Source organism: Hyphomonas sp. (assembly GCF_041398465.1).
GTDB lineage: Bacteria > Pseudomonadota > Alphaproteobacteria > Caulobacterales > Hyphomonadaceae > Hyphomonas.
On record NZ_JAWKUS010000002.1, the window covers coordinates 631,680 to 689,350 of the forward strand.

Below are 57,671 nucleotides of genomic sequence, written 5' to 3' on the forward strand. Positions count from 1 at the left end.
GAAATACATCGCGTTGATTGTGCCGGTTATTATTCATGGCTTTGTCCCATTTCGGTCGTTGCATCTTCAATGGCTCTGAGTATCCCTCTCAGATGACTGCGCAGGCGTTCCGCCTTGGCAGAGTCATATTCAAATGGCACACACTCGCTTGCGAGATAGTTTGCCTGGGCCAGTTCGATCTGGATCGCATGGACCCCATTGCCGGGGCGGCCATAATGGCGGGTTGTCCACCCCCCCCGGAACCGCCCGTCGCGAACAAATGTGTAATCCCCCCCGTTCCGGCACGCGTTCACGGCGGCTTCCGCAATGCGCTCGTCGCACGAAGTTCCGAGATTGGTACCAAGATTGATGTCCGGAAGCACCCCATCGAACAGGAAAGGGATCCGGGATCGGATCGAGTGACAGTCCACCAGGACGGCGAGACCATGCTTGCGATGCACCCGCTCCAGTTCCCCGGCCAGCGCGGCATGATAGGGATGGTGCCAGGCTGCAAGACGGGCTTCGATATCTGTGCGCCCGGGCGCCTCCGCCCAGATTGCGTTCCCGTCAAAATCCGTCATCGGAACAAGGTCGGTCGTGTTCGCGCCGTCATAGAGCGGGCTTCCGTCCGGATCCCTGTTCGCGTCGATCAGGTATCTGTGAAAGTTTGCCCTGACGACGGTCGCATCCGGCAATAAATCAGCATACAGCCTGTCCGCATGCCAATCGGTATCGGCAAGGGAACGGGCCGGCGGCCGCAGGTTTGCGTAAATATCGGGCGGCAGGTATGTCCCGCTGTGCGGAACGCCAAGGACGATCGCGCCCTCTCCGGACTTGATATCGACGGGTCTCATGCAGCAACCCCGTCGACACTTTCGGGCAGTCCTGCTGCCCGCGACAGGGCTGCGTCCCGCACAAGGGTATTCATTTCTGCAAGATCCGGCGCCAGAAACCGGTCTTCGTCCAGTCTCGGAACCCTCGCCCGGATTGCAGCGAGAACATCCCTCAATGCGGGGCTGGTCCTCAGCGGTTCGCGAAACTCCACGCTTTGCGCCGCGCAGAGAAATTCCACCGACAGGATCATGCTGAGATTCCGGTTCATCCTGCCAAGCCGGCGCGCGCCATGGGCCGCCATGGACACGTGGTCCTCCTGGTTTGCGGAAGTGGGCGTGGAATCGGTCGAACACGGATTTGCGATGTGCTTGTTTTCGCTCATGAGAGCTGCTGACGTGACCTCGGCGATCATCATGCCGGAATTCAGCCCGGGAGCCCGGGTCAGGAATGGCGGCAAGTGGAAGGACAGGGCCGGGTCGACCATGACTGCGATCCGCCGCTGCGCGATGGCGCCGATTTCGGCGATCGCCAATGCGATCATGTCCGCCGCGAACGCGACCGGTTCGGCATGGAAGTTTCCGCCCGAAACGATTTCGTTCCGCTCGACCAGGACAAGCGGATTGTCGGATACGGCGTTGGCTTCGATCTCCAGCGTCCGTCCCGCCATATCGAGAAGGTCCAGCGCGGCGCCAGTCACCTGCGGCTGGCATCGGATGCAATAGGGATCCTGGACTCGTCCATCCCCTTCGCGATGGCTGTCCCGGATTTCCGACCCCTCAATGATGTCACGGATCGCCCGCGCAACGCGCTTTTGTCCGGGATGGCCCCGCAACTCGTGTATTTCCGCAAGGAATGGCGCTGTCGACCCCATGACCGCATCTGTCGAGAGCGCGGAGGAAACAAGGGATTGCAGCAGGTTCCGTTTGGCATCGAACAATCCCGCAAGCGCGCAGGCCGTTGAAAACTGCGTTCCATTGATCAGGCCCAGGCCTTCCTTGGCACCGAATTCCACGGGCGACAGGCCCGCTGCCTCCAGGCCCACCCTGGCCGGCATCCGGCGCCCCTGAAAGAAGACTTCCCCCTCTCCCATCATCGCCGCCGCCATATGCGCCAGCGGCGCCAGATCACCAGATGCCCCGACAGAGCCCTGCTCGGGGATGATGGGCAGGACGCCTTCGCTGACCATTCTCTCGATCAGCACCGCGACCTGCCAGGATACACCAGACGCACCGCGGCCGATCGACAGGAGTTTCAGCACCATCATGAGCCTCACGGTGGCAGGCTCCAGCGGGTCACCAACACCACAGCAATGGGACAGGACAAGGTTGCGCTGCAGCCTGGCCGTGTCGGCCGGTGCAATCTTGATGCTGGCAAGTTTTCCAAAGCCGGTGTTCACACCATAAATCGCCTGCTCGCCTTCAGCTGCCCGCGCGACCACGTCTGCGGCCCGGTCGACATCCTTGCGGGCCCGCTCAGCCAGCCTGACAGGCACGTCCGAGCGCCAGATATTTTCCAGCGCCGCCAGACCCGTGGCGCCAGGTTCCAGGACAATCATGTGACCTCTCCGCAAAAAATGCGCTTGTACAATGGATTGAAACCGATCCGGCAGGACAGTTCCGCAGGATGATCCACATCCCAGACCGCGAGATCTGCAGACTGCCCTGCATGCATGCGCCCGACATCCTCCAGGCCAAGCGCCATCGCGCCATTCCGGGTGACGCCGCGCAGCGCTTCTTCAGGCGTCAGACGAAACAGGACGCAGGCCATGTTCATCGCGCTCAGAATCGAGGTCATCGGTGAGGAACCCGGATTGCAGTCCGTCGCAATCGCCATGGGGACGTCATTTTCGCGGAATGCCGATACGGGCGGCGGCCGCGTTTCCTGGAGGAAGTAAAATGCGCCCGGAAGCAGGACCGCTATGCTCCCATGACGCTGCATCGCCTCGGCATCTTCCGGCGTTGCATATTCCAGATGATCACACGAGAGCGCGGCATATTCTGCGGCAATGCGTGCGCCGCCCAACCAGGACAATTGCTCGGCGTGCAGCTTCACGGGCAAGCCGAGCGTCCGAGCTTTTTCGAACACGGTCCGGATGTCTTGCGGCGAAAAGGCAATGGTCTCGCAGAACCCATCCACCGCATCGGCCAGACCCTCGGCCTTTGCGCCTTCCATTGCCGGAAGGCAGACATCCGAAAGGTAATCGTCCGGGCGCCCCGCATATTCGCGAGGCAGCGTATGGGCTCCGAGGAAAGTTGTACGGACCCGGAGGGGCCGCACCTTTTCCACCTGCCGCGCCACGCGAAGCATCTTCATCTCGGTCTCTATGTCCAGCCCGTAACCGGACTTGATCTCGAGCGTTGTCACCCCTTCCGCAATCAGGGCGTCCACACGCAACAGGGCCGATCTCAGAAGATCCTCCTCGCTTGCAGCCCGGGTCGCCTCCACGGTCGAGACGATGCCGCCTCCGGACCGGGAAATTTCCTCATAGGATGCCCCGTTCAGACGCGCCTCGAATTCGGCGGACCGGTTTCCTGCGTGAACGATATGGGTATGGCAATCCACAAGGCCTGACGTAACAAGGCGCCCTTCCAGATCCAGGCGCTCGTCGTTCCGGGCAGCTTCAGGAATATCCGCGCACGTTCCGACCCAACGCAACCGCCCGTCTTTCATCCAGACGGCCCCATCCGGAACGAGTCCGTACGGCTCATTTCCTTCAAACGTCGCGAGCTTTGCGTGCGTCAGTAACATGATTTCCTGTTGCCTGAGGGTACGGTCTGCTGCATATGTATATACATATTATTAGACTAGGAAAGATGTAATGACGGTCATCTGGGCGAAAAAAGCGCTCCTGTCGGATGGGTGGTCCGATGCGGTCCGCGTGGAAACGAGCCCGGAGGGCACCATCCTGTCCGTACGCTCAGGGCACCCCCCGGAAGGCACCCGGACCGGCCTGCTTCTCTCCTCCCCGGCCAACGTTCATTCGCATGCTTTCCAGCGTACCATGGCCGGACTTACCGAGGGTCGCGGACCTGATGGAAAGGACAATTTCTGGACGTGGCGCAAACTGATGTTCCGGTTCCTGGAACGCCTGGCACCTCGTCACATCGAAGACATCGCAGCATTTGTTCAGATGGAAATGCTCGAAGCTGGTTATGCAGCAAGTGTCGAATTCCACTATCTCCATCACCAACCTGACGGGACGCCATACGAAAACCTCGCGGAAACTTCCGAACGGATCGCGGCAGCGGCCACGACAAGTGGCATCGGCCTTACGCTGCTCCCTGTGCTCTACCAGTACGGAGGATGCGATAAGCGCCCCCTTGATCGAGGCCAGGTCAGATTTGGCAACACTTTCGACCGGTTCGCACGGCTTGTAGAAAAGGCACAGGGCGCCTTGGGAAGTCTTCCGGCGGATTGCAGGCTGGGCGTAGCCCCTCACAGCCTGCGGGCTGTTGCTGACAATGACATAGCACGGGTCGAACAGCTCCTGCCTTCCGGCCCGGTCCACATGCACCTGGCGGAGCAGCAGGAAGAAGTTGACGAAGTCCTGGAACGCTATGGTACCCGTCCGGTCACCTGGTTCCTGGACAATTGCAATGCCGGCCCCAGATGGTGTCTCATTCACTGCACCCGGATGGAGAAAACTGAAACCATCCGTCTGGCGGGCTCAGGGGCCGTCGCAGGCGTCTGCCCCTCTACCGAGGCCAATCTCGGAGATGGGATATTTCAGGCAGACACCTGGCTCGAACATGACGGGCCAATTGCAATCGGTTCGGATTCAAACATTCGCATCTCTCTGGCAGAAGAATTGAGGGCCCTGGAATACTCCCAGCGCCTGAGAGACCATGCCCGCGCCGTGTTGTCGCGGTCCGGCCATTCAACGGGGCGAACAGTCTTCGAAGCTATTTCGAAAGGCGGCGCAACGGCCGCCGGACGCAACAGCGGCCGGATAGAGGAAGGCGCTCTAGCAGACCTTTTCGCGCTTGACATTGACAGCATCTGCCTGGCTGGGCTTGAAGGCGACACGCTTCTGGATAGCTATGTTTTCGCCGGCGATGATGGTCTTGTTACGGATGTCTGGTCCGCCGGACGCCACCTTGTCAGAGAAGGTCGCCACGTCGGCCGGGACAAGATCTTGGAGAAATATCGCAGGACGATGAGTGAACTCAGGGACGCGTTATGACAGACACGCCGTTCAATAGCTGGCAGTCAGTCCAGGAGGAAGTGTTGGCCCGAATTCATTCGCGGCAATGGAAACCCGGCGACCTCATCCCGAACGAGGCGGATCTTGCCCAGGAGTTTGGTTGCGCCCGGGCAACAGTGAACCGCGCCCTGCAGAACCTGGCGGATGAAGGCCTGCTGGACCGGCGCCGCAAGGCCGGCACCCGTGTTGCGACACACCCGGTCCGCAAGGCGACCATGTACATTCCCGTCATACGCCAGGAAATAGCAGATAAGGGACATGAATACGGCTATGAACTGATCTGCTCTGAAAGAGTCCTTCCACCTACGGAAGTCAGCAATATCATGGAATTCGGCAGGCGCGCCCGCGCTCAACATATCGTCTGCATACATACAGCTGACGGCCGCCCCTATGTGATCGAAGATCGCTGGCTGAACCCGAAATGGGTTTCGGCGAAGGAAATATCGATCTTCAACGAAATCAGCCCGAACGAGTGGCTCGTCACACATGTTCCGTTTACGGAAGGTGAAATCATGTTTTCCGCCATGTCAGCCGGCAAGACAGAAGCGGGATTGCTTTCCTGCAAGGAAGGCGAAGCATTGTTTGTCATTGACCGCACGACCCGCAACAAGCAGGAGGCGATTACCTCCGTCCGGCTGATCTTTGCTCCGGACTATCAGATCGAAACTGTCCTGTAGGTTGGCATTCGGGGGACAATTCTGCCGCCCCGTCCTTCATTTCACCGGCCTTTCACAAGAGTTCAAACACTTTATTGGAGAATGCATCAGTGCTCGTCAGCCATGCCCATGCCGTGATTCAGGCACAGACATGGCCGGAAACCAAGCGGTAAGCGCTCATCCTCGGAGTGGATGCGCGTGTGTAGTTTCCAACATGGAATGGTGCGCGTCCGGTTTCGGCGAGAACCAGCGGTGAAGTGCTGGCAAAACAAGCAATGTCAGCACGGTCGAAGAGACAAGCCCTCCCATGACAACCGTGGCAAGTGGACGTTGAACCTCGGCGCCAACGCCAGTCGCGAAAAGCAAGGGCGCAAGGCCGAGCGCCGTGGTCAGGGCCGTCATGAGGACAGGCCGGGCTCTCAGTCCAGCTGCCTCGATGGCCAGTTCATCCAGATTCCGGCCAGCCCTGGCAAAATCGTCCATGAAACTGACAAGCACCATACCGTTGCCAAGCGCGATCCCGAACAAGGCAATGAATCCGACTGTCGCTGGCACTGACACAGGCAAGCCGCTGACCCAGAGCGCCATCGTGCCGCCTGTCAGGGCGAGCGGGATGTTGAGCAAGATCAGAATGGCAGATTTCATTCGGCCGAAGGTCAGCAACAGGATAAGGAACACGATAGCGAGCGTGATCGGGATCACGACCGCAAAGCGCTGATTGGCCTCCTGCTGCAGTTCAAACTGACCGCCCCACTCAACCCGGTAGCCCGCAGGTAGATCGAGTTCCGCCCCGACATCCTCCTGTGCTTCGCTGACATAGCTGCCGATATCCCGGCCCCGGACATTCAGCTGGACAGTGATGAACCGCTCGCCATTCTCGCGCGTGATCTGCCGTGGCCCGACAATCTCGCGAATGTCGGCGACACTCTCCAGCGGAATGCGTGCACCGCTCTCCGATTCCAGAATGATCCGCCCGATCGCCGCCGGTGTGTTGCGGTCCTCCTCTGCAAAGCGAACGACCACCGGGAACTGGCGTACACCTTCGAAGACCGCACCTGCCTCCGCGCCGCCAACGCCTGACTGAAGGGCATCCAGCGCCTCTTCGATGCTGAGACCATACCGGCCGAGCGCTGTCCGGTTGAGTGACACGACAAGCTGCGGCGCGCCGGTGATCTGGTCGGCCTGGACGTCACTTGCACCCGGAACATCCTGAAGGATGGACTGCAGTTCTTGTGAACTTTCCAGCAGGACAATGGTGTCCGGCCCGAAGATCTTGACCGCGAGCTGCGCCTTGGTGCCGGTCAGCAATTCGTCCACAGACATCGCAATCGGCTGGCCGACATTGGCCCGGATACCCGGGAAGGAACCGAGGCTGTCAGAGATTGCAGCCCGAAGGTCATCTGGGCTCATACCGTCCCGCCAGTCCTCTCTGGGCTTCAGGGCCACAAAGGCCTCGATACTGTTGACAGGGTCGGCATGGGCACCGACTTCTCCGCGCCCGATACGGCTGACAATCGAGTCGATTTCCGGAAAGGAACGCAGCAGCCGACTTTCGATGCGGGTTGAAATGGCCTTGGCTTCCGTCAGTGAAATTGACGGCGCCATTGTGACCCGCAGCAGGACATCGCCTTCCTCAAGCGCCGGCGTGAACTCCGACCCAAGCCGCGTCGCTGCAAGACCGCCAGCCAGAAGTAACAGTCCTGCAAGGCAGATTGCAGCCATCCGTCGGCGAACAAAAAAGGCTGCGAGTGGCTTGATGAACCGCGTCAGCCGGCCTTTCTCAGCGGTCTCCGTCTTGCCCGATGGACGCATCAGGCCAAGCGCCATGGCAGGCGCAATCAGCGCCGCATAGATCAGCGAACCGGTCATGGCGAGCGCAGCTGACGCAGCCAGGGGCCGGAACGTCTTGCCTTCGGTTCCCTGCAGCGAAAAGAGCGGCAGGAACACGATGATGACAACAGCCACCGCCGCGATCAAGGGCGCGATCACTTCCGTACTGGCCCGCGCGACCGTCGTGCGCGCATCCTCGCCCTCTGATCGTTCCCTGAATCCTCGATCGACATTCTCAGCGATCACGATCGCCCCATCGACCATCATGCCGATCGCGATGGCAACTCCGCCGAGCGTCATGAGGTTCGCACCGATTCCAAGCGCGCTCATCGCGATGAAAGCAAACCCGACCGAGAACGGGATCGACAAGACCACAACTAGGCTCGGCCGCCATCCGCCGAGAAAGGCAAACACGATGATTGCGACGAGCAAGGCTCCCTGCCAGAGCGCGGTTGTAACCGTTGCCGCCGCTTTCTGGACAAGCGTGCCCTGGTCATAATAGGGGATCGCCTTTACTCCATCGGGAAGCGAGGCGTTGATTTCTTCAAAACGCGACTTCGCGTTCTCGATGACGTCTGATGTGTTCGACCCGTAGAGCTTCAGCACGAGGCCGGCAACCGCCTCGCCTTCTCCATTAGCTGTTGCAAGACCTTGTCGGACGCCGCCGCCAATTTGGACTTCACCAAGGTCGCGGACCCGGATTGGGCGTCCATCAATGCTTCTGACCGGCGTGTCGCGAAGATCGTCTAGTGTTCTCGCCAGGCCAACACCGCGGACGGTGTATTGTTCAGCGCCGACTTCGATGAATTGAGCCCCCGCCGTCCGGTTAGCCGCTTCAAGGGCGTCGATCACGTCTGCAACACCCAGATGGTAGGAGGTCAGCTGGTCCGGATCGAGGCGCACCTGGTATTGTTTCTCAAATCCGCCGAGCGAGAGCACTTCGGTCACCCCCTCCACAGACTGAAGGGGGTACTTGATCATCCAGTCCGCAATCTCTCGCAGTTCGACGAGCGATCGTTCGCCCGTCTCATCGACAAGGCGGTAATACATGATGATTCCGAGACCGGTTGAGATGGGCCCCATTATCGGAGTCCCGAACCCTAGCGGGATGGCGTCTGCCGCTTCGCCGAGACGCTCGCCGACGACCTGCCGGGCGAAATAGACATCGGTGCCGTCTTCAAAATAGATGTTGACGACGGAAAGCCCGAAGTTCGAAGTCGAACGGATTTCCTCAACCTTGGGAAGTCCGGACATGGCCGTTTCAATCGGATAGGTGACATACCGCTCCACTTCTTCGGGGGAAAGTCCTTCGGTCTCGGTGAATACCTGAACCAGTGACGGCGAGGGATCGGGGAACGCATCGACCGGAAGGCTCCGGAACGCGAACAGTCCGCCGATTGCAAGGGCAATAACCGCAATGACCGCAAGCAGCTGGCCACCGGCAAGGCGGTGCATGAGATTGAACATTTCTACCGTCTCCTAGTGCGCGTGGCCGTCGCCAAAGGCGTCTTTTTCGAGCTGGGCCTTGAGGGTGAAGGCCCCGTCTGTCACGAGTGCATCGCCGGCTTCGAGGCCGGAAAGAACCTGCGTGAATCCATTCGCGCTTCCGCCTGCCATCACTTCTGTGGGCTTGAAGCCGTCGTCTGTTGGCACAAAGACAGATTGCCTGCCCTCGACCTCGACAATCGCGCCAGACGGAACCCGGACGGATGTCTCAGACCCGCCTGTTTCGATATGTGCGGTAAGAAACTGGCCGGGCTTCAGGCGATGATCAGCATTGTCGACGATAACCCGGGCCGTCGCCGTCCGTGATGTCTCGTCAATGATCGGCAGCACAGTCGCAATGGTCCCTTCGGCCAGACTTTCGCCGGTTTCCCGCCGGAGCGAAACTGCCAGACCCGCATCAACCTTTCCAAGGTCATCCTTGTACACAGCAATGTCGGCCCATACGACGCTATCGTCGATGACGACAAACATCGGCTCGCCTCCAGCCGAAACGGTTTCGCCCAGCGAAACCGTGCGACGGATGATTTTTCCGGCGATCGGCGACGTCACATAGGCTTGCGACAGCGCACCGTCCTTCGCACCGTCAAGACGGTCCAGAACTTCATGTCCGATACCGACAGCATGCAACCTGTTCTCAGCAGCCTCCCGTTGGGCATTGGCCGCTGCAAAAGCGGCCCTGGCTGACTGCACATCAGCCTTCGCGGTAATTTTCTGCTGGAAAAGATGCTCTTCGCGGTCCAATTCAGCCTTGGCAAGGCGTTCGGCCGTCACCGCATTCAGGAAGTCGGCCTTGAGGCCAGCAAGTTCCCGGCTTGTCAGAAGTGCAAGCGTCGCACCGGGCCCGATCGTATCTCCTTCTCCGGCATAGAGACGGGCGACGACCCCTTCGACTTTGGGGGAAACCCGGGCGATCCTGTCAGCGTCAAACCGGATCTCAGCCGGAAGCTCGAGATCTCCGGAGATGCGCCCGAGAGCGGCCTTGCCGACCACGATACCGGCAGCTTTGGTCTCTGCCGGGCTCAACTCTACATGGTCCGGCGCCTGATGGTCGTCATCTTCATCGTGCATCTCATATTGATTAGCGCGATCTTGTCTCTCTTCCTTCCCGGCAGCGTTTTCTGCTGGCGAGCCGGCGCCTGCGGCATCGCCGCTGCACGCCGAAAGATAGAGGAACGCGGGTGTCAGAAACGCCGCAAACAACATGTTCCTGTTCATTGGGTATCTCCATCAAATGGTGCTGCGCCGATCAGGGCGCGCAACCGCAAGGTTTCGATTTCAAGCGAAAGCCGTGCGTCTATGACCGCTGAGCGCGTCTCTATCAGGCTCCGGCGCGCATCGAGTGTTGCGGTTAGGTCGAACTTGCCGACCCGGTATCCTTCCGCTGCCGCGGCATAGGCCTGCTCGGCCAGGGGGAGCGCCTCCCCTTCAAGACGGTCAAGCCGGGATCTGAACGTGCGGCTGCGGGCAACAAGGCTCGCTTGCTGCGCACGCAAACGGGCTTCCACGGCATCAGCGTTCAACGCTGCCCCTTGAGATCTGAGCCGGGCTGCTCGCGCCGCATCCTGGTTGCGGTCGAATAGAGGCAGCGGCACGCTCACCCCCGCAAGGAATGCATTGTCACCGGTCTGTTCAAAATTCCGAAGGCCGGCAGACAACGTCACATCCGGCCAGGCACCTGCGCGTGCCAAATCAGCCGCCGCACGACGCGCCTCCATCCCAGCCTTTGCCTCTGCCAGCCTTGGGTGAGATGGTCCGCCTTCGCTTGCTTTGATCTCGGCCTTATCGAATTTCTCACGGGCAGGATCAGGCAGAACAAAATCTACCTCCCCTCGTCCCCAGACAGAGGCCAGAGCAATGGCTCTGGCTTCGACTTCTCCGGCTGCCGCATCCGCTGCTGCCTGAAGGATCGCTTCCTCAGACTGTGATCGGACAAGCTCCGGAGGGGCTGATGCTCCCGCTTCCACCCTGCGAGAAACGACATCTGAGAACTCTCCTGCCAGCTTGGCCGCATCGGATGCAACCTTGGCAATCTCGATGGCTGCCTGCAAATCGAGAAACAACTCTCCGGCCAGCGTCTGGGATTCAAGACGCATGACCTCGCACCTGGCGCTTGCAAGGGCAGCCTCAGCCCGGGCAGCCCTCTCGGAAAGACGCCGCTTTCCACCGAGCCGGAATGTCTGTTCGAGCACCAGGGTATTTTCGGCGGTGCTGAAACCTCGTAGCGGACCTGTACCGGCGAAATTTTCAGTCTCGATCGAAGCGGACGGATTGAGCCGGCGCCCGGCCTGATCGGCATCGGCCGACGCGGCTCTGGCTTCAAGCACTGCTAACAGGACTTCGGGGGCAGCCCGGGCGGCCCGCTTCACTGCTGCATCAAGTGTAAGTGGGGTTCCTTGCTCAGCATTTGAAGTCTGGACAGATGCAGGGCCGCATCCATCTGCGAGGGCTTGCCCCGCCAAAAAGGGCAGAGCGAGCGCGGCAAGCATGCCGCGAAAGTGGATTTTCATTGGATATGCTTTCCTCGGATAGAATCATCGACGGCGCAGCATTCGCTGCGCACTCCTTTTCAGGTGTCGGGATCTAAGCTCGAGGAGGTCTGTAGGGACCGTCCGAAACGGCCTGCACAAGCATGTTCTGGTCGGGAACCGGGCTAAGCAAAGTTGTGGAGGCTGCAATAAGCTTTTCGCCACCCTCTTCGCCGATGATGTGATTGTGACAACTGCCGCAATGATGAAATTGGTGGCCTGACCCTTCCTGTGAAGTATCCTGGGAAGGAACTTCTTCGGACACATAGCTGTCCGCAGAGACTTGATGGACATCGTCGCAGGCAATCGCGATGTCAGCGACTGCACTCATCGGAGACGCTATGCAGGCCCAGGTCATCAAAGCGATGACTAGTCTCGACAAATGCATCTTGGTCCGGACGAGCGACATAATACAGCCTGTTTACAAAATGCTCTTAACGCCCAGGTTAACAGAGCTTCACCAAGCCCTAACATTTCCAGCCGCCATCAAGTCAAGCAAAAATTTCATTCGAAGCCAGATCTGGATTACTTCTTTCCGCAATCTGATTACGTTCCCGTCACGTGTAACGTGCCCGCTCCAAATCCCACCCAATCTGTCTGGCATCGTAAACTGGCGAGAGACGGAATCCCGGCCATGGCTTTGGCCAAACGACCGGATAATCCTTCGAAAAGAGACGGTCCCCGTCGCGCAGGCCCGCAGCCCCCCCTGCCTGCTTCAGAGCCCCGGGTCTGTCGAAATAGCGGACGTCATCCCCGCAATAGCGGAAAGACATGGCCCGCCGCCAGAGGTCTGACCGGTTCCCTCCCGCCCCGTGTACCGTCATGACGTGATGGATAATGACGTCGCCTGGCTTAACCTGAAACGAGACGATATCGTATGCCGCTAGGTTGCCTTCGATGTCCGGACATTTCGGATGCGGCGACGATGGGAAAGACGTTCGCGAGACAAATGCATTCGGCGCAAACGTCTCACCCCATCTGTGGGAACCGCGAATGTATTGCATGACGCCGCTCCCGTCATTTGCCGCATCGAGCGGGATCCAGACGATGACACACTGCTCGCCCTCGATCTGGAAATAGGCAAGGTCCTGATGGAACGCTGTCTTCTGACGTGTGTGCGGCGCCTTCACGAAGGTCGTGTCTTCCCAGAAGTTGAGATTGTTCGCGCCGAGCAGCTCCGCTGCGATACCCGGCAGCGCCGAGTCAAATGCCACTTGGCGCACACCTGGGTCCCATCTCCACGCCGCGACATCATAGAAGAAGAGTCCCTTTTTACTGGCCTCTCCTTCTTCCAGGAGCGGGCGCGAATCCGGATCACTAAGCACCAGTTCCTTCATCGCCTGCATGTCGAACCGGTTCGCAGCGCCGACCTCGACCGGCTCTGATGTGTCCCACACCTGCTGGGCGAGCGCCTCGAAATCATAACCTGTTGCTGACACGCCGAGCTGCTCCATCTGTTTGCTCACGGCCAATCGGAGGTGTTCGACTTCATCAGGCTTCAGGACATTCCTCAGGCAGACGACACCGTCGCGCTCAAACGCCGCGGCATCCTCGGCGGAAACGGCTTCCGATCGATCCTGTTTCATGCCGAGGCCCTAAGCTTTGGTGCGAGATACTCTGCCACGATGGCTTCCGCGTCCCGGTACCGGTCCATCTGGCGGTCGAGTGTTTCCTTGTCGATCCGTGAGACCGCAGGGATCCACGCCCAGTCGTCGCCGTCCCGCCTCGGAAGCCCGAGCGGCTCGGTTGACCAGACCCGCTGGACGAGATTGTAGAATTTCTGGTGAGTGAGCCAGCTGAGGCGCGAAACGCCGTGATCGAGGCACCAGACCGTGAGCCCCAGCCCCAGGCGGCACCTCGTCCGGAAATCCTCAACCGGGTCCCGCATGCGTTTCCGGTCCGTCACGAAGCGGGAGCATTCCCAGACATCCGCGCCGACAGGATAGGGCTGGAGGTCGCAATAGTCGGCGAAGAGTTCACTCATCATATGTGGGCGGGTCGTCGGATTGAGCCGGGAGGATGCAAGTACGTCACCATCCCGGGAAAGGACGAGGACGTAAAAGGTTGCGTCCGTATCGAACTGGTCCTTGTCGTAGCCTTCCCGAATGCCAGGAATGTGCCAGCCCCATTCTTCGACGACGATCCGGTAACGCATCTCATGCATCGCATGGATGAGATCGCGGTATTCGCCGCGATTGTCCGGCGTAATGATCTTGAACATGGAACCTCCTGCTGTGCCTGGTTGCAGGCGGAGAATGGAGCGGAGCTACCATATCGTCATGTCCACATAAGGGGGCTTGTCAGGGAAAGATCTGCCCATGCGCAATGGCTGAAGAGACGAGATGGGCACGATTGACCGCATCAAGTTTCCGGCAGGCCCGCTGCAGCGTTTTCTTCACGGAGTCCTCCCTTATCCCCAGAATATGGGCGATCTCCCAGTTCGACTTGCCGGCCGCGGCGAATTGGACGCATTCGGCTTCCCGGGGCGAGAGCTCTGCCAATTTCTGGTAAGGAAACGGGCCCATCAGCTCTTCAAGGTGGTAATAGGCCGTCTGGCAGACGATCTCGAGTTCGGCGATCTGGGTTCGCGACAGGTCCGGCATCCTGTCTCCGCCGAGCGAGACGCCGCCCGATATGCTGGCAAGCGCATGCATCGGGAACATCATGCCGTCCGTGATGCCATAGTCATGCACCATGTCGACGACCATGCGCCCGATCCGCGACGCATGCGCATGTGCTTCGGCCCAGCTGAACGGGCGCTTCGAGCGGATGGCACAAAGCGCGATCGGGTCATGCAGGATGGCGAGACGGCTCAGTCGTCTCGTTTTCAGCTCTTCGGGCCAATTCGAGAGGTAGAGAATATCCTTGAGCGGAACATTGAGCGGATTGACGAGTTGACCCAAGAAGACACGGTTAAATCCATAGGACTCGCTGAACTCGGCGAGCCGTTCGATCGCATCCGTGCCCGTCGTCGTCGCCTGTATGTCGCGGATGGCTTCCAGAACCGCTGCGCCATCATAATTGCTCATGGCCTGCCGTCTCCAAATACGTTCCGTACCAGCACTGCCGGTACCCGTACGACGTTCCTGCCCGCCCGGTCGGCCAACCCGGACTCGCTGGTTGCATCGCTCGTCTTTCTTCGCATCCTTTCGATGCGCCGGGACACAATTACCACTTATTATTGTTTTTTGTTACTCTTTATGGTTTAATATTTTCTTGCACGGGTTGGCGATGACTGCCCGCCCCGTCTTCTTGCCACGCCTTACCCGCGAGCGCCTGATCATGCCTGAGTTCCATGACAGAGACATTGCTATCGCAAGTGCGTATTTCAGGCGCGGCGAGGCTGACGCGGCCCGCGAAGTATTTGAACGGGTTCTCGGAAGCGACCCCTGCAATGTGGCGGCGTTACACGGCATTGGCCTTTGCCTGCACGCTCGTGGCGAACGAGACAGGGCGATCGCCTCTTACCTGCAGGCTGTAGCCCTTGAACCTTCCGCATGGACGTCCTGGCAGTCGATTGCCGATCTGACGCCAGATGAGCAAGAACGGCGATGTGCCATTGATCAGGTGGCAGATAGTCTAATGGCCGCCAGCCAGACAGGCACCCCCTCGACCAGAACAATCCGGAATAGCGTCCGAGCCCTGGTTTGCGCAGGTCGCAGTCAGCAAGCGGTTCAGTTGCTTCACAAGAGCCTCGGCGGCTTTGACGATAAGAATGAGGCCCATGCGCTGCTGGCCAGTATACTTTACGCCCTTGGACAATTCGAAGCCGCTGCGCATCACCAATTCCTTTCCCTCCCGAAAGGACCTGCCGCGACACCAGCTTCCCGCAAGTCGTCCTTTGAACCGGGCCACGCAATGGGCGCTCTCCTGAAACTTTGCTCCCTGCTCGAAACAGGCGGATTCAGGCCCTTCCTCGTCGCGGGAACACTGCTTGGCCTTGTCCGGTCCGGCAGTCTCCTGGCACACGACCGCGACATCGATATCGGTCTCCTGCGCGGCGACAATGGCGGCAAGGATATGGTCGATTTCATCCGGACCCATCCAGACCTGATGCTCCCTCATTCAGCAAGACCGGGTGACCGGTATGTCGGCCTGACCGTGAATGGGATCGCCGCCGACATATTTGTGTTCGACCAGACGCCTTCCGGCATGGTGTGCGGCTTTTCGAACCTGCCGGGCGACATCCAGTGGCGCCATACTCCGTTCCAGCTACATAACACACGTCTTGCCAGGGGTATGTTCTGCATCCCAACCCCCACGGAGACCTATCTCTCCGAATGTTACGGCCCTGGCTGGCGCAAGCCGGATCCCGACTTTGCTTCTGCCATCAGTTCCCCGGCGCTACACAACACCAGCCCATATGCCATCGCCTATCTAGCGCTCGCCCGCGCACGCACATGCCTGCTCGCCGGAAATGCGACGAAGGCAGCGGCGCTGCTTCAGCAATTGCCGCGAATAGACCTGCCGCAACCGGGTTCCGTGGCCCGCGAGGCAATGGCTCACACCATACCTGCCATCAAGCGGCAAACCTGAGCTCGGGGGCATTCCCCCGGCACATATGCAATTCGCCAAGCGTTCCTCATCAAAAGGAGCGCAGCTGACAATTTTGCGCAACACCCTGTTTCTATTTAATTTTTAATGTTTCATCGCGTTGACTCAACCATTTTTAGATTCAATATTCTACCTGCCGTTGTTTTTGACGGCGTTCAAAACGGAAAGGAAAACACCATGACTCCGAAAGTCGAAAACCATCAGCCTATGGACGAATTCGACCCGATCGAACTCGGTTCCGTTTCTTCGGAAACCAAGGGCGCAGCTGAGGGCCCGGCCGAGCTCTCAGGCTCGCAGAATTCCCGCCCCGGAATTGGTTGAGCACCAATGTGAACAGGAGAACGAGGGCGCCAATGCGCGCCCTCGTTCTTCCTTCTCAGCGTTTACCGCAGGCCTCACGGAGAAACTCCCCCCGATGCCAGCCTTTCATCTCGCTCCGGAGATCCATTTCTGTGCGTCCGACGGGGCGTACATCTTTCTCGATGCACACGCGGATCGTTACTTTGCCTATACCGGTAAGACTGCGCGGCTGTTCCCGGAGATCATTTCTACAGACCGGACCGAACAACTCTCTCCGGATGCAGAGCGATTTGCGGACCATCTCCTGCGCATCGGCGTACTCCTGCGTCCCGCTGCAGAAACCCGGCCATTAAAGGCCTGCACTGCAGCCTGCCCCGATACCTCCCGCTTCGAACAGGCCTGCCTGCTCGCCGCCGATGCGAAATATTCCGAATGGTGCCACATGTTGACGGCATTTGCCCGAAGCTGGTCTCTCAAACGAACGCATTCCCTGCGCGGTGTCATTTCAGGCGCACGCCGCTGGAAGCAAAATGTCCCCTCAGGAAACGGAAGAACACTGGAGGAAGCGACGAAGCGGACGGCGCAATTTCTCTCGCTCGCCCCCTTCCTGTTCACGACAAAGGATGCGTGCCTCTTCCGCAGTCTCTTCCTGATGCGGTTCCTGGCGGGCCACGGGATCACTGCGACCTGGACGTTCGGCGTACGGCTCGCCCCCTTCGGTGCCCATTGCTGGGTCGAATATGACGGCGCCGTCCTCAACGACCATCTCGAACATGTGGGCGGGTTTGCGCCCATCCTGACGATCTGAAGGGGCGGAAAATGCCCGCAGCCTTCTTCGCCATGAGCTGGAACCCGGAAGACGAGCAGGCCGAGCAGCAGGCAGCCCGGATCCGGACGCGCATGATGGAAGCCGCGGCGCCGCCCATCCTCGCGGAGACATCCGGCTTCCTGCTTGCAGACCTCAGCCAACCAGGCTTTGCCAGCCCACCCATTATTGAAATCAGGCGCACGGACGGTCAGTTTGGCGGAGCTATCTTGGGCACGCTTTTTCCACAGAACGGTTACCTGCGCTTGACGGAGATCCGTCACGCCGCAGCCACCATGCTGCTCGATAGAGGTGGGGGCAATCTCTACAATGACTATTGGGGAAGCTATGTCGCCTTTTTCCACACGGGCGATAATCTGGCTGTCTATACCGATCCGGTCTCCTCCATCCCCTGCTTCTATTCGGCCGATGGCGGCGTCACTTGTTTCTACTCCAATCTCGAACTCTGCCCCTTCCTGGACAGGAGCCGCTTCAGCCTCAATCGCCGCTTCATCTCCACACTCATGGCCTATGACAAGATCCAGAATGGTGAGACCGGCCTCAATGAGGTGAAGGAACTGTTTGGTGGCCAGCGCCTAATGGCTCGGACGCCTGATGCTCTGCCTGAAACCCTGTGGGACCCTCGCGACTTTGCGCGCGACGTGCTGGAACCGGATCCGGAAGCAGGAGCTCGTCTCCTTCGGGAGACGGTGCAGCAGGTGGTCAGCGCCTGGGCGACCTCGGTCCCCGCACCCGCCGTCGACCTTTCCGGCGGTCTGGATTCCTCGATTGTCCTTGCCTGCCTTGCCGAGAGCGATGCACCTCTCCCACACCTTGCCGTCCACCATATCGTTGAGTCCGGAGACCCGACAGAAGCGCACTTTGCGAGAGCGGCGGCCGCCTTTCTCGGCGCCGACCTTGCGGAAATCCGGTTCACCCCCTCCCGGCAATTACCAGACGTTACGAGCCATCCCGCGTCGGCGCGGCCGTATCGGCACTTTCTCTCACGGGACTTCAATACACAGCTTGCGGAAGCCACCGCGGGCATGGAGCGGACATACCTTACCGGCCAGGGTGGAGATCATCTCTTTCACGCAGCGGAAACATCTCTCGGATTGTCGGACTATCTGCGCCGGCACGGATTGGGACCGGACCTGATTTCGGAGCTTACCAACTCAGCGCGGCTTTCGAAATTGTCTGTCTGGCGGGTGCTTCGGGACACGCTTCCCGACATGATCGGGAAAACGCACACGTCTTCGCTTCTTGGCGCGATCGCAGCGCGGCGCACTCCCCTCAATACCGCTGCGCTCGATATATTTGACCCGGTCTACGCTTTTCCGGACTGGGCCCGAACGCCAGGAGGAGTGCCTCCCGGAAAGTTCGACCAGGTGAGCGGCATCCTGCACATGATACAGGTGCAAGAACGCCTGTTTGCGGAAGATGCAAGGGAAGTTGTGAATCCACTGATGTCCCAACCGCTTATTGAACTCTGCCTGCGCCTGCCGGTCTATCTTCTGTCCCTCGCCGGTGTCAGCCGCGGCCTTGCCCGCAAGGCCTTCGAGGGACGTCTTCCAGACCTAGTTCGCCTGCGGATGACGAAAGGCGAAGCGACGCGGTATTTTGTCGACCAGCTTCGCCTCAACCTGTCCATGGTCCGGGATTGCCTCATGGATGGAGAGCTGGTTGCTCATGGGATAGTACAGCGCAGGGATGTCGAAACCTTTCTCAGAGAAGACCAGTTCCTCACCCATCCGGCCGGACGGATGATCCTTGTTTATTATGCGATCGAGGCATGGTTGCGGACGTGGAAGACACTTCGTACCAGCATGTGAGCAGAGCGCATGATAAGCAATAATATCTGGGCTTCCCCTTTATAAACTGCGGTCGTGCGGCATGAGCTCACCAGGTAATAGAGCGTGGAACGATCAACCCAGACATCCTGGAGGCAGCGCAGACCCATGAGTGTGCGAAGCTCTTCGTCTGTAAATGGCCTGACAGCGGTTATGGCGTTGTCCTGCATTTCGGCACATTCAAAAACAGTGGGATAAATTCCTTAAATTCAACACCTGAATGCTCAATCAGTCGCTTCCAGCAGGCAGATATGTGACGCCGTAACGACATTTCCACAGGACCTCGATACGAACCTATTCAAGTGACGGTCCAGCCACAGCTGGGACGGCGCCCACCTCCTCCATGAAGGCATCGAACCGGGCCCACATGTCCCGGATATTTGCCGGACTTGAAGGTCCGTGTCCCTCGCCCCAGTACCTCACATAGCGAGCATCCTTCCCGGCACGCAAAAGTGCGGAATACATCTCGTCGAACTGGTCCATGGAAAAACTGTCCATGTCGGAATGCATCAGCAGGACCGGCGCATCGATTTGCTTTGCGAACAGAACGGGACTGTTTCGATAGAACGCTTCCGGAGCGTCGAATGGCGTCTGACCGATGCTGAATTCGCTGCCGGCTTCTGCCTCGTAGCGGATGAATTCGCCGCCAAAATAATCCGGGTCCAGAATGGAGTAGATCCCCGGCGGCCCAAAATAGTGACTGGTCAGGTCCGCCCAGCCATTCCGGGCGATGATTGCCGCGAACCGGTGGGAATGGGCCGCCACATAAAGCGCCGATACGGCCCCCTGGCTGAACCCGCTGAGGACAATCTTGTCCGGATCAATATGCCCGGTCGCAAGAAGCGCGTCGAGGCCCGTGTCAACGGCTTCGTCCATTCCCGCGATCGGGCCGTCTTCCGTTCCGATATAGTCGCGCGGCAGAGCAATGCGCGCATAAGCATAGCCCCTGCCTGCCCAGAGATAAGGAGAGTTTGGATTGGGATAAGAGAGAATGGGTGTTCGGGGCTCGCAGCGCGGCACGGTGCCGGGATAGACCTCGACAATCAGGGGCAAGGGCACCTCTGTCGTATTGGGTGGCAGCAGCAGGCAGGAGGCAACATCTTCGGCGACGCTGGCGTCGCCCGGATGTTCGAGCCGGTAGGAGACGCTATGCCAGGTCCCGAATGCGACGTCCTGTAGATGGTCGTTGATGCGCGCGAGTGGCCGGCCACGGGTGTCCGCCCCCTCCCGGACAAGAAGCAGTTCCGCCCCCGCCCTGGATCCTACGCGGAAGAGTGCGGCGCCACCCTTCAAACTTCCTGCAATCGGAACGGCGCCTTTGGCGGGCGATTTCAAGAACTTTGCATCCGGCAAACCTGCTGAAGCCGGACCGATCAGCATGGCGCCTGGTACTTCGCCCCCGCGCACTTCAGCGAGCGCGCCGGCACCCGCATCCGGACGGCTGAGCGAGCCATAAGTCGAATAGGATCCGGCCGGAACGAAGCGCAGATTGCCGGATGCGGCATTGACCAGCTGCTTCCGTTGCCCGCCCGAAGACAGGCAGTAAAGGCCCTGCCTCGCCTTGATGAGGACGCAATCAGCTCCCATCTCGAGAGGAACGCTCGAGACGTCATCGAGATCACCGGTCAGCACCTCATGTGCCCCGTCTGCAAACAGACGATACCAATCGGTCCGGGCGAGGCCCGGTTCGCCAATATCCCGCGGCGTGAACAGGGCTTCTCTTTCATGGCCTATCGAAACTGGCCGCGCAAAGATGGCAATGTCCTTGCCGAGAAACGCGGCCCGCTCAGGACGCATCGCGAACCCGCGTTCCCGCTCGGACGCAAGATCAAGACCGGTATGCGTAAAAGTCGTCAATTTACCTGTCGCGGTCTCAATGACGCGGAACCGCCCACTCGAAGGTCCGCCGCCATCCTCCCAGGCAAAGCCGAGCAGGCGATCGCCCTCCGGCGCCCAGGCGAGCGTGTATGCGGCGAAGTCCATGCCCTCTGCGAGTTGTTCTTGCGAGCCGGTTTCCAGATCGAAGTAAACGAGCCTGCGCTGGCGCGGAATCGCCGCCTGCAGCCTGTCCGGATCAAGCGGGAGTGGTCCGGAAACGGCAAGTGCGGCGAGCCGGTCCCCACCCGGTGACAGACGGAGATCGGCATAGCGCCCTTGCGCGAGGATGGTCGTTTCTCCGGTCCGGACATTTGCCTTTACCAGGAATCCGGACGCAGGATCGGAATGGGTGACGGGCCGACGCGTTCGGACCTCGTCGGAGGTGACCGTGTCGCCGCGCCAGGCCGCCGCCCAGGACCTGGTAAGCCATGCACCTGTCGCGGCCCGGAGACCGGCCTGTGCCGCTTCCTGTCCTTCCGGCAGAGCCGTATAGACGAGCTCTTCGTCGGATATCCAGACCGGGCGGTAGTCTCCGGTCCAGTCCGTCCGCGGGACCGGTTCGAACACTTTGCACCCGCCCGTTTCCATCTCGCAGGCGGAAAGGGAGAATATCCCCGCCCTGTACTGCATGACGGCCAGACGGGTGCCGTCCGGAGAGAAGCTTTCGATCCAGGCATGCGCCGATGGGTCGATGCCGGGCATGAGCTCCGGTTCGGACCCGTCCTGCAAGTCCACCCGCCACACCTGGTGCCCGCTGCTGTGGAAGGCATGGGTCCGGTAGCTATAGTCAGGGAACGTTTCATATGGCCGGATCCGTTCAAAGACGAGCCACCTGCCCGTTGAGTCGAACCTCGCCTCGCCGAGCCCTTCCATTTTCAGGAGCGCATCGAGGGTCAGGCCCTGCGAAGTGGCAGTGCCAGGGGGTAAAACAATCGAACAGGCCGCAAGCGCAAGGACGATCGGCCCAGGAAGCAATTGGCGCATTCTGTTCAGGCATTTACGGTACGTGGCAAGGAACCGGGTAACGGGCCTTGCGCGACCGGGCGAAGAGGCAGCCGCCCGGATAAGGACAGGAGAAACACGCAAGGCCCGTCTCCCTCAGAAGGCCTTGCGGACTTCAAACGTGACGAACCGGCCGAGCGGCGATGCATTCGTCGGGTCGTATGCTGTCATGCTGTAGCCACCATTCGAAGGTGCGGCGGGCGGCGCCGCGTCGAAGAGATTGGTGACGGAAAGTCCGAGGCCCACGCCCCTGAGCCAGCCTGCCCCGCGAGCGTCAAAGTCATAGGAGAGCGTGGCATCCACTGTGGTCCAGGATGAAATCCCGTCCGCCCCTTCTGTCCGGTCGACCTGGTAGCTGTCGATATAGTTGACGAATGTACTCGCTGTGAGACCACCCCGGGACAGGCTCGCATGACCGCGCAGGGTAAGGTCTACCGGGTTCAGGTATGTGTTCAGGGTTTCGACTGCCGCTGTGCCGGCGGACGCCTGCTGGGTGAAGTCCAGGATATGGTTCGCATTGATCCCGGCATCGAAGTGCCCAAGCGGCGTGTCGGTTCCGTAGTCCAGCTGGAGGTCGAGCCCGCTCGTGTCGGTACGCGCGAGATTGCGGACAACATTCACATTGTTGATGACGCCGACATTATCGAGCGTCGCCCCGAAGAAGAGGGCGATCGGTATATCAAAGCTTGCGAGCAGGTCGTCAATTTCCTGAGCCGTCGGGAAGAAGACAATACTTCCGGCCGGAAAGGCACCCGGATCGTTCCAGGCAATGCCGGGAGCCGCGATATCCAACTGCCCCTGCGGGATTGGTGTCGCCCCAAGGCGACCCTCGAAGGAAATATCGTAATATGTCGCGCTCAGTGTCCAGTCATGACCTCCGCGCGACCAGGTCGCGTCCACACCTGCGGTGAACGTCTCGGAGGTTTCTGGATCGAGATCCTTGGCCGTGCCAAACACCTGGATATATCCCGTCCCGCTCAGAGACGGATCCGGCGCCTCTTGTTCAATATATTCCAGCATGAAATCATAAGGCAGCAATTGCCCGGTCCGCCCCAGGGAGAAGGCCCGCCCGAGCGGTGGCGGCGCAAAGCTCGTGCTGTAGGAACCTCGGACATTGATCCCATCCGCCGGAGACCAGAGAAGTCCTACTTTCGGATTGGAACTTGTTCCGAAGTCGGAATAATCGTCCACCCGGCCGGAAAGGTTGAGTTCGAGCCGCCGGACACCCGGTAGCGCATTTTCTTCGCCGATCAGTGGCACCTGCATCTCGGCATAGAGGGCAGAGACGTCCCGGTCGCCATCGGCCGTGATCTGCTGACCAAGAATATCATTGGTAAACGCCTCTTTTCGCAGGTGTCCGCCGATCGCGGCCTTCACCGGTCCGCCGGGAAGTCGGAAAAGGTCTCCATCCAGCTTCAGGTCGAGAGACCAGAGGTCGGACTCCGTCCGGACATCATCCACCGGATCATCCGGCCGGGTCCCGTCCTCAATCCTGAAGCGCCCTTCCTTGTTCCGGATCTGGCCATAAGAGGCATCGAAGCTCGCAGCCCAGGAGGCACTCAAATCATAGTCCGCTGCGAATGCGAGTGTCAGGCCTTCAGACTCTGTCTCATAGACATCGATCGACGTGTTCCGGTTGAACCGGGTCCGCTCGGTATCGCGCTTCGAATAGAGCGCCGAAGCCGACAGGCTGAGCTTCGGGTTCACCTGCTGGCGGCCTGAGAGGAGGAGGCTGTGACGCTCCTGCGCCGGAAGCAGGTCCAGGAAACGCGCGTCCGGCAGGATGTCCCCTTCCACCCGAGGCGCGAACAGGCCTATCTCCGGACGGTCCTCCAGGGTCAGATTGTCCCGGCTGGCATATTCATAAGTGCCGAGCAGATTACCGCTTTCCCAGGCAGACCCCAGCGTCTGGCTGAACCGGTATTCTTCCATCCCGCCTTCGGTCACACTGCCATAGCTAGCCGTGGTCTCTGCGCCTTCGAAATCGTCACGCAGGATGAAGTTGATGACCCCAGCCACAGCATCGCCGCCATAGATGGAGGACGCCCCGTCCGTCAGGACCTCGACCCGCTCAATCGCCGCCATGGGGATCAGGGACAGGTCGACAAAATCGCCGATCTCAGACGTCGGCGCCATACGGTTGCCATTGATCAGAACAAGCGTACCGCGCGAGCCCAGGCCGCGAAGGTTCGCGCTCGCCCCGGAGGTGTTGTTCTGTCTGGAATTGCTGTCATTCGGCAGGCCGATTGTCGTGAACTCGGTCGAGCCGCCGCCAAAATTCTGCGGCAGGGCGCGGATGAACTGGTCGAGCGAGGTGGCGCCAGACCCCAGCACTTCGTCCCGCCCAAAGACCTGAAGGGGCGAGCTTTCCGGGGCAAGGCCGCGCAGGCTTGTCCCGGTAACGGTCACCTTGTCGGCGCGTAACACGCTGTCGGGACGTTCTTCTTCCGGCGGTTTGATCCGCAAGGGCGCAGCCTTCTCGCCCTGTTCCCTGATCAACTCAGGCTGCCGGCCGGAGCTCCCGGAGCTTGCAGGCACCTCGCGTATGATACGCGCACCGCCCGGCGCAGCGACCGCCTCCAGCCCACTGCCATTGAGAAGTTGCTTGAGTCCGGCATCCGGGCTGAACACACCCTCCAGGCCGGGCGCTGGCTTTCCGGAAACGACATCCTCGGAGAACAGGATCGGCGTTCCGGACTGCCTGCTGAACAGACGCAACGCATCTCCCATACCCTGCGAAGGGATGGCGAACTGACTGACCTGTTCTTCGGATTGCGGATCCGCAAATGCTGTATACGGAGCCAGAACTGGCGCGAATGAAAGTGCCGCTGCGCTGAGTAGCGCGCGTTTGAAAGATTCCTTGATTTGCATGATCCCCTCTGGAATTGACCGTGAGTCCGGCTGCGGCTGTGAAGTCCGCGCGGCTCAACAGGATCAACAAATCAGTTGTCGGATCGGGTGGAAATTATCCGGAGATGCCCCGTAAACGAAGCCTGCCGGCTTACATGGGCATCCCGATCCGGGTTGTGATGAGCCAGCTCTTGACCCTCCAGCAATGGGAAGGTTTAGAAGGGATGCTTCAGACCAGGAAAGGAGCCAGGCCATGAATATTGGCGAAGCCTCGAAAGCCACCGGCATTTCCGTCAAGATGCTGCGCTACTATGAAGAGATCGGCCTCGTCCAGCCCGCGCAACGGACAGAATCGGGCTACCGCATCTATTCAGACAAGAATATTGCAACGCTCCGCTTCGTGCGGCGCGCCCGCGATCTCGGTTTCCAGGTCAAACAGATCGGCGCGCTGCTCGATCTCTGGGAAAACGGCAGCCGGGCAAGCGCGGACGTGAAATCGCTGGCGCTTGCCCATGTCAGCGAACTCGAACAGCGCCGGCGTGAACTTGATGAGATGATCGCCACACTGAACCATCTGGCGCGGAACTGCCATGGGGATGACCGCCCGGACTGTCCGATCCTGACCAGCCTCGGCGCGGACAGCGATGCTCCGGCGCCCCGCACCCCGCGCAAAAAGCGGTCCCGGAAGGGATTTGCCTCAGCGAGGTAGGCCCGGCGGGCGCTCCCGGCAGCCGGGCATCGCGCTCACCCCGGCCAGAGTCCCATCTCCCGCAGCTTCGCTTCGATGCGAGGCTTCTGATCCTCGAACGTCCCATAGGCAAACCAGTCGCCGATCTCGGTGATGGGGGCGATGCGGACGCCGAAACGCCGGCGCGCGTCTTCCATGACCGCCTCATCAGTCAGGTCCCGTTCGGTATAGGCGATGCCCTCCCGCTTCAGCCATGACTTCAGGCTGCGGCAATCCGGGCAGGTCGGCGTCGAATAGATGGTGACCGCCGCTTTCATTTAAGCACTCCCTGGTCAGATGAAGAAAAGGGCCGGGAGGCCCGGCGTAGCCGGACTTGCGGCAGGGATCAGGTCGCCGGACCGGCGCGCTCGGTCATTGGGGCCGCGAAGCGGCGCAGCCTCAGTGCATTGCCGAGCACGAAGACAGAGGAAAGCGCCATCGCGCCGGCCGCAAAGACCGGGGAGAGCAGAACCCCCGACACCGGCCAGAGCACACCGGCGGCAACCGGGATAAGGGCCGCATTGTAGGCAAAGGCCCAGAAGAGATTCTGGCGGATGTTCCGCATGGTGGCCCGGCTGAGCGCGATCGCGTTCGGCACCGCTTTCAGGTTGCCAGACATGAGGACCACATCCGCCGCCTCGATCGCCACGTCCGTGCCGGTGCCGATTGCCAAGCCGACATGCGCCTCCGCCAGCGCCGGCGCATCATTGATACCGTCTCCGACAAAGGCGACCGGACCGATCTCCTTAAGGCGCCGGACCGCAGCCACCTTGCCGTCCGGCAACACTTCGGCAATCACCTCATCGATCCCCAGAGGCTGGGCAATCGCCTCAGCCGTGCGCCGGTTATCTCCCGTGATCATCGCCACCTTCAGCCCCAGGCGATGCAGGGCCGCGATGGCCTCCGGCGTGGTCTCCTTGACCGGATCCGCCACGGCGATGATGGCAGCAAGCCTGCCACCGACGGCCGCATAGATCGGGGATTTTCCTTCACCGGCAAGACGTTCGGCCGTGCCGCTCAGGGCTTTCAGGTCATGGCCAAGCTGCGCCATGAACCGATCGGCCCCGATCTGAACCAGATCGCCTCCCGCCTCTGCCTGCACGCCAAGGCCGGTGACGCTCCCGAAGTCGCGAACCTCGGGCAGGACCAGGCCTTCAGCCTCAGCCGCCGCAACGATCGCGCGGGCGACCGGGTGTTCGGACTTCGCCTCGACAGCGGCGACCCGGGCAAGGACTTCGTCCCGTTCGTAACCGGGAACGGTCACCAGGTCGGTCAGGCGCGGCCGCCCTTCCGTCAGGGTGCCGGTCTTGTCCAGCGCAACGACGCGGGCATCCTGCAGGGCCTGGAGCGCATCGCCCTTGCGGAACAGGACGCCCAGTTCTGCGCCCCGGCCCGTTCCCACCATGATCGAGGTTGGCGTCGCGAGCCCCATCGCGCAGGGACAGGCGATGATCAGGACCGCCACGGCGTTGACCAGACCGAATGTCAGGGCCGGGTCCGGCCCGAACAGGAACCACACCCCGAACGTCAGAGCGGCCAGTGTCATCACGACCGGTACGAACCACATGGTGATCCGGTCCACGAGCCCCTGGATTGGCAGTTTCGATCCCTGCGCCTCCTCGACCATCCGGATGATCTGCGAGAGCATCGTATCGCTGCCGACCGCAGTGGCGCGGAAGGCAAAGGCGCCCGTCTGGTTGATCGTGCCGCCTGTGACGGTCGCGCCGATTGCTTTCGCGACCGGCAGCGGTTCGCCGGTGATCATGCTCTCATCGATCCAGCTTTCACCCTCGATGACCTCGCCATCCACCGGAATGCGCTCGCCCGGCCGGACCTCGACAATGTCGCCTTCAATGACATTCGCAACGTCGATCTCGGCATGGCCGGCGCCGCGCCTTACGCGGGCTGTCTTCGGCCGCAGGCCAATGAGACGCTGAATCGCCTCCGAGGTCCTGCCCTTGGCCCGGGCTTCGAGCACGCGTCCGAGAATGATCAGGGTAATGATGACAGCCGCCGCCTCGTAATAGACGTTGACAGCGCCCTCCGGCAGCAGGGCCGGGGCGAATGTCGCGACCAGGGAATAAGTATAGGCTGCAAGCGTGCCCACCGCGACAAGACTGTTCATGTCAGGTGCCCCGCGCAGGAGCGCGGGTATGCCCTTCCGGTAAAACCTTGCCCCGGGGATGACCAGAACCAGCGTTGTTAATACGAACTGGAGAAGCCAGCTCGCAGTCATGCCGATGGTCGATGCGATCAGCTCATGAAATCCCGGAATGAGATGGCTTCCCATTTCGAGCCCGAAAACCGGCAATGTAAGGCCGGCCGCCAGCAGCAGGTCACGGATGAGGACGCGGCGTTCCTGTTCCTTGCGCAGATCGGCCCCGGCCGATGCATGACGGCCCGGATCTACCGCATGGGCCTGATAACCTGCCTCGCTGACAGCCGCGACCAGGTCCGCAATGTCGGCGCGGCCGGTTATGGTCGCGCGCTCGGTGGCAAGGTTGACAGACGCGCCGGTCACGCCCGGGACCGCTTTCAGAGCACGCTCAACGCGGCCGACACAGGACGCACAGCTCATACCCTCGATCGCGAGTTCGACAGCCGGCGACGAGACGGCATAGCCGGCATCCTCGATCGCGCGGATCGCTTCGGCCCGGACGTCAGGATCGGAAATGCGGATCTCGGCGCGCTCAGTCGCCAGGTTGACGCTGGCGTCGAGAACGCCGCGAACCTGCTTCAGCGCACGTTCCACGCGTCCGACGCAGGAGGCACAGCTCATGCCCTCAATCGGAAGAGAGAGGGTTTCAGGGATGGGTCCGGGGTGCGCAGTCATGGCAGGAATCCTTCAAAATCGGTCTGATGCGCCAGAATATGGGATCTCCCATGATGGGAGGGTCAAGCGCTGCTGTTCCGAAACATCAGTAAGGCTTTCTTCCCTTTTAGATACCTGCCGGCAAAGACCGGTAATTTCCGGTCGTTCAGATTGGCGCGCGGAAGATTTGATTTCTGGCACACTTGACCCTCCAACGCTGGGAGAGACCATCTCTCTGACTGCCACACATGAAAAGGAGGGCAGAATGCAATTGCACATCGAAAACATGACCTGCTCCGGCTGCGTCCGGACCGTGACCCGGGCGATCCACTCGGTTGACCCCGGCGCGACGGTCAATGCCGACCCCGAACACCACACGGTCGAGGTCGGGACGTCTGCGCCGCGAGCAGGAATTGAGGCAGCGCTCGCAGCTGCCGGCTATCCTGCAGCTCGCGCCCCCCCCTGACCCGCCAGGGTGTTGAGCCCCCGCTCTCCTCGTTCGCCGGAGCAGTGACCCCGGCGAATGAGGCCCCTCTTCACGGCAGGGATTCAGGCCCAGCCGGTTCGTATTGCCTGCCGAGCAAGCGTGAAGTCCGAGTGTGCGCTGGCTATTACCCATAGCCAAGGAAGAAAGGTAAACACACAAGACCTGCTGGCTGTTTCCAGAATTTGAGGATCGGCACACTTCAGGAGCCGACAGCGTTACCCGGAACAGGGGATCCTATTCCGCCCTGACTCGCAAAGAAGGCGTAGCAAGTCTTTGAGCTGACATTTCAATTTCATGCACTAGCTATGCCTCGCGCGGTCCCCAAAGCAGAATAGAAGCTCCGCTCAAACAGAGCGCGGCACCAATCACATCCCATCTGTCAGGTGTCCGGCCTTCCACTCCCCAAAGCCACAGAATTGATGACGCAATATAAATGCCGCCATAAGCCGCATAGGCCCTGCCCGCGTAGTCGCTATCAACTCGGGTTAACAGATAGGCGAATACCATCAGGCTGACAATTCCGGGGACGAACCAAAATATACTGCGGCCAAGACGGAAATACGCCCAGAACGCAAAGCAACCGCCGATCTCGGCGATAGCCGCACCGATGTATACCGCGACCGTAGAGATCACGATGCCAGCGTCTCCAGCACGGGGCACTCCGGCACCTCTCCGCCCGAGCACTGTGCTGCCGTGGCGGCAAGCACCTTCTCGATTTGCTTGAGGTCTGCGATCTTGGTCCGCACCTCCGCAAGATGCTGCTCCGTCATGGTTTTGACTTCCGCGCAGGTCTGCGTGCCCCGATCAACGAGACGCAGCAATTCGCGCAGCTCGTCGAGGGAAAAGCCGAGTTCCCGGCCACGCAGGATGAAGCGCAAGCGGGCGACGTGCCGCTCGTCATAGACGCGATAGCGGGACGCGGTGCGCGGCGGCTCCGGCATGATGCCGATCTTTTCGTAGTAACGGATGGTTTCCAGATTGCAGCCCGTCCGCCGCGCCAGGTCCGCGCGCTTCAATCCCTTCCCGGAAACGTGATCGCCCATAACGTCATAAATCCTTTGAGTCTGTAGTTACTACAGACCTTATCACAAGGTGAGAACGAAATCGAGGATGATGGCGTATGAGCCCAACCGAAGCAGAAACCCAGCCAATGCAGGCCGTGGACGGCGCGGACGACCGGAAGCGGAAACTCTTTGCGGCAGGCGGCGTGATCGGCGCCATTCTGGCCTCGACCTGCTGCGTGGTGCCGCTGCTGTTCGTCACGCTCGGGATTTCAGGGGCGTGGATCGGCAACTTGACGGCTCTTGAGCCCTACAAGCCGTATTTCGCAGGCATTGCGCTCATCTTCATCGGCCTCGGCTTCCGGCAGGTCTACTTCAAGGCCAAGCCCGCCTGCGTGGAGGGCAGCTACTGCGCCAAGCCGCAGTCGGCCGTCATCGCCAAAACTGCGCTTTGGCTTTCCACTGTCATCGTCCTGCTCGCGCTGACCATCAGCTGGTGGGCGCCGCTTTTCTATTGAACCCGAACACAGGAGCAACCGTTATGAAACGACCCCTTATCCTCGCCGCTGCCCTGCTGGCACTCAGTGGACTCGGCTGGGCAATCGCACCCGCTGTGACCCCGGCCGTCGCGCAGTCCGCTTCTCAACAGGTGGCATCCGCCCAGACCCGGACCTTCGTCATCCAGAACATGACCTGCGCCTTGTGCCCCGTCACGGTGAAGAAAGCGATGGAAGGCGTTGCGGGCGTCACATCGGTGGCGGTGAATTTCGACGCCAAGACGGCGACGGTTATCTTCGATCCGGCGGTGACGAATGCGGACGCCGTTGCCGCGGCCTCCACCAATGCGGGTTATCCGGCCTCGGTTAAAGGCTGAGCCAGACGAAGGACGGCACGATCCTGAAGACCGGCACCGTTCGCTGCCGTATGCTGCGCGCCGCCCGTGCTGGTCATTGCCCTCGGTACGCCCGGCCTGTCGGCCTGGGTCGATGGGCTGGACTACGTGCTGCTGCGCGGGCTCGCCGTCTTCCTCGGCCTGACAGACTACGCCTTGTGGCGGCGGAACCGCGCGGCGGCCTGTTGCGGTATGAGCATTCAGACAAACAAGGAAAGAGACTGACATGGCGGACTGCTGCGCCCCGACCAAATCATCGAAAACGACCTTCGACGTCGCCGTTATTGGCGCTGGCTCGGCGGGCTTCTCCGCCGCCATCACGGCCGCCGAACAAGGCGCAAACGTGGCGCTGATCGGCCATGGGACCATTGGCGGCACTTGCGTCAATGTCGGCTGCGTGCCGTCCAAGACCATGATCCGGGCCGCCGAGGCACTACATGGTGCTCGCGCAGCTGATCGCTTCCCGGGTCTGACGGGCGAAGCGCAAGTGAACGACTGGCGGCGCCTGAGCGCCGCCAAGGATGACCTTGTCTCGACGCTCAGGCAGAAGAAATACGCGAATCTCCTGCCCGAATACGACACCGTCGCCTATCTGGAAGGTGAGGCCCGACTAAACGGGGCGGGTGTCATCGTGAATGGCACCGCCATCGCCGCAGGCAAGACCATCATCGCCACGGGCGGGCGGCCCGCCGTGACGCCGATTCCCGGAATCGATAGCGTGCACTACCTGACGAGCACAACGCTTCTGGAACTGGAAGACCTGCCCGAAAGTCTGATCGTCATCGGTGGCGGTTATATAGGGGCCGAGCTCGCGCAGATGATGGCCCGCATGGGTGTCAGGGTGACGGTGGTCTGCCGCTCCCGGTTATTGCCGCAGATCGAGCCGGAAGTTTCAGCAGCCCTGGCGGAAGTGTTCCGCAACGAGGGCATCACCCTCCATTGCGGAGTCGCCTACGATGCGTGCCGCGAAGACGAAACCGGCACGACAGTCTGTGTCAAGGAGGACGGGAAGCTGATTGAGCTTAAGGCCGAACGGCTTCTGGTCGCGACGGGCCGCACGCCCAATACCGAAGCCCTTTGCCTCGTCGACGCGGGCATCGAACAGAACAACCATGGCGCCATCGTCGTCGATGACCGCATGCGCACGTCGAAACCGGGCGTCTATGCGGCGGGCGATGTGACCGACCGCGACCAGTTCGTTTACATGGCTGCCTATGGTGCGAAGCTTGCCGCCCTCAATGCCCTGAACGGCGACAGCCTTGCCTACGACAATAGCGCCATGCCTTGGGTTGTCTTCACCGACCCGCAGGTGGCGGGCGTAGGGCTCAGCGAAGCAGGGGCGAAGGCGTCCAGTCACGCTGTCAAGACCTCCGTCCTGCTGCTTGATGCCGTACCACGAGCGCTGGCTGCCCGCGACACGCGGGGGCTGATCAAGCTGGTGGCCGACGCCAGCACCGACCGCCTACTCGGCGGCCAGATACTCGCACCGGAGGGCGCGGACAGCATCCAGACACTGGCCATGGCGCTCAAATTCGGCATGACCACCAAGGCACTCGGCGAAACCATTTTTCCCTACCTGACAACGGTCGAAGGGCTGAAGCTAGCGGCACAAACCTTCGACAAGGATGTTGCAAAGCTCTCGTGTTGTGCAGGTTGATCACACCTGACCACCCCTCCCGAACAGATGGAAAATTGCCCGCCGCCCCTTTGGGCACGGAACCAGTCCAAAATGCAGCGGCGTGGCAACTTGCCGCTTGTTATGAGAATGACTTGCAGTTACACGCATGATTGATAATCATTCTCAACAAGGACAGAACCTTGAAGACTTCAACCCGCCTGTTTCTCGCTGCCGGACTGACCGCCGGTATGGCCGCCCCCTGCACCCTCGCCCAGACACCTCCCCCCGGCGAGGAAGAACGCGTCCTCGACACGGTCATCGTCAAGGATTCCTCCCAGGTCGAGCTGACACGTGAATATGCGGGCGGCCAGGTGGCGCGGGGCGGACGGGCGGGCCTGCTCGGTAATCTCGACTTCCTGGATGCACCGTTCTCTGGCACGGCCTACACCTCGGACCTGATCCTCACCCAGCAATCCGACAGCGTCGGCGATGTCCTGCAGAACGACCCGGTCGTTCGTGTGGCCAAAGGCTTCGGAAACTTCCAGGAAGTCTATGTCCTGCGCGGATTTCCCGTCTATTCCGACGACATCACGCTGAACGGCGTCTATGGTATCCTGCCCCGCCAGTTCGTCGCAGCCGAGCTGCTGGAGCGGGTCGAAGTCTTCCGGGGGGCGAACGCCTTCATCAACGGCGCCGCGCCGGGTGGAAGCGGTGTCGGCGGAACCATCAACCTGGTCCCCAAACGCGCCCCGGCCGACGGCGTACGGCGGGCAACCCTTGGCTATGAAACTTCCGGCCAAGCCTATGGCGCACTGGATATTGGAGACCGGTTCGGTCCGGCACAGGAATGGGGTGTCCGCTTCAATGCCGTGCTCCGCGATGGCGAAACGGCTGTCGAGGACCAGGACCGCGCCTTGTCGGTGTTTTCACTCGGAACGGACTATGCCGGCGAGCGGTTCCGTTTCTCCGCGGACATCGGTTACCAGGACAACCGGATCGACGCGCCCCGTCCGCAGGTGACCCCGCTGGCGGGCGTGCCGGCAGCGCCTGACAGCGACGCGAATTTCGCCCAGCCCTGGACCTTTACCGACGAGAAACAGCTCTTCGGCGTGGTGCGCGGCGAATATGATTTCAATGAAGCTGTCACCGTCTGGCTGGGCGCCGGTGCCCGCAACGGCGAAGAGGCAAACGTGCTCGCCAACCCGAGCGCGGCTGGAGACGGAAGCCTGATCGCCTACCGCTTCGACAATACGCGCGAGGATGATGTCATCTCCTTCGATACCGGCCTCAGTGCTGAATTCCAGACCGGGCCTGTCGGTCACCGCGTCGTGGTATCGGCCTCTTCCGTCAGCCTGGAATCGAAGAATGCCTACGCCTTCTCAAGCTTCTTCACCCCCTTCGCAACGGATCTCTATAGCCCGGTCGACGTGGCCGCCCCGGCGGCAGATTTCTTTGTTGGCGGCAACCTCACCAGTCCTCTGAAGACCGAAGAGGTCACCAACACCTCCTTTGCCATCGCCGACACATTGTCCTTCATCGACGGCCGCTTGCTGGCGACGATCGGCCTGCGCCAGCAGGAGATCGACACGGCAAGCTTCGACTATAATACCGGCACGAACCTCTCCGGATATGAAGACGACAAGGTCACGCCCGCCTTCGGACTCGTCTACAAGGCGACCGGCCAGCTATCCCTCTATGGCAACTATGCCGAGAGCCTCCAGCCGGGCCAGATTGCGCCAGCGACCAGCGGCGGCGTGACCATCCTCAATGCCGGCGAGGTGCTCGCCCCCTTCACCGGCGAACAGGTCGAGGCCGGTGTCAAATATGATGGCGGCAATTTTGGCGCTACCGCCGCAATCTTCCGCCTGACCCGCCCGAATGCGATTGTTGCGGAACAGGTGTTTTCCGCCTCCGGCGAGCAGGAAAATACCGGCCTCGAATTCACCTTCTTCGGAGAACCCATGGACGGCCTGCGCCTGATCGGCGGCGCAACCTTCCTCGATTCAGAGCTTGCAAAGACGCAAGGCGCCCTCGACCAGGGCAACACCCCGATCGGCGTGCCCGAGATCCAGGCCAATCTCAACGCGGAATGGGATGTCGCAGCGATCGACGGACTGACCCTCGACGGACGGATTGTCTATACAGGCGAGCAATATGTGAACACGGCCAACACGACCGAGCTCGACAGCTGGACGCGTCTCGATATCGGCGCCCGCTACTCGCTCGATATTTCCGACCGCCCCGTCACCCTGCGGGCGCGGGTCGAAAACCTCACCGATGAATCCTACTGGGCTTCGACAGGCGGCTTCCCGGGGGCTAACTATCTGATCCTTGGCAATCCCCGGACGTTCAGCGTCTCGGCCTCGATCGACTTCTAGGAACCCGGCGCAAGATGATGCAGGCAGGAACAATCAGGGCGTGGAGCTGGGTCCATAAATGGACGAGCCTCATCTCGACCCTGTTCCTGCTCATGCTCTGCCTGACCGGGCTGCCGCTTATCTTCCATGACGAGATCGACAGCGCGCTCAATCCGGAAAGCTGGCAGCCGGCACATCCCGGCGGGGCGCCCCTTACGCTTGACGAAATCCTCGAAATTTCGCTCGAACACCGTCCGGGCGAGGTGCCGATCTTCATGAGTTTCGACATTGACCGGCCGGTCGTGAACGTCACCACAGGCCCCGCCGCAGACGCGCCGGGGCCTGACATGTATTTTGCCTCCTTCGATTTGACGAGCGGTGATCTCGTGCCGCCCGCAGATCGTGGCGAGAGCGTCATGGAATTCATTCTCCAGCTGCATACGGACATGTTCCTCGGAATACCGGGCATGTTGTTCCTTGGCGCAATGGGATGCCTTTTTGTTGCCGCGATCATTGGTCTGCCTCCCGAAAAGTGGTCCGTTATTTGAGTTAGTTCCGGCTTCAGATATGGAGCTGAGACATGGGCAAGAGAGCCAAGCCTGAAGAGATTATTGCGAAACTGCGGGAGGTGGAGGTTCGCCTCGCTCGCGGTGAAACTGCAGCTTCGGCGGCGCGCGCCGTCGGTGTGACCGAACAGACCTACTACCGCTGGCGCAAAGAGTATGGCGGCCTGCAGGTCGACCAAGCCAAGCGCATGAAAGATATGGAGAAGGAAAACGCCCGGCTTCGGCGCGCAGTCTCTGATCTCACGCTGGACAACCAGATCCTTCAGGAAGTCGTGCGGGGAAAGTTCTAAGCCCTTCGCGTCGTCGTGCTGCAGTCGATCACGTGGTGGAAGAGCTTGGCGTCTCCGAACGCCGGGCTTGCCGTGTGATCGGCCAGCACCGTTCGACCCAGCGCAAGCAGCCCATACGGCGAGATGATGAGGACGCCCTGACATCGGCGATTATCCGCCTGGCCGAACGGTTCGGCCGGTATGGCTATCGCCGGATCACGGCGCTCCTCAGAAATGATGGCTGGCATGTGAACGAGAAGCGGGTTTACCGCATCTGGCGACGGGAGGGGCTGAAAGTGCCGATGAAACAACCAAAACGCGGTCGTCTCTGGCTGAATGATGGCTCGTGTGTGCGGCTGAGGCCGGCGCACAAAGGCCATGTCTGGTCCTATGACTTCGTGCAGGACCGCACCCATGATGGACGTGTGTTCCGCATGCTGTGTGTGGTCGACGAGTTTACACGGGAGTGCCTCGCCATCCGAGTCGAGCGAAAGCTGAACTCACGGGATGTCCTCGACACGCTGGGTGAGCTGTTCGTTCGGCATGGGCCGCCGGAACACATACGCTCTGACAATGGCCCTGAGTTCATTGCAACAGCCCTCCGTGACTGGCTGGCACGTATCGGCGTGAAGACGCTCTATATCGAACCGGGAAGCCCATGGGAAAACGGATACTGCGAAAGTTTCAACTCCAAGCTCCGGGACGAGTTGCTGGCGAGGGAAATCTTCTTCGATCTCAGGGAGGCCCAGATCCTGATCGAAACCTGGCGGCGGCACTACAACACCGCGCGCCCGCACTCTTCTCTGGGCTACCGGCCACCCGCTCCACAAACCATCTTGCCCGCGGCGTTCATACCGCCTTACTGTGAGGAGGTAGCGGCATGAACGCCGCTACGTGAAAACCGCCGGACTAACAAAACCGGTGGACCACCCCTGTGGGGCAGAGCACCAGCTCTGTCATTCATTCTGCTTACGGAGCAGATGGAGTTGAAATCATTCCGTGACTCGCGTGCGTCATCGTTTGGATGATAAACAAACAGATGCTCAGCGATTTCAGAGCAAACCCCAAATGCAAACAACTAGTACCGAATTTCTACCTAAGAGAACTTCTAGTTCTCATTTTTGAGAATGTAAAGTTCTCATTTCTCGAAACGCACGCTCGATTTCATCCACCTAGCTGCAGGAGCTAGACGATGGAACTTCAGAAAATCTTCGGTGCGAACGTCCGCCACTATCGGCGCGCTATTCGTTGGACTCTCGAACAACTGGCTTCTGAAGTAGGTGTGTCCAGAGAGACGATTGGTAAAATTGAACGCGGTGTGTCTGCACCTCTTTTCGAAACGGTCGAGAAAATCGCAGAAGCACTGGGTGTACCAGCACAAGTTCTTTTCGGAGCTGCGCCATTTCCACCGGGTGACCGAGGTGAGCTGTTGAGCGATATTAATTCCATTCTCGCCAATATGAATGATCGCCAACTAGCCGCCGCTCGCAAAATGCTGAATGCGCTCAAGTCCAGTTGAAAATACGATCAGCGTCCGCTCACGCCAGATGAAACACGCTGCGAAACCACCAGGCTGGTTTGGAATCAAACCGACTAACTCTCATCCGACATCGCCTTGAGGACTCGCACCATCTGACGGAGGGTTTCCCTGGAGCTGGCGCGGTCTATCCACATCTGGCATTCGCGGCGGGCTGTTTCGAGCGGGGTCTGTTTTGCTTTCTTCAGGTTTCGGGTGCCGATGAAGAGGTCCTCGATACCGACATTGAGAACTTCGCTGATAGCCAGGACCATGGAGGCGCTGATACGGCTCTCTCCGGTCTCGTATTTCTGGATCTGTTGCTGGCTCACGCCCAGCTGGTCGGCGAGTTCGTTCAGCGTCATGTGCATGTCTTTGCGGTAGCGGCGGACATTGCGTCCGACCTGCTTGTCGACCTCCGTCGGTGACCTTGAGCTTTTCCGGGGCACCGTCTGTCGCTTCTTCGTCATTCCTCCACCTCTTTTTGACATCAGTATTGCCAACAAGTTGAAAACAAGGATAGGGGCGGAATCGTCGGAAATTGCTTCTGGTCCGAGGGACAGATGCAGAAAGTCTGTTCGGCCCAGCGAAGACGGGCTCTTCCCGTCTCCAAACCAAATTTCTCTTTTTGGTTGTTTTTGGAATCCATCTTGCAGGGAGTTGCGCAAGGGGGATGAAGCCATGTCGAACTGCCCTGTATTGTTACAATCTGTGCTCGACCGCTATGATTACACGCGGACCTTGTCCCGGAGCCGCTGGGCTTGGGAATTCCTCCGACGCAATGAGGAGTTCCTGGCGGAAGCTGCGCATCATGGGCCGGACGAAGTATCGGTCCGCACCGCCTGTCATGGCATCACCCTGGTCCGCCCGCGCACGGACCAGATGGCGGCCGAGCGCTGGGGGCTCGCCTTCTTCCCGGACCCGCGCCATGACGGATTTGCCGCTCACGCCTTCTGGTCGTCGGCGCTGTTTCCGCGGCAGGTTCAGGTCCAGGTGAGTCCGGCCGGTCCGGGCGAGGCCTGCCCCATCTACGAGAAAACGGTGAAACAGTGTGAGATCGTGCACCTGGTCGACACGGCCGGGCGGGAGCACATACTGGTCAAGGGCAACGGCCATGTGGTGCAGGTTCAGTGTACGGGCATGTCCATGCTGTCTCCGGAGCCGGTCCGGCTCGGTTTCCTGATACGGGGTACCGCGAATTTGTCCTCCCGCTGGCGCATGCTGGACGAAGCGCAGCGTGTGTACGAAGCCGGTCAGGACGCACCTGTCCCCTGGATCAGGACCAATCTTGCCTTGCGCAATGCGTTGGTGGCCCATGATTGCCAGATCGCGGGACTGTCCGTCCGGGAGACGGCAGAAATCCTTTATGGCAGGGCGCGGGTGGAGGAAGCCTGGGCAGGCCCCGGCCGGTCGATGAAGGATGAGATCCGCCGGGCACGCGCCCGTGGGCGGGACCTTGTGTCAGGCGGCTACAGGGCGCTGCTGGCCTGACATGCTTCAGAACAAGTCGCCTTGCGCCGATTTGGCGATGGGACTTTTCCGGCGGTCTTCCGAGGCCATCGACCAGGCGCCTTCATCTTCATACGGATAGAGGCACGCTCGAAGCTCTTCCGGGCTCGCGCCGGTCTGACCAAGCCAGACGGCAAGGTTTTCCTCCGTCAGAACGGCCGGCATGCGCTGGTCCGGATCCCCGGTGACGAATTCGGAGATCCCCTTGTTGGCCGTTGTCGCGCACATCACGAATTCGGCGATCTCTCCTTCCGGGGACTGAACCATCCGATAAATGACGGCGATCGCCAGGCGCGATCCGTCCTTCGGTCGGATGGTCCACTGGACGGTCTTTGTATTCCCGGTGGGCGTGACCCGGTCCGGCCTGAAGGTCGGCACCTCTTCGCCCTCATTGAAGCTGCTGACGATGAGCACGCCGCGGCGTGTTTCGAAATGCGGTCTCCAGAGACGCGATGCCAGGAGCTTGTTGTCGCGCGCATGGATGTATTCGGGAAAGACGCGCCCTTGCCGGCTTTTGGTGCAGCCCCATCGCATGGGTGTCACGGTCCGCTGCCAGGCGTCGTCGAGATGCATGACGGGTGCAAACCGCATGGGCGTCGCCACCTCCTCCGGTGCATTACTCGGACGCGCTGTCAGCGGTTCGGAGAAGCTGACGACCTCTGCCCAGGTCGCCATGTGAGAGAACTTGCCGCACATGGACTGTAGCGTGATCCTTTTCGGGGGAATGCTCAACCATCGCGGTGTCGTACGGGCGTCCGCTTCGCAGCCTCTCCCCGGCCCGCTCACGCGGGGCTGTCCAGTCGGCGAGAGCGCGCTGGGGCTGAGTGGCATTTGACTGGCCCGGCTCGTCTCCGGTCACCGGCCCGCCCGGTTGGGCGCGCCGGCGCTGCGGGGGCTCGCCGGCCGGGGCCGCGCCGCGCGCTTCCCACTGGCCTTGCGGCCAGAGGGGTCACGGGCGCGTGGCATCTCGATTGTGTCAGGAGGCCTTCCGGGCTGATGACTCTGACGGGGCTTTCAGCCATTTGCCATAGACAGTCACCTGTTGGCGTTCGAAGCCGAGGGACTCGTAGAACTTTGCGGCCCGGTCGTTGCCATCGCGTACCATGAGTTCGAGTTTCGGGGCGCCGCGGGAAACAAGCCAGAGGCCCGCCTCTTCCATCAGCTCCCGGCCTGCCCCGCGTCCCTGGTGTGCCGGGTCGACAGCCAGGTAATAGACCCAACCGCGATGGCCATCATGCCCTGCCATGACGCTGCCAATCAGCTGGTCTCCGCAATAGCCGACCAAGATGGTCGCTTCCCGGGCTGAAACAGCCCGGTCGATATCGTCGTTCGGGTCGTTCCAGGGGCGGGTCAGCCCGCAGGCCTCCCAGAGCGCGGTGAGCGCACGCCGGTCGGTTTCGCGAAAGTCTCTTACATACATCGTCATGACGGTTCGAGACTGGAAGATTCGGCCGACCGATACCAGTCCTGCAGGAGCCAATATGTGGTCAGGCTGCCTCAGCAAGTCCTTTGCGGCAGGCGATCATCGTATCCGCCGCTTCCCGGAGAATTACAGCTTCCTCTTCGGGAGCAATCCCCGAGATCTCGATCCGTCCATCATGAAGGTCGATTTTCAGCGAGGGAAAGGCCTGCCTCAGCCGCTTCGCCGCATCGTGTGCGGCCCGGCTCTGTTCGAAACCGAATGGGAACCAGACAGACATGAGCCGTCCTCCAATCAGGAATACTCCGAATTCGGATTGGGAAGAATCTCCGATTCGATCTGGCCAGCAAGCGGTCTTTGAGATGGACGTCCCAGACCGGATTTCACCCCTCCCACACTCGCAGCGTCTGCGCGATACAAGTTAGCGCCGCATAGAAGCGCCAGCTACGGCCTGTGAAGGACAATCGAATAACTGGTACTGCGACCGCCACCTTCATCCTGCTGGAGAATCCCTTTTTCGATCAGGTCCTTGATATCGCGTGACGCCGTATCCTGGGAAACCTTGGTCAGCTTCGCCCATTTCGAACTCGTCAGCTTGCCTTCGAAGCCGTCGATCAGGCGATTGAGGACATCCGTCTGGCGATCATTCAGCGGCTTGTCGCGATGACGCTCCCAGAAATCCGCTTTTGCCAGAACGCCCGCGAGTAGCGTCTCGGCGTGATCGAACGCCTCATTCAGGCAGGCGAGGAACCACAGCAGCCATTCCGTGATGTCGAGATCGCCCTTCTGGGTGCTTTCGAGGATGTCATAATAGGCATTTCGCTGGGCCCGGATTTGCGCTGACATGCTGTAGAATCGCTGTGGGCTGTTTTCCGCGCGTGCCAGTTGCATGTCCGCAATGGCGCGCGCCATGCGTCCGTTTCCGTCCTCGAACGGATGAAGGGTGACAAACCAGAGATGGGCCATGCCCGCCTTGATGACCGGATCGATACCATCCTTCTGATCGAACCACGCCAGGAACGTTTTCATTTCACCTGGCAATTGCGTGGCGGCCGGCGCTTCATAATGAATTTGTTCCCGGCCGATTGGTCCCGAGACAACCTGCATGGCTCCTTCGGCATCGTCGCGCCAGTCGCCGACGCGGATCTTGCGCATGCCGCTATATCCCGTTGGGAACAAAGCGGCGTGCCAGCCGAACAGCCGCGCCTCTGTCAGGGACTCGTTATACCGGCCGGTTGCGTCCAGCAGCATTTCGACAACGCCATCGACATGCCTGTCCGAAGGGACAAGCCCCGCGATATCCATGCCAAGCCGGCGGGCGATGGACGAGCGGACCTGGTCGCGATCGAGAACCTCTCCTTCGATGTCACTGGATTTGATGACATCTTCGGTGAGCGTCTGCAGGGCCGCCTCGCTTCTCAGATGGAACCCCAGTCCCTCCATCCGGCCGATCAAACGCCCTTGCCTCCGGCTGACGTCTGCGAGCGGGGTTGCAACTGCGCTCCTGTCCCAATGGAAGTTTGGCCAGGCATCTAGCTCATGAATATACATGCCATATTATCCGCACTATACGCGGAGAATATGGCCGCTATTCTCCGCATCGTCAAGCATATTCTCCGCATCTTTTGCGGATTTTATACCGAGTATTCTCCGCATCCGTCGACATCGAGGCAGGCCAGCTCCTTTCGACAGGGCAGGATGACACCGGCATGCGCCCCCCCTGGATGATGTCCAGGCTGCATTGGTGCGTGACCCGCGCGAACAGTTTCACAAGACCGCGCCAGCTTCATCACACGTTCAAATACCCTCGATCGGCAGGGGTGGGCGGACGGCACGTCTGGCCGGGCGCGCCGCACGCGCAAGGCGCCGGTGTTTATTCATCTTTTGCGTCTCAAGCCCTCCTACCTTTCCGCCTTGCGCGCGCCGCTTGTCCGCCCGGCCTGTCGGCCTTTTCCGCCGCCCACCCCCGCCTGTCGCGGGCAGGACGCGGCTGGAGAAGGAGACCCGACATGCCCTGCAACACTGCAACCCCTGCCCCCCTTGGAACAACTACCGTACCCCCATCGGAGGACCGTCCCCGCATCTATGTGGCCTGCCTTGCGGCCTACAATAATGGCCGCCTGCATGGGCGCTGGATCGATGCGACCACGCCTGACGGAATCATGGACCAGGTACGCGCCATGCTGGCTGCGTCGCCGCTGCCCGAGGCCGAGGAATGGGCGATCCATGACTATGAAGGCTTCGAGGGCGCGAGCCTCTCCGAATATGCCTCCTTCAAGACCGTGTGTGCACTGGCGGACTTCATCGCCGAGCATGGCCGTCTCGGCGCGAAGGTCTACGGATATTTCGGTAACGACCTCGACGAAGCGCGCGCCGCCTTCGAGGACTATGCGGGCGAATACCGCTCCTCGGCTGACTTTGCCGAGGAACTAACGCGCGAGTCCGGTACCGAAATCCCGGCCTCCCTCGAATACTATGTCGACTGGCAGGCGCTCGCCCGCGACATGGCCCTGAACGGCGAAATCCTCGTCTTCCAGACGGGCTTCGATGAAGTCCATATCTTCTGGACGCGGTGACATGGGCCGTATTCTGACAGAGTCCGAATGCGTCCTGGGCCCGCGCCCTGATCTGACGCTGGTCGTCGAGGACGACCGCATTGTCGAAATCTGGGTCGCGGGGCGCGCGCCGCGCATCCGCGTCCGCGACTATGACTGGGGCCGGACCGACCCGGCCCCCGCCTTCGACCGGGAAGGCTTTCCCTATTCCGACATTCACTGGAGCGGCCCGGCATGGGCGCTTGGCCTCTCCCTTTACCCGCCAGAAAAGGAGACCCCGATGGCACAGCCCGACCTCACCCATATCCCGCTCGATCAGCTGAGCGTTTCCAAACTTAACATGCGCCACGGACGCAAGAAGCCGGACGTGTCCGACATATTGCCGTCCATCCGCGAGAAAGGCATCCGCCAGACGCTGCTCGTCCGCCGCGAAGCCGAAGGTTATGGCGTCATCGCAGGCCGACGCCGCTACTTTGCGCTCCTCGAACTTGCGAAGGAAACCGGCACCAATCCGCTCGTGCCGTGCGCGGTGATGAGCGAGGAAGATGCAGCCTCCGCTATCGAGGCGTCCATCATCGAGAATGTCGCCCGCCTACCTGCGACGGAAATGGAGCAGTATGTGGCGTTCAGAAAGCTCGCAGACGAAGGCAAGGCCCCGGAAGACATCGCAACTTTCTTCGGCGTGACCGAGCTTCTTGTGCGCCGCGTCCTCGCCCTCGCAGGCCTCGCAGCGCCGATCCGCAAACTCTACGCCGAGGACGAAATCGACCGCGAAACGATCCGCGCGTTGACGTTGGCAACACCTGCCCAGCAGTCGGAATGGTTGAAGCTCTGGAACAGCGAAACCGAACGTGCGCCGTTCGGGCGGGCCTGCAAGGCATGGGTGACAGGCGGCAGCGCGATCACCACAGACAAGGCCCTGTTTGACCTTACCCAATACACCGGCGCGGTGACGGCGGACCTGTTTGGAGAGCGCGCTGTCTTTGCGGACGCTGAGACTTTCTGGACGGCGCAGGCAGCGGAAGTGTCAACCCGGATCGAGCAATACCTGGCCCGTGGCTGGAGCGATGTGATCTGTCTCAAGCGGGGGTCCTACTTCCAGCGCTGGGAATACGTCCAGACCACGAAGAAGAAGGGCGGCAAGGTCTATGTGGAGCAGCGCCATGACGGGACGGTGATGTTCCATGAAGGCTGGCTGAAGGCTTCGGAGGCCCGCAATAAGTCGCGTCAGGACATTGACGGAGACGGCAGCGCACAGACAGACATCAAACCTGAAATGTCTGGCCCGATGGCGGAATATATCGGCCTCCACCGGCACGGCGCTGCCGCCGCCAACCTGCTCGCCGTGCCCGCCATTGCGCTTCGCTTGATGGTGGCGCATGCGATCACCGGCTCGTCGCTCTGGAATGTTCGTTCGCATGTGTGCGGGGCGCGCAAGAACGAGACCCATGAGAGTGTGGCGGGCTCTGCGGCGCGGGCTGAAATTGATGCCGCATCGGAACAGGTCGACACCCTGTTCAGCGCACTCGGCGCAATGCGCCCGCGCGCGAACGGCGATGCCTATTCGCTCTGCGAAATCTTTTCCGCATTGCTCGCCATGTCGGATGCGGAAGTGATGCAGGTGCTTGCCCTGACCATGGCCGAAACACTTGAGGCAGGCGGGCCGGTGGTCGAGGCGGTGCTTCATGTCTGCGGAACCGATCTTGGCCGCTACTGGTCACCCGATGCTGCCTTCTTCGAGCTGCTCCGCGACAAGCGGGCCATCAATGCGATGGTCGCGGACATTGCGTCTCCAAGCGTAGCGGAGAGCGTCGTCAAAGAGAGCGGCAAGGTGCAGAAGGTGCTGATCCGGAACCGGATCGAGGGTGGTGAGGCGGAAAAAGGCATTGGTCCAGTGGACCAGTGTCCCGCCGAACGGGACGCCAATCCCGGCTGGCGTCCCGGCTGGATGCAGGTGCCGCCGACTCGACTTGTCGAAGATGCAGGTTGCGCGACGGTCGAAGCGTGGGAACGGATTGCAGGCCTGCTCGAGGGTGAAGATGAGGACAATTCCGAACCTGAAACGGAACCTTGTGAAGCAGACGCTGCCTGAGTTTCGTCTCCTCCTCTCAGGCAGAGTGCGAGCCGTCCGGTGCCTGGCGCCGGGCGGCTTTTCACATTCGGTTTCGAAAATGCGGACAGCTGTGCAGGTGCGGCTCATTTCTTGAGCATGCCTTCCGAAAAATCGCGCATCTACAGGTCTCGCAGGACAGATCGAAGCGCCTGCCACAATGGGTTCCTCCTTTCCATCGGCAGCGGTCTTCAGACCCCTTGTTCCCGTCTCTTGCCGTATGACCTGGACGCGCTGACCCGGCCCTGAAACCGGACAGGCGAAGAATTTTCCTCTGCGCTACGCGCATTCACCGCCAGACAAAATTCCCCGCCCGTCCGGTGCTTCGCTCTGCTTCGCCCGCATGCGGTTCAGGCCCGGCTCAGCGCGTCCTCACGGTCCGGCGTCGACGGGGACAAGGGGTCCCCGGAGACAAAGCCAAAGGAACGAAAAGGAGAACCCCAATGGCAAACGCACTCGGATATGTCAGCGAGACCAAGGCCGGCTTTGAAGGCACCCTCGCAATGATGAACCTCAATGCGGCCATCCGCATCGAGAAGAATGGCGAGAAAGCCGCAGAGGGCCAGCCGGATTACCGCATCTTCGCCGGAGACACCTCGACGGAAATCGGCGGCGGCTGGATGCGCAAGGCGAAGTCTTCGGGACGCGAATATGTCTCGCTGACCCTCGCCGACCCGCAAATCGGTCCCCGCCGGATCTATGCGAACCTCGCCCCGGTCAAGGGCAAGAAAGGCCGCCACGTGATCCTCTGGAACCCCAGGGACTAGGTTCCGGCATGACATCCCATCGAAGCCGCTCCGGAGAACACCTCCGGGGCGGCTTTTCCCTGCTTGAATTTTCCGAAGGCGCCAGGAATGTGGACCCGCTGCCGCACGCAGCGGGACATCGAAAATCTTGGTTACCTGCAGAGTGACTTCAGGTTCAGGGCGACTTCGACCCTGCCAATTAAGATCTGCCTCTGCTTCCTTCTGGCTGTACCGGGAGCAAAGCAATGAGCGAACCGAATACTCCACAAAGTCCGTTCCTGACGACACAGGAAGCCGCTAGCTACCTGCGCATTTCAGCACGTACAATGGAAAACTGGCGCTGGTCGAATGACGGCCCGGAATATCGCAAGCATGGCGGAACGGTCGTCTATCATCTGGACGATCTCAACGCGTTTTCGACGGTCTGGAACAAGGCGCGGAAACCTCGTCATGGATCATAACCGGATACATTCCAAACGTACGAACCGAAGGTTTCGGAAAGTGTACTGGACCACGCTTTCATTCCTCGGATCGGCCCTGATTGCGATTCCGGCAACAGGTCTCCTGCCATCCATTTTGCTCTATAATCCGAGCGAAAGCGCACCGCAGGGATGGTATCGGATCGAGGCCCTTGAGCATGTTTCGCGTGGTGATCAGGTTGTCTCGAACCTGCCCCAGGAAGCGGCTGAGTTTGCATCGCAGCGGGGATACCTGCCGCGAGGAATCCCAGTCATCAAGACGGTTGCCGCGCTCGAAGGCGACACTGTCTGTGATAGCGGCAGTGTCCTGGAAATTAATGACGTGCCAAGCGTTCGTATGCTCGCAGCAGACAAGGCAGGACGACCTCTCTCTTCGCCCTGGCGGACTTGCCGCCGCCTCCTTCCTGACGAAGTCCTGCTCCTCTCGGACCGCACGCAGGACTCCTTCGATGGGCGGTACTTTGGCGCCGTACGGAAGACCGACATCATCGGCCGGGCTGTCTGGATGGGCTCCGCAGTGCAAGCGCGATCAGAGGGAATGAGAAGGCAATTGAGGGGCAGAACGGAATGCAAGATAAAAGCTCATGGAGCTAATGAGGTGGCATCGCCTTGTCTGCACATCGATTTTTATGGCTCTATCCCTGAAGACACAGCTCCGTCATCTGAGCGAATGCTCAATGAAGACGACAGGATTGGGTGGCTCCATTCCGGAGAACTGGCCTGTTTCCCTCCGGAGCAACCGGAATGAGCACGCCACCGGACAATCCGTTCACGCCGAGACCTGGCAGGATTCGCTCGGCCGGATCAGGGGGACGTGCGAAGACTTATCTGACGCGGATGACGAAAGCCCTGTCGTCCGCCGGCGGTGTTCGCCGCACGGCCCTGCCTGCCCAGCCGCGTTCTGCCCCGCGCGGCGGACAGAGGCGCGTCATCGTCAAAGCCCGCATCGTGCGCATGTCGGCGTCCAGCGCTGCGGCCCTTGCGGCCCATATCGGATACATTCGCCGGGACGCCGCGCTTGAAGAGAAGGATCGCGGCAAGCTCTTCGACGCCATGAGCGAGGATGCGGGCGTGTCCGATCTCACCAAGTCCATCGCGGATGACCGGCACCATTTCCGGTTCATCGTCTCTCCCGAGGACGGCGCCGAAATGGCCAACCTCAAGCCCTTCGTCCGCGATCTCGTTTCGCAGATGGAAGCAGACCTCGACACACGGCTCGAATGGGTCGGCGCAATCCACCATGACACCGGTCGGCCGCACGCCCATCTGGTCATCCGCGGATGCCGTGACGATGGCTCGGATCTTGTAATGCCGCGAGCGTACATCTCGCATGGGATCCGCGAACGTGCGGAGGACCTGGTCACACTGGAGCTTGGTCCGGAGACAAGGCTCGAACAGGAGCGAAAGCTCAATGCCGAAGTTGCTGCCGAACGGGTGACGCGGATCGACCATTTCATCGCGCGGCAGATCAATCCTGAGGGGGAGTTCCTGTTGAAAGAAAGTCCCTCGCACTATCGCACCCTCCATGCCGCCCGGCTACGGACACTGGAGCGGCTTGGGCTTGCTCAGAAACTCGGCGCCGGACGCTGGCAGATGCGGGAGAGCTTTCGGGACGTCCTGCGAGACCTGTCCGAGCGCCATGACATCATCAAAACGATGAACCGCGCCCTCGCCGGACGCGGAGACCGGCGGCTCGAAGCGGACACGATCTTCGACAAGTCTGATCCTGACGGGCGGAGCGTGACAGGTGCGGTCTTGCAGACGGGCCTTACAGGCGAAGCACATGACCGGGCCTATGCCATTATCGACAGTCTCGACGGCCGCGCTGTCTTTGTCGAACTCGGTGTTGCCGGCGAAGTCGAGGAACTGAAGCGCGGCGCGATCGTCACCGTGTCGCCGCCGAACTTTGAGCCGAAACCTTCGGACATCACGATCGACCGGATCGCGCGAGCGAATGGCGGGATCTATTCGGCAAGCCTGCACCAGGCCGATGACCCGCGATCGGGGCCTGAATTTGTCGCGGCGCACGTGCGACGGCTGGAAGCCTTGAGGCGCGCCGGTCATGTCGAGCGAACCGCTGGTGCGGACTGGAAAATCCCACCGGACTATCTGGATCGCGTGCAGGACTACGAACGGACCCAGGCACGGTTCAGGTCGGCGCACTTGCTCGTGCGATCTGAGCTTGGGCTGAAGGATCAGGAGACGGCGCTGGGCGTCACCTGGCTGGACGAGGCGCACTCCGCATCCGGTGTGCCGCTTGGGTTTGGTCATGAGGTCGCGGAGGCGCAGCTGAAGCGACGCGCATTCCTGGCGGGAATCGGAATGAAGGTAGAGGCAGGCGGTGGACTATCCGCAGCACAGAAAGCTGAGCTGATGAAACGCGACCTGGCGCAGGCTGGCAGGTCTATGGGTGACGAGATCGGGAAGCCCTATTCACCGGCGCCAGAGCGCGGTCATGTCGACGGCATCTATCGCGAACCAATCTCGCGTGTGAGCGGGAAGTTTGCGGTCATTGAACGGCAGAGGGACTTTACAATTGTACCCTGGCGACAGGTGCTGGAACAGCGGCGTGGGGTGGCGGTATCTGGGATTGTCCGCGGGGGAAGGATTTCGTGGACCCTCGGGCGTGGGATCGGGATAGGAGAATGACCTCCGCTGCCAGTGATATCCGACTGACATTCAATTATTACTTGGATCGCTGCTAACAACCCCGAGACAATGGTTGCTCAGCTTCGTTGGAATAGGTCGCGCCGTTCAGGTCGTGGATCTGAACACGCAATTCGGTCGGCGAGGGGCATGACAATCAAAATCTCTTCAACGGGCGAACTAAACAGCCGACAGAACATTTTGAATAGTTCGAACCGCCGTTGAGAGATCTAGCTTATCCACCTTCCCGTCAACGATCTTATCGCCCCCCGAATGCACAACAAAACTGTCGGTTGCACCAATAAACTCACAACCACGATAGAATCCGGCTTCCGGATTGTCTTTCTGATTGGTCTTACATTCGATTGCAATTATCCGTCCGTTATGCAGCTGGGCATCAAGCACAAGATCTATCTCGTCCCACTTACCATCATCATTCCACTTCCGAAAAAATTGCGGCGTTGCGAAGTCCGCCGCCGCACGGATCATCTCCTCGATCGCATAGGATTCCCAACTGTCACCGACAGAAGAATGTCGTTGGAGCTGTTCCAAAGTTTCAATGCCGAGCACCGCATGCAATAGCCCGCTATCCCGTAGATAGATCTTCTGCATTTCCCCCAGACTCTCGTCACTTCCGGCCGGAAAATTGGGCAGTCTTCTCGTAATCCCCAGTTGGTCGAAGAGACGCAGCGCCATGCGTAGTTCTCTAGGTGTCACCATAGGGCACTTCGTGTCGTCCAGCTCGCAACTATTTCGATTTGCAACCCATCTCAAAATACCTTGAAGATCAAAAGCCTGTGTGACTCCCCAATCACAATAGTTGCGGTCCAACAAAGCTGCGAGCATTTGTAACCGCCAAGCTAGGCTATCCACATCACTCTCAGCTTTAACGCTGTCTGGAAGACCGCCGCGCAGCCAATGCACATGTGGCTCGAACATAGGCAGGTTGCGAGACTGTGGTTCGACCACGCTTTCGCAAGCTGGTCCGGAAGTGTCAAAAAGTTCAAAATGCTCCCCCGCAATATCGCGAAGGAGCATCGGATTCAGTGGGACTAGTTTGACACTACCTGAGAGCTCTATAGACAACCTTCTCGTAGTTGAAAGTTCGACTGGGACAACGATTAAGCGAGGCGCTTCGCTTTTCGACTCATTATTTCGGTACCAGTCCACCAACCTTTCGACATCTTCAGACCGAAAATGATCGAGTATCCGGACGTCAGCCCCCGGCTCTTCCAAAGCGTCGATATTCGTAAGCTCAGCACTCCCACGTTCTTGACACCAAATAGATACAGCTTTGGTTCGCCCCACCCGAGGCAACCCATGCAACACCGTTACGCGACTGTTCCGCACTGCTTCATCCAGAACATTGTTCACCCCCTCACGCATTACTGGCGGGGCCGCTCAAGATCGAGAACAACGACCTCGACGCGCCCTTCGCGGGTTGTCGCGCTGCATTCGACTAACTGTCTTCGTAGTTCTTCTGCATTGACGGGCGATGAGATACCCGGAGGTGGGTCCTTTGGTGGCTTCTGAGATCGTGTCCCGAACCAAAGTACCAAATAGATGCCGCACTGGGCACGCCAGTCGTTAACATAAAGTCTGTCAAGTTGTTGGTCCGCAGCCGTCCAAAGCTTGTCATGCCACTGACCTTTGATTTCAATTGGCACCATTACATCGCCCAGGAGACAGATGATGTCACAGCGTTTGTCATCCGCAAGGTGTCCTTCCGGAAGAGCCTGGATCTCAAATGGCAAAGGCCGAAGCATTTTGAGGATTGTATCTCGGCAGTCATCCTCTACTCGAGGCCTTCCTCCCTGGTAAAAGTCACGATACCAATCAACATCGCTACCTCGAAGTTTGCGTTGAACCGCATTGAGCTCCTCAAGCAGAATGACTTGAAGCTGCGCTGGCGTTGTCGGCGCGTTGTCGTGAACGACTGAAACAACAGAATCCAAGTCAGGAGAGACCCAGTCGAGCTCAACTTTCTTTCTTCGCTGCTCAGCTGCAACCGCTCGCAGCATGTTTGTGTACCCGTCCGCTTCCTCATCTCGCAACGAAGCCATTGCCTCGATCGCGTCAGCACTGATTTTATCGCCTAGTCGACTAATTAGCGCACTGATGAATTCGCTTAAGTTCCATGGATTTTCATCGCCTCGTGTGACGCCGCTCGGCCGTTCAACAACAGGGAACTGCCTTCTAAAACGCTGAACCATCCACATCAGCTGTTGTACATTGAGATCTATGGGTGGGGTATTGCTGTATCGATCGGAAACTCTTGAACGAATATTGTAGAGAAGGTCCTTCTCTACATATCCTTGCGCGTCTAGCTCGGTACTCGTCTGTTCAAAATCAACAATGAGACTGATCGCAGTCCAGTTGCGTCGCCGCTCTTCCTCAAGACCGGCCTCCTTCCTACGGCTTACTGCCAAGCTTCGAAGCGCTGATCGGCCTTCTGAGCTAGAAACAAGATGATCAAGCAGCTGAACTTCCATCGTGTTTGGCATGTTCGAATATCTAGTGAGCCATTCAATTGACAGACGCAGTGATAGATCAGTGTCACGTGCATCGTTCAATAGTTCGTGGAGCCCAGAAATATGCTCCTGATTGTTCGCAAATTGCGGCTCGAAATACAGGCGCTGAGTTTCCTCCCAACAACCGCGTTCGCGTAAAACGTCGGCCAATCGCTGTTCCAGATCGTCGATCCCCGCATGTTCATCAATCCTGGTGTGCCGCACTTCAAACAGCCCAGCCATCAAGCGTTCGCTTGGAAGGTCTTCGAAGCCGCGCTCTGTTCGAATTCGTTCCGCTAGTGCGGCAACGATAATGGTTGCGGCATCCCAACCTCGGCCCTCAGCATAACTTTGAGCGAGTTGACTAGCGGTTGGACGAACCGGAGTTGTTTGCAGGAAAGCCTCAAACCCTTCGAGACTGGCCACACACAACTCTGTTCCGAGCCATTCCTCTATGCGCCCTGGGCCATCGACTGCGTCGTCCCCGATATCGGCGAACATTTTCAGATATGCCTTCGCAGGCTGAACTACCGTGCCGTAGTGTCCGGAACGCATCTCTACAATGCGAGCAGCATAATTTGCACGATGCTTAGCCCATTCTTCCTCACGCTTGGCTTTTCTTTTCTTTTGGCGCTGCTCGTCCTTTATTTGCCAAGCTGGAACTTGAGGCGTACTCAAACTTTCCAACCACGCCGCCGACTCTGCATCGTCCTTTACAAACCGCGCTGCAGCTTCGCGGACCACACGGCCCCTATCGCCATCGTGATGGACAAGCAAAACCAGTTCCCGCCAATTTGCATCGTCAGGCTCGAGCGCACTCAGCAGAGCAAGCACATCTGACTCTTGTACGTTCAGTCCGGGCGAACGCCTCGTGAGCCTCCAAGTGCGCTGCCAGATGTTTTCTTCACCAGGTTGCTCGAGAAGCACCAAGCGCTGGATCGATTGTTTGAGTTCCAAATCTCGAGAAAGAAACTCGGCAACATATTTTCGGGATTCGTCGCGCAAACCTGCGTTGCTATCGAAGGGCTCAAGCCAGTTCCAGAGCTGCTTGGCAGAAACAGGGCGATGCGCGAGGCGTCTAGCGAGCAAACCATAAACAAGATCAGTGATTGCAGACACCTGTTCACGATCATGCTCTTCTAAATCCATTCGAGCTACTGCACTAAGTCCGTCGAGCACCGCGTCTATTCGACTTGGGGAAAGTTTGCGTTCGAAGGAAAAGTACACTCCGACGGTGTGTTCAACTCGCTCAAGCTGTGACAGGACCACTTCGAGCAATAGCTTGTCGTCGAATTGGTCGTATCCAACATTTCCCATCAATTCTATCGCCAGCCGAATTCCATTTTCACCGGCTTCGGCGCGGAGTTCTTCAATGGTCGAAGTCCAATTCATCGAGATGCCTGCTTCGATAAGAAGCTCGCCTGCTTCACTTCGAGTGGCGAACACCTGTGACTGATCCATTAGAATAGATTCGAGTGTTGGGGCCATTTTCTGGATCAACGATGACCCGTGAAGCGACTCAAATAGCAAAAGCTTGAGACGATGCGGGGTCTCCTGGCGTGTTATGAGTTCCGTTAATTCGGACAATAATTCCAGCTTGGCCAAGCCGGGAGCGCGAAATCTTTCCCAACCCATGAACCAAGGATTGTCCTCCGCAACAGAAGACAGCGCCCTCAAGAGTGCCTGAGCCTGAATGGAATGCAGTTTCGCCGCATCGCCATATTGTATGACGCCTAAAGGGTCAGTCGCGATAACCTGCTCGGCGAGTGCAGAGCTATGCCAAGCCAGCCAAGCATGCATCCCACGGAGGCTTGCGGGCACAAGTGCATGTCCGTTGAAGAGTTCGAAAAGCCTTCTCCGTTTCCTATCGCTGTCGCAATGTGACGCAAGCCAGCGCGCACCAAGAAATTCCCCGATTGCTCGGTGCGTGTAGGTAAATCGGTCATTGTCTATTGCGGCAAACAAACGAGAATCGAGAACCGCGCCAATTGTATCGCTTGCCGAAAGCGCACTAATTTGAGGTAAGCCAATGTCTGTCAGGGCTACGTTTGCTCGTCTTGAAATCGCTTCTTTGCCAGTCAGGATCAATGCAGCAAACGCCGCGCCTGCGACATTCAGCACTTCATCTTGGGGCAGAGTCGCAAGTTTAGTGTTTGCTTTCTCTTCGCGATGCTCTCGCCCTAGAATCTTGGTGGCCTTTTCGAACAATTCTCCTTTTGAAGCTGGTAGCTGGCCTTCGAGCGCCACCTGCTCAACAAGTTCGAGTGTCTGAGGGTTGCTCCACAAACCAGTAAGTCCATGGGACTCGAGGTAGCCAACTACTTCTTTTGCTCGCTCATCATCTAGAGAGGCCGATAGAAAGACGATGGCATCGTCGCGGTCTAGTGGATTGAGATGCAGTTCGATCGGAGGGGATGCATAGAGTTCCCGAAACCCTTGAAGAGCTGTCGCGCTCCGCCAATCAGCAACTCGGCAAGACACAATGAAGCGCGGGTATCCAATTTCTCCCAACTTCCGAACGACCAAATCAACGACGTCCCCTTGATGTTGCGCAGGCACCTCGTCCAATGCGTCCACCACCAAGGTTTGCGCCATACCATATCGCGCATTGAAATCTGGCGCGTTGATCAGCGCGCGCGCTGAACAAACTACATACCCATCTAGACCACATAACTGGCTCAAGAGCGTGGATTTGCCCATGCCAGCCTCACCTAGGATGACAAGCGATCTTGCATCACTCCTAAGAAAGCTCTCATCGACACTATGCCGTTCGCGATCATCTCGATACCAGAGACTGCGAGGCAAAAATCGGTCACGCACGCGTTGAGTCCATCTCGTCGTTTGATTGGGCTAATACCCAAACTCGGCTAAAACCTAAATCGCGAAATTGGATTCGCATATACTTTGTAGGTGACCAATCCCGTCCAAAGCCGAACACAGATGACGGCACAGCAATTCGGCCAGGAGACTGACGTTTATTACACCTCTAATTTAGTTCACAAGAAATTCTCGGAACTGCTCGTTCGCTGCACCATGGTTCCGAAGCCTTCAGAATACCCTACAAATTCCCCCCAATTCCCTCTCTGGAGACTGAGGGGCTGATTGGTCAGGTTCAGTGTCATGAAACATGGCACGAACCTCTTCTGGCAGATCATCCTCGTCTTGCTTGTCGTCCTGGTGGCGCTCTGGTGCGCGACGGAGTGGACGGCTTGGTCACTTGGCTGGTCGCCCCGGCTGGGTGAGCCGCTTTTCGTTATTCTCGACATGCCGGTCTATGTGCCATGGGCCTTCTTCGGCTGGTGGTATTCTTTCGATGCCTATGCCCCGGATGTGTTCGACCGGGGTGGACTGATCGCGGGATCCGGCGGGGTTGCCGCCATCGTGATTGCGGTGACAGGATCGATCCTCCGGGCACGGTGGGACAAGCGGGTCTCGACCTTCGGTTCGGCGCGGTGGGCGGAAGGCCGAGATCTGCGCAAGTCCGGCTTGCTGAAACCTGCCGGCGTGTTCCTCGGCCAGGCCCAAGGCTCCTATCTCCGCCATGACGGCCCCGACCATGTCATGGCCTTTGCCCCGACGCGGTCCGGCAAGGGTGTGGGGCTTGTTGTCCCGACCCTGTTGTCGTGGCCGCATTCGGTCCTGGTGCATGACATCAAGGGCGAGAACTGGCAGCTGACGTCCGGCTGGCGCTCAGAGTTCTCGCATTGCCTGCGGTTCGATCCGACCGATGTGGCCTCGGCGCATTTCAATCCCCTGATGGAAGTGCGCAAGGGCCCCTGCGAGGTGCGGGACGTCCAGAACATTGCGGACATCCTCGTGGACCCGCAGGGCAAGCTCGGCGACCTCGGGCACTGGGTCGATAAGGCAAACTCCCTGCTCGTCGGCGTCATCCTGCACGTCCTCTATGCCGAGCGGGAGAAGACACTGGCGCGGGTGGCGAGCTTCCTTGCCGATCCCGACCGGACGTTCCGTACGACCCTGTCGATCATGCTCCGGACCAATCATCTCGGTTCCGGCGAGGCACCGAAGGTGCATCCCGTGGTCGCCGAGACGGCCCGCGAGCTGATGAACCAGTCGGAGAATGAACTCTCCGGCGTGCTTTCCACCGCACTCCGCTTCCTGTCGCTCTATCGCGACCCGGTAATCGCGGAAGTGACCTCGCGAAGCGATTTCCGGATCGAGGACCTCGTTTCCGGCGACCGGTCGCTGTCGCTCTACCTGGTCGTGCCGCCCTCAGACCTTTCGCGGACGAAACCGCTGATGCGCCTAATCCTGAACCAGGTCGGCCGGCGGCTAACGGAACATCTGGACGTGCGTCCGTCTGTGCTTTCGCGCGGCAAGTCGCTGGCGCTGAACATTCTCGGGGCGTGGGGCCTTCTGGCGCCTCAGGTGTCTTCCGCCGAGCCGAAATCCCGCCGCCGGGTCCTGTTCATGCTGGACGAGTTCCCTGCTCTCGGCCGGCTCGACTTCTTCGAGAGCGCCCTAGCCTACATGGCCGGCTTTGGGCTGAAAGCTTTCCTAATCGCACAATCGCTCAATCAGATCGAAAAGGCCTACGGCCCTTCGAATGCAATCCTCGACAATTGTCATGTGCGGGTGGCGTTCGCGACGAATGACGAACGGACGGCCAAGCGGATTTCCGATGCGCTCGGCACCAAGACCGAACAGCGCGCAATGAAGAACTATGCTGGGCACAGGCTCGCACCCTGGCTCTCGCACAAGATGGTGTCCCGTCAGGAAACCGCCCGCCAGCTGCTGACGCCCGGCGAAGTGATGCAGTTGCCCGCGGACCAGGAACTTGTCCTCGTTGCAGGCTCCCCACCCGTGCGGGCTATGAAGCTCCGCTACTATGAGGACCAGAACTTCACCGAACGGCTGAAAGATGCACCGGACTTTTCGACCTGCATTCCAGGCGCCCCGGAGGATGATTGGGGCACGGAAATCCGGTCGATCCATGAAGGCCTGATGCAGGCCTCGGAGATCGAAACCGATGGCGAGGGCCTCGGTCCCCAGAAGGCACGCGATGCCGCCCGGGATCGTGCGCAGGTCTCTGCGCCGGCCAGGACCGGCAAGTCGCAATCAAAGTCACGCGGCGCGCCACAGCCCAGCCTCTTCGATGCGCTCGTGCAAGCCGACAGTCTCGAACAGGCGACCGGCATTGACCTGACGGGAAATGGCCAATGAAACCCCGCATCCAGCCCTATATCTCACCTGAGACTCATCGCCGGCTCCAGGCCATGGCGAAACGCCCGGGCCTCTCCGAAAGCGCGATCGTCGACCGGGCCCTCGTCGCTTACTTTTCCGGCGAGGCGGACAATCAGCGCGAGGCAGCGATCAATCGCCGACTCGACCGGCTGACGCGGCAGTTCGGACGGATCGAGCGGGACAATCTCGTCCTTGCCGAAACGCTCGCAACCTTCGTGCATTATTTCCTGACGGTGACCCCGCCGGTGCCGGCGAACCAGGTGGAGGCCGCCCGCGCCAAGGGAGACCTCCGGTTCGATCTGTTCGTCCGTCAGGTCGCCGAGGCGCTCCGGTCAGGGCAGCGCATTCTCCAGAACGCCGTCGAGGATGTGACGGCGGAAGCGGCAAGTCTCGAAAGCGAGTCCGGTCCTCTAGCTGAGGAGCGGGCCGATGCGTGACACGCCGAGCCTTGCACGAACCCGCGCCATGCTGGTGACGGCACTCGGAGACGAGATCGTCGCAGCGCTGGACGATCCCGCCGTAGTCGAGATCATGATCAATCCCGATGGCAAGCTCTGGGTCGAGCGGCAAGGGAGCGGACGGATCGAGACGGGCCTGATGCCTCCCGCCGATACGGAACGTGTCATTCGCCTGGTCGCCAGCCATATGGGACGGCGCGCGGATGCGGCCTCTCCCATCGTGTCAGCGGAGTTGCCGATGGGCGGCGAACGGTTTGAAGGGCTGTTGCCGCCGGTATCGCCGGGACCGTGTTTCTCGATCCGCAAGCCTGCGGGCCGAGTGATCAGTCTGGATACCTATGTCAGTTCCGGCGTCATGGCAGCTCATCATGCCGAGGCTTTGCGGCGCGCGGTGCTGGAACGCGAGAACATTCTCGTGGTCGGCGGTACAGGCTCCGGAAAGACAACGCTCGCCAATGCGCTCCTTGCCGAGATTACCCGGACCGGCGACCGGCTCGTTATTCTCGAGGACACCCGCGAGCTTGTTTCCGCGGCAGCGGACTCGGTGCAGCTGCGCACGCAGCCGGGTTCCGTATCGCTCGCCGACCTTGTCCGCTCGACGCTGCGCCTCCGTCCCGACCGGATCATCATCGGCGAGGTCCGGGGCGCCGAGGCACTCGACATGCTGAAGGCCTGGAACACCGGCCATCCGGGCGGGATCGCCACGCTGCATGCAAACTCCGCCCTTGGCGGCCTCTCCCGGCTCGAACAGCTGATCGGCGAGGCCTCCGCTCAGGTACCGCACGACCTCATCGCCGAAACGATCGACTGCGTCGTCTACATCTCGCGGCGCTCCGGCCGGCACCGGGTCGAGACGGTCGCGCGCATGAACGGGCTCGGACGCGGCGGGTACGACCTCAGCCCTGTCCAGCCGGACCTGCAGCTCGTCCTACCGAGTCTTCCTTTTTCTGAACCGCTTCTCTCAACCGCGCCTGAAAGGACACCACCCCAATGAACAGAGACATGGTCAAGGGCA

The 57,671-nt window shown here is 60.0% G+C and carries 49 protein-coding genes and 1 pseudogene (2 of these 50 cut by a window edge); 27 read left to right on the top strand and 23 right to left on the bottom strand.

What is annotated here, in order from left to right; translation table 11 throughout:
- The 4 genes in view from hutU to hutI are tightly spaced (each overlapping or abutting the next) and all read right to left on the bottom strand, a layout consistent with a single transcriptional unit that may run on beyond the window.
- Positions 1–37: the start of a urocanate hydratase gene (hutU, locus tag R3C98_RS09560; RefSeq protein ID WP_035578334.1), read on the bottom strand. Its footprint begins 1,628 nt before the window's first position; only the first 37 of its 1,665 coding nucleotides appear in the window; it begins with the start codon at positions 35–37; its stop codon lies beyond the left edge, outside the window.
- Positions 30–833, bottom strand: a complete 804-nt coding sequence (gene hutG / locus R3C98_RS09565; RefSeq protein WP_272988647.1) for an N-formylglutamate deformylase — start codon at positions 831–833, stop codon at positions 30–32. The genes hutU and hutG overlap by 8 nt, the downstream gene beginning before the upstream one ends.
- Positions 830–2,368: a histidine ammonia-lyase gene (gene hutH, locus R3C98_RS09570; protein ID WP_112073372.1), complete on the bottom strand. Its 1,539-nt coding sequence runs from the start codon at positions 2,366–2,368 to the stop codon at positions 830–832. Before hutH ends, hutG begins: the two co-directional genes overlap by 4 nt.
- The gene (gene hutI / locus R3C98_RS09575; RefSeq protein ID WP_112073371.1) at positions 2,365–3,561 is read right to left on the bottom strand and encodes an imidazolonepropionase; all 1,197 of its coding nucleotides are present in this window, start codon (positions 3,559–3,561) and stop codon (positions 2,365–2,367) included. Before hutI ends, hutH begins: the two co-directional genes overlap by 4 nt.
- Before the next feature lie 70 nt (positions 3,562–3,631).
- Between hutI and R3C98_RS09580 the strand changes: the two genes are divergently transcribed.
- Both R3C98_RS09580 and R3C98_RS09585 read left to right on the top strand, forming a co-directional pair.
- Complete coding sequence (locus R3C98_RS09580; RefSeq protein WP_371313854.1) at positions 3,632–4,996, top strand: formimidoylglutamate deiminase; 1,365 nt, start codon at positions 3,632–3,634, stop codon at positions 4,994–4,996.
- On the top strand, positions 4,993–5,694 hold the full coding sequence (locus tag R3C98_RS09585) for a GntR family transcriptional regulator (protein ID WP_371313855.1): 702 nt from the start codon (positions 4,993–4,995) through the stop codon (positions 5,692–5,694). The genes R3C98_RS09580 and R3C98_RS09585 overlap by 4 nt, the downstream gene beginning before the upstream one ends.
- Before the next feature lie 156 nt (positions 5,695–5,850).
- Here the strand turns inward: R3C98_RS09585 and R3C98_RS09590 are convergent, their stop codons facing one another.
- The 6 genes from R3C98_RS09590 to R3C98_RS09615 form a co-directional block, all read right to left on the bottom strand.
- Complete coding sequence (locus R3C98_RS09590; RefSeq protein WP_371313856.1) at positions 5,851–8,970, bottom strand: efflux RND transporter permease subunit; 3,120 nt, start codon at positions 8,968–8,970, stop codon at positions 5,851–5,853.
- 12 nt (positions 8,971–8,982) lie between these two features.
- Positions 8,983–10,224 (bottom strand): efflux RND transporter periplasmic adaptor subunit, encoded by a 1,242-nt coding sequence (locus tag R3C98_RS09595; protein ID WP_371313857.1) that lies wholly within the window; start codon positions 10,222–10,224, stop codon positions 8,983–8,985.
- Positions 10,221–11,516, bottom strand: coding sequence for a TolC family protein (locus R3C98_RS09600; RefSeq protein WP_371313858.1), 1,296 nt, complete (start codon positions 11,514–11,516; stop codon positions 10,221–10,223). Before R3C98_RS09600 ends, R3C98_RS09595 begins: the two co-directional genes overlap by 4 nt.
- A 575-nt stretch (positions 11,517–12,091) precedes the next feature.
- Complete coding sequence (locus R3C98_RS09605; protein WP_371313859.1) at positions 12,092–13,120, bottom strand: phytanoyl-CoA dioxygenase family protein; 1,029 nt, start codon at positions 13,118–13,120, stop codon at positions 12,092–12,094.
- A complete protein-coding gene (locus R3C98_RS09610) occupies positions 13,117–13,755 on the bottom strand; it encodes an acyl-homoserine-lactone synthase (protein ID WP_371313860.1) in 639 nt (212 codons plus the stop codon). Before R3C98_RS09610 ends, R3C98_RS09605 begins: the two co-directional genes overlap by 4 nt.
- A 79-nt stretch (positions 13,756–13,834) precedes the next feature.
- Positions 13,835–14,563, bottom strand: coding sequence for a helix-turn-helix transcriptional regulator (locus R3C98_RS09615; protein WP_371313861.1), 729 nt, complete (start codon positions 14,561–14,563; stop codon positions 13,835–13,837).
- A gap of 253 nt (positions 14,564–14,816) precedes the next feature.
- Here R3C98_RS09615 and R3C98_RS09620 point away from each other — a divergent pair, with 253 nt between their 5' ends.
- The 4 genes from R3C98_RS09620 to R3C98_RS09635 all read left to right on the top strand — a co-directional run bounded on the left by R3C98_RS09620 (position 14,817) and on the right by R3C98_RS09635 (position 19,025).
- On the top strand, positions 14,817–16,070 hold the full coding sequence (locus R3C98_RS09620) for a tetratricopeptide repeat protein (RefSeq protein ID WP_371314031.1): 1,254 nt from the start codon (positions 14,817–14,819) through the stop codon (positions 16,068–16,070).
- A gap of 195 nt (positions 16,071–16,265) precedes the next feature.
- Positions 16,266–16,409: a hypothetical protein gene (locus R3C98_RS09625; RefSeq protein ID WP_155839851.1), complete on the top strand. Its 144-nt coding sequence runs from the start codon at positions 16,266–16,268 to the stop codon at positions 16,407–16,409.
- Positions 16,410–16,503: 94 nt separating this feature from the next.
- The gene (locus R3C98_RS09630; protein WP_371313862.1) at positions 16,504–17,196 is read left to right on the top strand and encodes a lasso peptide biosynthesis B2 protein; all 693 of its coding nucleotides are present in this window, start codon (positions 16,504–16,506) and stop codon (positions 17,194–17,196) included.
- A gap of 11 nt (positions 17,197–17,207) precedes the next feature.
- On the top strand, positions 17,208–19,025 hold the full coding sequence (locus tag R3C98_RS09635; protein WP_371313863.1) for an asparagine synthase-related protein: 1,818 nt from the start codon (positions 17,208–17,210) through the stop codon (positions 19,023–19,025).
- A gap of 312 nt (positions 19,026–19,337) precedes the next feature.
- Here the strand turns inward: R3C98_RS09635 and R3C98_RS09640 are convergent, their stop codons facing one another.
- The gene (locus R3C98_RS09640) at positions 19,338–21,905 is read right to left on the bottom strand and encodes a prolyl oligopeptidase family serine peptidase (RefSeq protein ID WP_371313864.1); all 2,568 of its coding nucleotides are present in this window, start codon (positions 21,903–21,905) and stop codon (positions 19,338–19,340) included.
- A gap of 114 nt (positions 21,906–22,019) precedes the next feature.
- Positions 22,020–24,794, bottom strand: coding sequence for a TonB-dependent receptor domain-containing protein (locus tag R3C98_RS09645; protein WP_371313865.1), 2,775 nt, complete (start codon positions 24,792–24,794; stop codon positions 22,020–22,022).
- Between the two features lie 232 nt (positions 24,795–25,026).
- On the opposite strand from R3C98_RS09645, the gene cueR reads away from it, so the two are divergent.
- Positions 25,027–25,482, top strand: a complete 456-nt coding sequence (gene cueR / locus R3C98_RS09650) for a Cu(I)-responsive transcriptional regulator (RefSeq protein WP_034767368.1) — start codon at positions 25,027–25,029, stop codon at positions 25,480–25,482.
- Positions 25,483–25,517: 35 nt separating this feature from the next.
- On the opposite strand, the gene R3C98_RS09655 is transcribed toward cueR, so the two are convergent.
- Positions 25,518–25,778, bottom strand: a complete 261-nt coding sequence (locus R3C98_RS09655) for a glutaredoxin (RefSeq protein ID WP_034767370.1) — start codon at positions 25,776–25,778, stop codon at positions 25,518–25,520.
- Positions 25,779–25,846: 68 nt separating this feature from the next.
- A complete protein-coding gene (locus tag R3C98_RS09660) occupies positions 25,847–28,333 on the bottom strand; it encodes a heavy metal translocating P-type ATPase (protein WP_371313866.1) in 2,487 nt (828 codons plus the stop codon).
- A 244-nt stretch (positions 28,334–28,577) separates the two neighbouring features.
- Between R3C98_RS09660 and R3C98_RS09665 the strand changes: the two genes are divergently transcribed.
- Positions 28,578–28,778, top strand: coding sequence for a heavy-metal-associated domain-containing protein (locus R3C98_RS09665; protein ID WP_371313867.1), 201 nt, complete (start codon positions 28,578–28,580; stop codon positions 28,776–28,778).
- A gap of 324 nt (positions 28,779–29,102) precedes the next feature.
- On the opposite strand, the gene R3C98_RS09670 is transcribed toward R3C98_RS09665, so the two are convergent.
- Complete coding sequence (locus tag R3C98_RS09670; protein WP_035578852.1) at positions 29,103–29,429, bottom strand: YnfA family protein; 327 nt, start codon at positions 29,427–29,429, stop codon at positions 29,103–29,105.
- Positions 29,429–29,842, bottom strand: coding sequence for a helix-turn-helix domain-containing protein (locus tag R3C98_RS09675; RefSeq protein WP_035578277.1), 414 nt, complete (start codon positions 29,840–29,842; stop codon positions 29,429–29,431). The genes R3C98_RS09670 and R3C98_RS09675 overlap by 1 nt, the downstream gene beginning before the upstream one ends.
- A 107-nt stretch (positions 29,843–29,949) precedes the next feature.
- Here R3C98_RS09675 and R3C98_RS09680 point away from each other — a divergent pair, with 107 nt between their 5' ends.
- The 8 genes and pseudogenes from R3C98_RS09680 (at position 29,950) to R3C98_RS09715 (ending at position 37,021) form a co-directional block, all read left to right on the top strand.
- Positions 29,950–30,318 (top strand): mercuric transporter MerT family protein, encoded by a 369-nt coding sequence (locus R3C98_RS09680; RefSeq protein ID WP_199288485.1) that lies wholly within the window; start codon positions 29,950–29,952, stop codon positions 30,316–30,318.
- 23 nt (positions 30,319–30,341) lie between these two features.
- A complete protein-coding gene (locus tag R3C98_RS09685; RefSeq protein ID WP_035578274.1) occupies positions 30,342–30,674 on the top strand; it encodes a heavy-metal-associated domain-containing protein in 333 nt (110 codons plus the stop codon).
- Between the two features lie 66 nt (positions 30,675–30,740).
- Positions 30,741–30,917, top strand: a complete 177-nt coding sequence (locus R3C98_RS09690; RefSeq protein ID WP_112062212.1) for a mercury resistance system transport protein MerF — start codon at positions 30,741–30,743, stop codon at positions 30,915–30,917.
- A gap of 1 nt (position 30,918) precedes the next feature.
- Complete coding sequence (gene merA, locus R3C98_RS09695) at positions 30,919–32,349, top strand: mercury(II) reductase (RefSeq protein ID WP_112062213.1); 1,431 nt, start codon at positions 30,919–30,921, stop codon at positions 32,347–32,349.
- A gap of 209 nt (positions 32,350–32,558) precedes the next feature.
- Positions 32,559–34,688 (top strand): TonB-dependent receptor, encoded by a 2,130-nt coding sequence (locus R3C98_RS09700; RefSeq protein WP_371314032.1) that lies wholly within the window; start codon positions 32,559–32,561, stop codon positions 34,686–34,688.
- A gap of 17 nt (positions 34,689–34,705) precedes the next feature.
- A pseudogene (locus tag R3C98_RS09705) lies at positions 34,706–35,182 on the top strand (PepSY-associated TM helix domain-containing protein); the annotation flags it as partial.
- Between the two features lie 65 nt (positions 35,183–35,247).
- Positions 35,248–36,386, top strand: a protein-coding gene (locus R3C98_RS09710; RefSeq protein ID WP_371312552.1) for an IS3 family transposase whose coding sequence is annotated in 2 segments (ribosomal slippage) — positions 35,248–35,506 and positions 35,506–36,386 — 1,140 coding nt in all. Because the reading frame shifts where the segments join, the coding sequence is not laid out codon by codon here.
- 308 nt (positions 36,387–36,694) lie between these two features.
- Positions 36,695–37,021 carry a helix-turn-helix domain-containing protein gene (locus tag R3C98_RS09715; protein WP_112073975.1) on the top strand — a complete coding sequence of 109 codons (327 nt, stop codon included), beginning with the start codon at positions 36,695–36,697 and terminating at the stop codon, positions 37,019–37,021.
- 74 nt (positions 37,022–37,095) lie between these two features.
- Here the strand turns inward: R3C98_RS09715 and R3C98_RS09720 are convergent, their stop codons facing one another.
- The gene (locus R3C98_RS09720) at positions 37,096–37,488 is read right to left on the bottom strand and encodes a helix-turn-helix domain-containing protein (RefSeq protein ID WP_371313868.1); all 393 of its coding nucleotides are present in this window, start codon (positions 37,486–37,488) and stop codon (positions 37,096–37,098) included.
- A gap of 211 nt (positions 37,489–37,699) precedes the next feature.
- Between R3C98_RS09720 and R3C98_RS09725 the strand changes: the two genes are divergently transcribed.
- Positions 37,700–38,509, top strand: a complete 810-nt coding sequence (locus R3C98_RS09725) for a DNA -binding domain-containing protein (protein WP_371313869.1) — start codon at positions 37,700–37,702, stop codon at positions 38,507–38,509.
- Positions 38,510–38,515: 6 nt separating this feature from the next.
- On the opposite strand, the gene R3C98_RS09730 is transcribed toward R3C98_RS09725, so the two are convergent.
- The 4 genes from R3C98_RS09730 to R3C98_RS09745 all read right to left on the bottom strand — a co-directional run bounded on the left by R3C98_RS09730 (position 38,516) and on the right by R3C98_RS09745 (position 41,498).
- Complete coding sequence (locus R3C98_RS09730) at positions 38,516–39,223, bottom strand: SOS response-associated peptidase family protein (RefSeq protein ID WP_371313870.1); 708 nt, start codon at positions 39,221–39,223, stop codon at positions 38,516–38,518.
- 280 nt (positions 39,224–39,503) lie between these two features.
- Positions 39,504–39,953 carry a GNAT family acetyltransferase gene (locus tag R3C98_RS09735; protein WP_371313871.1) on the bottom strand — a complete coding sequence of 150 codons (450 nt, stop codon included), beginning with the start codon at positions 39,951–39,953 and terminating at the stop codon, positions 39,504–39,506.
- Between the two features lie 61 nt (positions 39,954–40,014).
- Positions 40,015–40,227, bottom strand: coding sequence for a hypothetical protein (locus tag R3C98_RS09740; protein ID WP_371313872.1), 213 nt, complete (start codon positions 40,225–40,227; stop codon positions 40,015–40,017).
- Positions 40,228–40,391: 164 nt separating this feature from the next.
- Positions 40,392–41,498, bottom strand: a complete 1,107-nt coding sequence (locus R3C98_RS09745; protein ID WP_371313873.1) for a Fic family protein — start codon at positions 41,496–41,498, stop codon at positions 40,392–40,394.
- 458 nt (positions 41,499–41,956) lie between these two features.
- Between R3C98_RS09745 and R3C98_RS09750 the strand changes: the two genes are divergently transcribed.
- The 6 genes from R3C98_RS09750 to R3C98_RS09775 all read left to right on the top strand — a co-directional run bounded on the left by R3C98_RS09750 (position 41,957) and on the right by R3C98_RS09775 (position 48,486).
- Positions 41,957–42,523 (top strand): antirestriction protein ArdA, encoded by a 567-nt coding sequence (locus tag R3C98_RS09750; protein ID WP_371313874.1) that lies wholly within the window; start codon positions 41,957–41,959, stop codon positions 42,521–42,523.
- A gap of 1 nt (position 42,524) precedes the next feature.
- Positions 42,525–44,594, top strand: a complete 2,070-nt coding sequence (locus R3C98_RS09755) for a ParB/RepB/Spo0J family partition protein (RefSeq protein WP_371313875.1) — start codon at positions 42,525–42,527, stop codon at positions 44,592–44,594.
- A 461-nt stretch (positions 44,595–45,055) separates the two neighbouring features.
- On the top strand, positions 45,056–45,379 hold the full coding sequence (locus tag R3C98_RS09760) for a DUF736 domain-containing protein (RefSeq protein WP_112062291.1): 324 nt from the start codon (positions 45,056–45,058) through the stop codon (positions 45,377–45,379).
- A gap of 224 nt (positions 45,380–45,603) precedes the next feature.
- Entirely contained in the window at positions 45,604–45,819 is a 216-nt protein-coding gene (locus R3C98_RS09765) for a helix-turn-helix domain-containing protein (RefSeq protein ID WP_371313876.1), read from the top strand.
- Positions 45,820–45,859: 40 nt separating this feature from the next.
- Positions 45,860–46,585 carry a S26 family signal peptidase gene (locus tag R3C98_RS09770; RefSeq protein ID WP_371313877.1) on the top strand — a complete coding sequence of 242 codons (726 nt, stop codon included), beginning with the start codon at positions 45,860–45,862 and terminating at the stop codon, positions 46,583–46,585.
- Positions 46,582–48,486 carry a DUF3363 domain-containing protein gene (locus R3C98_RS09775; protein ID WP_371313878.1) on the top strand — a complete coding sequence of 635 codons (1,905 nt, stop codon included), beginning with the start codon at positions 46,582–46,584 and terminating at the stop codon, positions 48,484–48,486. The genes R3C98_RS09770 and R3C98_RS09775 overlap by 4 nt, the downstream gene beginning before the upstream one ends.
- A gap of 177 nt (positions 48,487–48,663) precedes the next feature.
- Here R3C98_RS09775 and R3C98_RS09780 read toward each other — a convergent pair whose 3' ends face one another.
- Together R3C98_RS09780 and R3C98_RS09785 are read right to left on the bottom strand one after the other, a co-directional pair.
- Positions 48,664–49,521 carry a DUF4143 domain-containing protein gene (locus R3C98_RS09780; protein WP_371313879.1) on the bottom strand — a complete coding sequence of 286 codons (858 nt, stop codon included), beginning with the start codon at positions 49,519–49,521 and terminating at the stop codon, positions 48,664–48,666.
- A gap of 347 nt (positions 49,522–49,868) precedes the next feature.
- Positions 49,869–53,693 carry an NACHT domain-containing NTPase gene (locus R3C98_RS09785; RefSeq protein WP_371313880.1) on the bottom strand — a complete coding sequence of 1,275 codons (3,825 nt, stop codon included), beginning with the start codon at positions 53,691–53,693 and terminating at the stop codon, positions 49,869–49,871.
- A gap of 420 nt (positions 53,694–54,113) precedes the next feature.
- Between R3C98_RS09785 and traG the strand changes: the two genes are divergently transcribed.
- The 4 genes in view from traG to R3C98_RS09805 are tightly spaced (each overlapping or abutting the next) and all read left to right on the top strand, a layout consistent with a single transcriptional unit that may run on beyond the window.
- A complete protein-coding gene (gene traG / locus R3C98_RS09790; RefSeq protein ID WP_371313881.1) occupies positions 54,114–56,177 on the top strand; it encodes an IncP-type conjugal transfer protein TraG in 2,064 nt (687 codons plus the stop codon).
- Complete coding sequence (locus tag R3C98_RS09795; RefSeq protein WP_371313882.1) at positions 56,174–56,635, top strand: CopG family transcriptional regulator; 462 nt, start codon at positions 56,174–56,176, stop codon at positions 56,633–56,635. Before traG ends, R3C98_RS09795 begins: the two co-directional genes overlap by 4 nt.
- A complete protein-coding gene (gene trbB / locus R3C98_RS09800) occupies positions 56,628–57,650 on the top strand; it encodes a P-type conjugative transfer ATPase TrbB (RefSeq protein WP_371313883.1) in 1,023 nt (340 codons plus the stop codon). Before R3C98_RS09795 ends, trbB begins: the two co-directional genes overlap by 8 nt.
- On the top strand, positions 57,647–57,671 hold the start of the coding sequence (locus tag R3C98_RS09805; RefSeq protein ID WP_347448050.1) for a TrbC/VirB2 family protein. Its footprint extends 287 nt past the window's final position; only the first 25 of its 312 coding nucleotides appear in the window; its start codon is at positions 57,647–57,649; its stop codon lies off the right edge, out of view. The genes trbB and R3C98_RS09805 overlap by 4 nt, the downstream gene beginning before the upstream one ends.

What these genes read in the sequence shown, in the direction of transcription:
- hutG (WP_272988647.1), bottom strand. Translation starts at nt 833, where the DNA reads ATGAGACCCGTCGATATCAAGTCCGGAGAGGGCGCGATCGTCCTTGGC.
- hutH (WP_112073372.1), bottom strand. Translation starts at nt 2,368, where the DNA reads ATGATTGTCCTGGAACCTGGCGCCACGGGTCTGGCGGCGCTGGAAAAT.
- hutI (WP_112073371.1), bottom strand. Translation starts at nt 3,561, where the DNA reads ATGTTACTGACGCACGCAAAGCTCGCGACGTTTGAAGGAAATGAGCCG.
- R3C98_RS09580 (WP_371313854.1), top strand. Translation starts at nt 3,632, where the DNA reads ATGACGGTCATCTGGGCGAAAAAAGCGCTCCTGTCGGATGGGTGGTCC.
- R3C98_RS09585 (WP_371313855.1), top strand. Translation starts at nt 4,993, where the DNA reads ATGACAGACACGCCGTTCAATAGCTGGCAGTCAGTCCAGGAGGAAGTG.
- R3C98_RS09590 (WP_371313856.1), bottom strand. Translation starts at nt 8,970, where the DNA reads ATGTTCAATCTCATGCACCGCCTTGCCGGTGGCCAGCTGCTTGCGGTC.
- R3C98_RS09595 (WP_371313857.1), bottom strand. Translation starts at nt 10,224, where the DNA reads ATGAACAGGAACATGTTGTTTGCGGCGTTTCTGACACCCGCGTTCCTC.
- R3C98_RS09600 (WP_371313858.1), bottom strand. Translation starts at nt 11,516, where the DNA reads ATGAAAATCCACTTTCGCGGCATGCTTGCCGCGCTCGCTCTGCCCTTT.
- R3C98_RS09605 (WP_371313859.1), bottom strand. Translation starts at nt 13,120, where the DNA reads ATGAAACAGGATCGATCGGAAGCCGTTTCCGCCGAGGATGCCGCGGCG.
- R3C98_RS09610 (WP_371313860.1), bottom strand. Translation starts at nt 13,755, where the DNA reads ATGTTCAAGATCATTACGCCGGACAATCGCGGCGAATACCGCGATCTC.
- R3C98_RS09615 (WP_371313861.1), bottom strand. Translation starts at nt 14,563, where the DNA reads ATGAGCAATTATGATGGCGCAGCGGTTCTGGAAGCCATCCGCGACATA.
- R3C98_RS09620 (WP_371314031.1), top strand. Translation starts at nt 14,817, where the DNA reads ATGCCTGAGTTCCATGACAGAGACATTGCTATCGCAAGTGCGTATTTC.
- R3C98_RS09625 (WP_155839851.1), top strand. Translation starts at nt 16,266, where the DNA reads ATGACTCCGAAAGTCGAAAACCATCAGCCTATGGACGAATTCGACCCG.
- R3C98_RS09630 (WP_371313862.1), top strand. Translation starts at nt 16,504, where the DNA reads ATGCCAGCCTTTCATCTCGCTCCGGAGATCCATTTCTGTGCGTCCGAC.
- R3C98_RS09635 (WP_371313863.1), top strand. Translation starts at nt 17,208, where the DNA reads ATGCCCGCAGCCTTCTTCGCCATGAGCTGGAACCCGGAAGACGAGCAG.
- R3C98_RS09640 (WP_371313864.1), bottom strand. Translation starts at nt 21,905, where the DNA reads ATGCGCCAATTGCTTCCTGGGCCGATCGTCCTTGCGCTTGCGGCCTGT.
- R3C98_RS09645 (WP_371313865.1), bottom strand. Translation starts at nt 24,794, where the DNA reads ATGCAAATCAAGGAATCTTTCAAACGCGCGCTACTCAGCGCAGCGGCA.
- cueR (WP_034767368.1), top strand. Translation starts at nt 25,027, where the DNA reads ATGAATATTGGCGAAGCCTCGAAAGCCACCGGCATTTCCGTCAAGATG.
- R3C98_RS09655 (WP_034767370.1), bottom strand. Translation starts at nt 25,778, where the DNA reads ATGAAAGCGGCGGTCACCATCTATTCGACGCCGACCTGCCCGGATTGC.
- R3C98_RS09660 (WP_371313866.1), bottom strand. Translation starts at nt 28,333, where the DNA reads ATGACTGCGCACCCCGGACCCATCCCTGAAACCCTCTCTCTTCCGATT.
- R3C98_RS09665 (WP_371313867.1), top strand. Translation starts at nt 28,578, where the DNA reads ATGCAATTGCACATCGAAAACATGACCTGCTCCGGCTGCGTCCGGACC.
- R3C98_RS09675 (WP_035578277.1), bottom strand. Translation starts at nt 29,842, where the DNA reads ATGGGCGATCACGTTTCCGGGAAGGGATTGAAGCGCGCGGACCTGGCG.
- R3C98_RS09680 (WP_199288485.1), top strand. Translation starts at nt 29,950, where the DNA reads ATGCAGGCCGTGGACGGCGCGGACGACCGGAAGCGGAAACTCTTTGCG.
- R3C98_RS09685 (WP_035578274.1), top strand. Translation starts at nt 30,342, where the DNA reads ATGAAACGACCCCTTATCCTCGCCGCTGCCCTGCTGGCACTCAGTGGA.
- merA (WP_112062213.1), top strand. Translation starts at nt 30,919, where the DNA reads ATGGCGGACTGCTGCGCCCCGACCAAATCATCGAAAACGACCTTCGAC.
- R3C98_RS09700 (WP_371314032.1), top strand. Translation starts at nt 32,559, where the DNA reads ATGGCCGCCCCCTGCACCCTCGCCCAGACACCTCCCCCCGGCGAGGAA.
- R3C98_RS09715 (WP_112073975.1), top strand. Translation starts at nt 36,695, where the DNA reads ATGGAACTTCAGAAAATCTTCGGTGCGAACGTCCGCCACTATCGGCGC.
- R3C98_RS09720 (WP_371313868.1), bottom strand. Translation starts at nt 37,488, where the DNA reads ATGACGAAGAAGCGACAGACGGTGCCCCGGAAAAGCTCAAGGTCACCG.
- R3C98_RS09725 (WP_371313869.1), top strand. Translation starts at nt 37,700, where the DNA reads ATGTCGAACTGCCCTGTATTGTTACAATCTGTGCTCGACCGCTATGAT.
- R3C98_RS09730 (WP_371313870.1), bottom strand. Translation starts at nt 39,223, where the DNA reads ATGTGCGGCAAGTTCTCTCACATGGCGACCTGGGCAGAGGTCGTCAGC.
- R3C98_RS09735 (WP_371313871.1), bottom strand. Translation starts at nt 39,953, where the DNA reads ATGACGATGTATGTAAGAGACTTTCGCGAAACCGACCGGCGTGCGCTC.
- R3C98_RS09740 (WP_371313872.1), bottom strand. Translation starts at nt 40,227, where the DNA reads ATGTCTGTCTGGTTCCCATTCGGTTTCGAACAGAGCCGGGCCGCACAC.
- R3C98_RS09745 (WP_371313873.1), bottom strand. Translation starts at nt 41,498, where the DNA reads ATGTATATTCATGAGCTAGATGCCTGGCCAAACTTCCATTGGGACAGG.
- R3C98_RS09750 (WP_371313874.1), top strand. Translation starts at nt 41,957, where the DNA reads ATGCCCTGCAACACTGCAACCCCTGCCCCCCTTGGAACAACTACCGTA.
- R3C98_RS09755 (WP_371313875.1), top strand. Translation starts at nt 42,525, where the DNA reads ATGGGCCGTATTCTGACAGAGTCCGAATGCGTCCTGGGCCCGCGCCCT.
- R3C98_RS09760 (WP_112062291.1), top strand. Translation starts at nt 45,056, where the DNA reads ATGGCAAACGCACTCGGATATGTCAGCGAGACCAAGGCCGGCTTTGAA.
- R3C98_RS09765 (WP_371313876.1), top strand. Translation starts at nt 45,604, where the DNA reads ATGAGCGAACCGAATACTCCACAAAGTCCGTTCCTGACGACACAGGAA.
- R3C98_RS09775 (WP_371313878.1), top strand. Translation starts at nt 46,582, where the DNA reads ATGAGCACGCCACCGGACAATCCGTTCACGCCGAGACCTGGCAGGATT.
- R3C98_RS09780 (WP_371313879.1), bottom strand. Translation starts at nt 49,521, where the DNA reads ATGCTCCTTCGCGATATTGCGGGGGAGCATTTTGAACTTTTTGACACT.
- R3C98_RS09785 (WP_371313880.1), bottom strand. Translation starts at nt 53,693, where the DNA reads ATGGGCAAATCCACGCTCTTGAGCCAGTTATGTGGTCTAGATGGGTAT.
- traG (WP_371313881.1), top strand. Translation starts at nt 54,114, where the DNA reads ATGAAACATGGCACGAACCTCTTCTGGCAGATCATCCTCGTCTTGCTT.
- R3C98_RS09795 (WP_371313882.1), top strand. Translation starts at nt 56,174, where the DNA reads ATGAAACCCCGCATCCAGCCCTATATCTCACCTGAGACTCATCGCCGG.
- trbB (WP_371313883.1), top strand. Translation starts at nt 56,628, where the DNA reads ATGCGTGACACGCCGAGCCTTGCACGAACCCGCGCCATGCTGGTGACG.